This window comes from Micromonospora sp. NPDC050784 (assembly GCF_044456765.1).
Lineage (GTDB): Bacteria > Actinomycetota > Actinomycetes > Mycobacteriales > Micromonosporaceae > Micromonospora > Micromonospora foliorum.
On the sequence record NZ_JBITGG010000005.1, the window covers coordinates 1 to 54,033 of the forward strand.

Annotated in this window: 59 protein-coding genes, 1 tRNA gene and 1 pseudogene (1 of these 61 only partly in view); 26 read left to right on the plus strand and 35 right to left on the minus strand. The window is 72.0% G+C overall.

From position 1 onward, the window contains the following. Nucleotides 1-140 precede the first annotated feature (140 nt). Entirely contained in the window at nt 141-410 is a 270-nt protein-coding gene (locus tag ACIBD9_RS08175) for a hypothetical protein (RefSeq protein ID WP_355427731.1), read from the minus strand. 198 nt (nt 411-608) lie between these two features. On the opposite strand from ACIBD9_RS08175, the gene ACIBD9_RS08180 reads away from it, so the two are divergent. Further along, on the plus strand, nt 609-1,265 hold the full coding sequence (locus tag ACIBD9_RS08180; RefSeq protein ID WP_396715688.1) for a 4'-phosphopantetheinyl transferase: 657 nt from the start codon (nt 609-611) through the stop codon (nt 1,263-1,265). Between the two features lie 203 nt (nt 1,266-1,468). Then, nucleotides 1,469-2,239 (plus strand): hypothetical protein, encoded by a 771-nt coding sequence (locus tag ACIBD9_RS08185; RefSeq protein ID WP_396715690.1) that lies wholly within the window; start codon nt 1,469-1,471, stop codon nt 2,237-2,239. A gap of 75 nt (nt 2,240-2,314) precedes the next feature. Here ACIBD9_RS08185 and ACIBD9_RS08190 read toward each other — a convergent pair whose 3' ends face one another. Next, nucleotides 2,315-3,400: a Gfo/Idh/MocA family protein gene (locus ACIBD9_RS08190; RefSeq protein WP_396715692.1), complete on the minus strand. Its 1,086-nt coding sequence runs from the start codon at nt 3,398-3,400 to the stop codon at nt 2,315-2,317. A 59-nt stretch (nt 3,401-3,459) separates the two neighbouring features. Between ACIBD9_RS08190 and ACIBD9_RS08195 the strand changes: the two genes are divergently transcribed. Next, nucleotides 3,460-4,194 carry a hypothetical protein gene (locus tag ACIBD9_RS08195; protein ID WP_396715694.1) on the plus strand — a complete coding sequence of 245 codons (735 nt, stop codon included), beginning with the start codon at nt 3,460-3,462 and terminating at the stop codon, nt 4,192-4,194. Nucleotides 4,195-4,463: 269 nt separating this feature from the next. Here ACIBD9_RS08195 and ACIBD9_RS08200 read toward each other — a convergent pair whose 3' ends face one another. The 8 genes from ACIBD9_RS08200 to ACIBD9_RS08235 form a co-directional block, all read right to left on the minus strand. Beyond that, the gene (locus ACIBD9_RS08200) at nt 4,464-7,652 is read right to left on the minus strand and encodes an RHS repeat-associated core domain-containing protein (protein ID WP_396715696.1); all 3,189 of its coding nucleotides are present in this window, start codon (nt 7,650-7,652) and stop codon (nt 4,464-4,466) included. Nucleotides 7,653-8,048: 396 nt separating this feature from the next. After that, entirely contained in the window at nt 8,049-8,366 is a 318-nt protein-coding gene (locus tag ACIBD9_RS08205) for a hypothetical protein (RefSeq protein WP_396715698.1), read from the minus strand. Between the two features lie 180 nt (nt 8,367-8,546). Then, nucleotides 8,547-8,623, minus strand: a tRNA-Ala gene (locus ACIBD9_RS08210). 327 nt (nt 8,624-8,950) lie between these two features. Then, nucleotides 8,951-9,733, minus strand: coding sequence for a hypothetical protein (locus ACIBD9_RS08215; protein WP_396716169.1), 783 nt, complete (start codon nt 9,731-9,733; stop codon nt 8,951-8,953). Nucleotides 9,734-9,933: 200 nt separating this feature from the next. After that, the gene (locus ACIBD9_RS08220; RefSeq protein ID WP_396715700.1) at nt 9,934-10,584 is read right to left on the minus strand and encodes a GNAT family N-acetyltransferase; all 651 of its coding nucleotides are present in this window, start codon (nt 10,582-10,584) and stop codon (nt 9,934-9,936) included. Nucleotides 10,585-10,695: 111 nt separating this feature from the next. Continuing rightward, nucleotides 10,696-12,009 carry a gephyrin-like molybdotransferase Glp gene (gene glp, locus ACIBD9_RS08225; RefSeq protein WP_396715702.1) on the minus strand — a complete coding sequence of 438 codons (1,314 nt, stop codon included), beginning with the start codon at nt 12,007-12,009 and terminating at the stop codon, nt 10,696-10,698. Further along, a complete protein-coding gene (locus ACIBD9_RS08230; protein WP_387172443.1) occupies nt 12,006-12,968 on the minus strand; it encodes a UTP--glucose-1-phosphate uridylyltransferase in 963 nt (320 codons plus the stop codon). The genes glp and ACIBD9_RS08230 overlap by 4 nt, the downstream gene beginning before the upstream one ends. 9 nt (nt 12,969-12,977) lie before the next feature. After that, nucleotides 12,978-15,356: a diguanylate cyclase gene (locus ACIBD9_RS08235; RefSeq protein ID WP_396715705.1), complete on the minus strand. Its 2,379-nt coding sequence runs from the start codon at nt 15,354-15,356 to the stop codon at nt 12,978-12,980. A gap of 112 nt (nt 15,357-15,468) precedes the next feature. Here ACIBD9_RS08235 and ACIBD9_RS08240 point away from each other — a divergent pair, with 112 nt between their 5' ends. Both ACIBD9_RS08240 and ACIBD9_RS08245 read left to right on the plus strand, forming a co-directional pair. Continuing rightward, on the plus strand, nt 15,469-16,119 hold the full coding sequence (locus ACIBD9_RS08240) for a 5-formyltetrahydrofolate cyclo-ligase (protein WP_396716171.1): 651 nt from the start codon (nt 15,469-15,471) through the stop codon (nt 16,117-16,119). Next, nucleotides 16,116-16,322, plus strand: a pseudogene (locus ACIBD9_RS08245) (FmdB family zinc ribbon protein); the annotation flags it as partial. The gene ACIBD9_RS08240 and the pseudogene ACIBD9_RS08245, both read left to right, overlap by 4 nt. Before the next feature lie 14 nt (nt 16,323-16,336). On the opposite strand, the gene ACIBD9_RS08250 reads toward ACIBD9_RS08245, so the two are convergent. Next, entirely contained in the window at nt 16,337-16,684 is a 348-nt protein-coding gene (locus tag ACIBD9_RS08250; protein ID WP_396716211.1) for a hypothetical protein, read from the minus strand. A gap of 331 nt (nt 16,685-17,015) precedes the next feature. Here ACIBD9_RS08250 and ACIBD9_RS08255 point away from each other — a divergent pair, with 331 nt between their 5' ends. Then, on the plus strand, nt 17,016-17,213 hold the full coding sequence (locus ACIBD9_RS08255) for a hypothetical protein (RefSeq protein WP_396715707.1): 198 nt from the start codon (nt 17,016-17,018) through the stop codon (nt 17,211-17,213). 191 nt (nt 17,214-17,404) lie between these two features. Here ACIBD9_RS08255 and ACIBD9_RS08260 read toward each other — a convergent pair whose 3' ends face one another. Then, a complete protein-coding gene (locus ACIBD9_RS08260; RefSeq protein ID WP_112698653.1) occupies nt 17,405-17,587 on the minus strand; it encodes a hypothetical protein in 183 nt (60 codons plus the stop codon). A 523-nt stretch (nt 17,588-18,110) separates the two neighbouring features. On the opposite strand from ACIBD9_RS08260, the gene ACIBD9_RS08265 reads away from it, so the two are divergent. Continuing rightward, on the plus strand, nt 18,111-18,275 hold the full coding sequence (locus tag ACIBD9_RS08265) for a hypothetical protein (RefSeq protein ID WP_396715709.1): 165 nt from the start codon (nt 18,111-18,113) through the stop codon (nt 18,273-18,275). A gap of 266 nt (nt 18,276-18,541) precedes the next feature. Here ACIBD9_RS08265 and ACIBD9_RS08270 read toward each other — a convergent pair whose 3' ends face one another. Beyond that, complete coding sequence (locus tag ACIBD9_RS08270; RefSeq protein ID WP_396716173.1) at nt 18,542-19,024, minus strand: hypothetical protein; 483 nt, start codon at nt 19,022-19,024, stop codon at nt 18,542-18,544. A gap of 201 nt (nt 19,025-19,225) precedes the next feature. On the opposite strand from ACIBD9_RS08270, the gene ACIBD9_RS08275 reads away from it, so the two are divergent. After that, entirely contained in the window at nt 19,226-19,654 is a 429-nt protein-coding gene (locus ACIBD9_RS08275; protein WP_396715711.1) for a Fur family transcriptional regulator, read from the plus strand. An 88-nt stretch (nt 19,655-19,742) separates the two neighbouring features. Next, on the plus strand, nt 19,743-20,606 hold the full coding sequence (locus ACIBD9_RS08280; RefSeq protein WP_396715713.1) for an oxygenase MpaB family protein: 864 nt from the start codon (nt 19,743-19,745) through the stop codon (nt 20,604-20,606). Between the two features lie 22 nt (nt 20,607-20,628). On the opposite strand, the gene ACIBD9_RS08285 is transcribed toward ACIBD9_RS08280, so the two are convergent. From ACIBD9_RS08285 to ACIBD9_RS08335, 11 genes are all read right to left on the minus strand, one after another. After that, on the minus strand, nt 20,629-21,549 hold the full coding sequence (locus tag ACIBD9_RS08285) for a RecB family exonuclease (RefSeq protein ID WP_396715715.1): 921 nt from the start codon (nt 21,547-21,549) through the stop codon (nt 20,629-20,631). A 43-nt stretch (nt 21,550-21,592) separates the two neighbouring features. Continuing rightward, the gene (locus tag ACIBD9_RS08290) at nt 21,593-22,207 is read right to left on the minus strand and encodes a MarC family protein (RefSeq protein WP_091394729.1); all 615 of its coding nucleotides are present in this window, start codon (nt 22,205-22,207) and stop codon (nt 21,593-21,595) included. Nucleotides 22,208-22,248: 41 nt separating this feature from the next. Then, a complete protein-coding gene (locus ACIBD9_RS08295; RefSeq protein ID WP_396715717.1) occupies nt 22,249-23,121 on the minus strand; it encodes a PHP domain-containing protein in 873 nt (290 codons plus the stop codon). Between the two features lie 62 nt (nt 23,122-23,183). Beyond that, complete coding sequence (locus tag ACIBD9_RS08300) at nt 23,184-24,446, minus strand: hypothetical protein (RefSeq protein ID WP_396715719.1); 1,263 nt, start codon at nt 24,444-24,446, stop codon at nt 23,184-23,186. Next, a complete protein-coding gene (locus ACIBD9_RS08305; RefSeq protein ID WP_396715721.1) occupies nt 24,443-25,222 on the minus strand; it encodes a SigE family RNA polymerase sigma factor in 780 nt (259 codons plus the stop codon). Before ACIBD9_RS08305 ends, ACIBD9_RS08300 begins: the two co-directional genes overlap by 4 nt. Nucleotides 25,223-25,325: 103 nt before the next feature. After that, nucleotides 25,326-26,201, minus strand: a complete 876-nt coding sequence (locus ACIBD9_RS08310; protein WP_088951386.1) for a PH domain-containing protein — start codon at nt 26,199-26,201, stop codon at nt 25,326-25,328. A 6-nt stretch (nt 26,202-26,207) separates the two neighbouring features. Next, entirely contained in the window at nt 26,208-26,366 is a 159-nt protein-coding gene (locus ACIBD9_RS08315) for a hypothetical protein (protein ID WP_007455302.1), read from the minus strand. 116 nt (nt 26,367-26,482) lie between these two features. Further along, on the minus strand, nt 26,483-27,229 hold the full coding sequence (locus ACIBD9_RS08320; RefSeq protein WP_396715723.1) for a DUF6758 family protein: 747 nt from the start codon (nt 27,227-27,229) through the stop codon (nt 26,483-26,485). Between the two features lie 10 nt (nt 27,230-27,239). Beyond that, nucleotides 27,240-27,863: an RNA methyltransferase gene (locus ACIBD9_RS08325; RefSeq protein WP_355493956.1), complete on the minus strand. Its 624-nt coding sequence runs from the start codon at nt 27,861-27,863 to the stop codon at nt 27,240-27,242. A 51-nt stretch (nt 27,864-27,914) separates the two neighbouring features. Further along, the gene (locus tag ACIBD9_RS08330; RefSeq protein ID WP_387172468.1) at nt 27,915-28,451 is read right to left on the minus strand and encodes a hypothetical protein; all 537 of its coding nucleotides are present in this window, start codon (nt 28,449-28,451) and stop codon (nt 27,915-27,917) included. Nucleotides 28,452-28,542: 91 nt separating this feature from the next. After that, nucleotides 28,543-29,058, minus strand: coding sequence for a MaoC family dehydratase (locus ACIBD9_RS08335; RefSeq protein WP_030486570.1), 516 nt, complete (start codon nt 29,056-29,058; stop codon nt 28,543-28,545). 548 nt (nt 29,059-29,606) lie between these two features. Here ACIBD9_RS08335 and trxA point away from each other — a divergent pair. The 3 genes from trxA (at nt 29,607) to ACIBD9_RS08350 (ending at nt 31,539) form a co-directional block, all read left to right on the plus strand. Further along, a complete protein-coding gene (gene trxA / locus ACIBD9_RS08340) occupies nt 29,607-29,969 on the plus strand; it encodes a thioredoxin (RefSeq protein ID WP_030329190.1) in 363 nt (120 codons plus the stop codon). Between the two features lie 155 nt (nt 29,970-30,124). Next, the gene (locus ACIBD9_RS08345; RefSeq protein WP_396715725.1) at nt 30,125-30,565 is read left to right on the plus strand and encodes a hypothetical protein; all 441 of its coding nucleotides are present in this window, start codon (nt 30,125-30,127) and stop codon (nt 30,563-30,565) included. Next, on the plus strand, nt 30,562-31,539 hold the full coding sequence (locus ACIBD9_RS08350; protein ID WP_396715727.1) for an MFS transporter permease: 978 nt from the start codon (nt 30,562-30,564) through the stop codon (nt 31,537-31,539). Before ACIBD9_RS08345 ends, ACIBD9_RS08350 begins: the two co-directional genes overlap by 4 nt. On the opposite strand, the gene ACIBD9_RS08355 is transcribed toward ACIBD9_RS08350, so the two are convergent. After that, a complete protein-coding gene (locus tag ACIBD9_RS08355; protein ID WP_396715729.1) occupies nt 31,503-31,922 on the minus strand; it encodes a thiol-disulfide oxidoreductase DCC family protein in 420 nt (139 codons plus the stop codon). The two genes, ACIBD9_RS08350 and ACIBD9_RS08355, sit on opposite strands and share 37 nt — an antisense overlap. Before the next feature lie 93 nt (nt 31,923-32,015). Here ACIBD9_RS08355 and ACIBD9_RS08360 point away from each other — a divergent pair, with 93 nt between their 5' ends. Together ACIBD9_RS08360 and ACIBD9_RS08365 are read left to right on the plus strand one after the other, a co-directional pair. Next, the gene (locus tag ACIBD9_RS08360) at nt 32,016-33,062 is read left to right on the plus strand and encodes an Rv2578c family radical SAM protein (protein ID WP_396715731.1); all 1,047 of its coding nucleotides are present in this window, start codon (nt 32,016-32,018) and stop codon (nt 33,060-33,062) included. A gap of 19 nt (nt 33,063-33,081) precedes the next feature. Continuing rightward, entirely contained in the window at nt 33,082-33,489 is a 408-nt protein-coding gene (locus tag ACIBD9_RS08365) for a CoA-binding protein (protein ID WP_124819981.1), read from the plus strand. 10 nt (nt 33,490-33,499) lie between these two features. Here ACIBD9_RS08365 and ACIBD9_RS08370 read toward each other — a convergent pair whose 3' ends face one another. Beyond that, a complete protein-coding gene (locus ACIBD9_RS08370) occupies nt 33,500-34,696 on the minus strand; it encodes an acyl-CoA dehydrogenase family protein (RefSeq protein ID WP_396715733.1) in 1,197 nt (398 codons plus the stop codon). A gap of 177 nt (nt 34,697-34,873) precedes the next feature. Here ACIBD9_RS08370 and ACIBD9_RS08375 point away from each other — a divergent pair, with 177 nt between their 5' ends. Beyond that, complete coding sequence (locus ACIBD9_RS08375) at nt 34,874-35,413, plus strand: DUF4190 domain-containing protein (RefSeq protein WP_396715735.1); 540 nt, start codon at nt 34,874-34,876, stop codon at nt 35,411-35,413. Between the two features lie 24 nt (nt 35,414-35,437). Here the strand turns inward: ACIBD9_RS08375 and ACIBD9_RS08380 are convergent, their stop codons facing one another. Then, complete coding sequence (locus tag ACIBD9_RS08380) at nt 35,438-36,343, minus strand: SDR family NAD(P)-dependent oxidoreductase (RefSeq protein WP_387172479.1); 906 nt, start codon at nt 36,341-36,343, stop codon at nt 35,438-35,440. A 118-nt stretch (nt 36,344-36,461) separates the two neighbouring features. On the opposite strand from ACIBD9_RS08380, the gene ACIBD9_RS08385 reads away from it, so the two are divergent. Further along, nucleotides 36,462-37,001 carry a DUF4190 domain-containing protein gene (locus tag ACIBD9_RS08385; protein ID WP_396715737.1) on the plus strand — a complete coding sequence of 180 codons (540 nt, stop codon included), beginning with the start codon at nt 36,462-36,464 and terminating at the stop codon, nt 36,999-37,001. A gap of 75 nt (nt 37,002-37,076) precedes the next feature. Here ACIBD9_RS08385 and ACIBD9_RS08390 read toward each other — a convergent pair whose 3' ends face one another. Next, nucleotides 37,077-38,033: an HpcH/HpaI aldolase/citrate lyase family protein gene (locus tag ACIBD9_RS08390; RefSeq protein WP_396715739.1), complete on the minus strand. Its 957-nt coding sequence runs from the start codon at nt 38,031-38,033 to the stop codon at nt 37,077-37,079. Between the two features lie 128 nt (nt 38,034-38,161). Here ACIBD9_RS08390 and ACIBD9_RS08395 point away from each other — a divergent pair, with 128 nt between their 5' ends. Beyond that, nucleotides 38,162-38,986, plus strand: coding sequence for an SDR family NAD(P)-dependent oxidoreductase (locus ACIBD9_RS08395; RefSeq protein ID WP_396716175.1), 825 nt, complete (start codon nt 38,162-38,164; stop codon nt 38,984-38,986). Nucleotides 38,987-39,082: 96 nt separating this feature from the next. Here the strand turns inward: ACIBD9_RS08395 and ACIBD9_RS08400 are convergent, their stop codons facing one another. Next, a complete protein-coding gene (locus ACIBD9_RS08400; protein ID WP_396715741.1) occupies nt 39,083-40,027 on the minus strand; it encodes a DMT family transporter in 945 nt (314 codons plus the stop codon). A 106-nt stretch (nt 40,028-40,133) separates the two neighbouring features. Between ACIBD9_RS08400 and ACIBD9_RS08405 the strand changes: the two genes are divergently transcribed. Then, nucleotides 40,134-40,853 (plus strand): HAD family hydrolase, encoded by a 720-nt coding sequence (locus ACIBD9_RS08405; protein WP_396715743.1) that lies wholly within the window; start codon nt 40,134-40,136, stop codon nt 40,851-40,853. An 8-nt stretch (nt 40,854-40,861) separates the two neighbouring features. Here ACIBD9_RS08405 and ACIBD9_RS08410 read toward each other — a convergent pair whose 3' ends face one another. Next, nucleotides 40,862-41,392: a hypothetical protein gene (locus tag ACIBD9_RS08410; RefSeq protein WP_396715745.1), complete on the minus strand. Its 531-nt coding sequence runs from the start codon at nt 41,390-41,392 to the stop codon at nt 40,862-40,864. 12 nt (nt 41,393-41,404) lie between these two features. Beyond that, a complete protein-coding gene (locus tag ACIBD9_RS08415) occupies nt 41,405-42,274 on the minus strand; it encodes a PhzF family phenazine biosynthesis protein (RefSeq protein WP_396715747.1) in 870 nt (289 codons plus the stop codon). Between the two features lie 33 nt (nt 42,275-42,307). Here ACIBD9_RS08415 and ACIBD9_RS08420 point away from each other — a divergent pair, with 33 nt between their 5' ends. From ACIBD9_RS08420 to ACIBD9_RS08430, 3 genes are all read left to right on the plus strand, one after another. Further along, on the plus strand, nt 42,308-43,594 hold the full coding sequence (locus ACIBD9_RS08420) for a magnesium transporter MgtE N-terminal domain-containing protein (RefSeq protein WP_396715749.1): 1,287 nt from the start codon (nt 42,308-42,310) through the stop codon (nt 43,592-43,594). Beyond that, entirely contained in the window at nt 43,587-44,237 is a 651-nt protein-coding gene (locus tag ACIBD9_RS08425) for a DUF1003 domain-containing protein (RefSeq protein WP_396715751.1), read from the plus strand. Before ACIBD9_RS08420 ends, ACIBD9_RS08425 begins: the two co-directional genes overlap by 8 nt. A 76-nt stretch (nt 44,238-44,313) precedes the next feature. Continuing rightward, nucleotides 44,314-45,462 (plus strand): Mrp/NBP35 family ATP-binding protein, encoded by a 1,149-nt coding sequence (locus ACIBD9_RS08430; protein ID WP_396715753.1) that lies wholly within the window; start codon nt 44,314-44,316, stop codon nt 45,460-45,462. A gap of 156 nt (nt 45,463-45,618) precedes the next feature. Here the strand turns inward: ACIBD9_RS08430 and ACIBD9_RS08435 are convergent, their stop codons facing one another. Beyond that, entirely contained in the window at nt 45,619-46,041 is a 423-nt protein-coding gene (locus ACIBD9_RS08435; RefSeq protein WP_196920926.1) for a preprotein translocase subunit TatB, read from the minus strand. Between the two features lie 76 nt (nt 46,042-46,117). Next, nucleotides 46,118-47,620 (minus strand): trypsin-like peptidase domain-containing protein, encoded by a 1,503-nt coding sequence (locus ACIBD9_RS08440; RefSeq protein WP_396716177.1) that lies wholly within the window; start codon nt 47,618-47,620, stop codon nt 46,118-46,120. A 173-nt stretch (nt 47,621-47,793) separates the two neighbouring features. Here ACIBD9_RS08440 and ACIBD9_RS08445 point away from each other — a divergent pair, with 173 nt between their 5' ends. Continuing rightward, a complete protein-coding gene (locus tag ACIBD9_RS08445) occupies nt 47,794-48,489 on the plus strand; it encodes an O-methyltransferase (RefSeq protein ID WP_396715756.1) in 696 nt (231 codons plus the stop codon). Nucleotides 48,490-48,543: 54 nt separating this feature from the next. Here the strand turns inward: ACIBD9_RS08445 and ACIBD9_RS08450 are convergent, their stop codons facing one another. Beyond that, nucleotides 48,544-50,019 (minus strand): leucyl aminopeptidase family protein, encoded by a 1,476-nt coding sequence (locus tag ACIBD9_RS08450; RefSeq protein WP_396715758.1) that lies wholly within the window; start codon nt 50,017-50,019, stop codon nt 48,544-48,546. A 146-nt stretch (nt 50,020-50,165) separates the two neighbouring features. Next, nucleotides 50,166-50,333 carry a DUF3117 domain-containing protein gene (locus tag ACIBD9_RS08455; protein ID WP_007455245.1) on the minus strand — a complete coding sequence of 56 codons (168 nt, stop codon included), beginning with the start codon at nt 50,331-50,333 and terminating at the stop codon, nt 50,166-50,168. 190 nt (nt 50,334-50,523) lie between these two features. On the opposite strand from ACIBD9_RS08455, the gene ACIBD9_RS08460 reads away from it, so the two are divergent. The 4 genes in view from ACIBD9_RS08460 to ACIBD9_RS08475 are tightly spaced (at most 59 nt apart) and all read left to right on the plus strand, a layout consistent with a single transcriptional unit that may run on beyond the window. Beyond that, a complete protein-coding gene (locus tag ACIBD9_RS08460) occupies nt 50,524-51,342 on the plus strand; it encodes a PaaX family transcriptional regulator C-terminal domain-containing protein (RefSeq protein ID WP_091394799.1) in 819 nt (272 codons plus the stop codon). A 4-nt stretch (nt 51,343-51,346) separates the two neighbouring features. Further along, a complete protein-coding gene (locus ACIBD9_RS08465) occupies nt 51,347-52,138 on the plus strand; it encodes an enoyl-CoA hydratase-related protein (RefSeq protein ID WP_396715761.1) in 792 nt (263 codons plus the stop codon). 59 nt (nt 52,139-52,197) lie between these two features. Next, nucleotides 52,198-53,496 (plus strand): DUF1800 family protein, encoded by a 1,299-nt coding sequence (locus ACIBD9_RS08470; RefSeq protein ID WP_396715763.1) that lies wholly within the window; start codon nt 52,198-52,200, stop codon nt 53,494-53,496. A gap of 14 nt (nt 53,497-53,510) precedes the next feature. Then, nucleotides 53,511-54,033: the beginning of a DUF1501 domain-containing protein gene (locus ACIBD9_RS08475; protein WP_396715765.1), read on the plus strand. The gene runs 719 nt beyond the window's last position; only the first 523 of its 1,242 coding nucleotides appear in the window; the start codon lies at nt 53,511-53,513; its stop codon lies beyond the right edge, outside the window.

Here is a 54,033-nt window from a genome sequence, read left to right on the forward strand (position 1 = left end):
GGCGCGGGGGGGGTGGGGCCCGGCTGGGGGGGCGGGCGGGCGGGGGGGGCGGGGTTGGGGGGGTGGGGGGGCCCCGGGGGGCCGCGGGGGGGGGCCCCCCCCGGGGGGGGCCCCCGCCGGGGGGGGGGCCCACCAGCGGGTCAGCTACGCCGGGAGCCGCGCGGCAACCAGCCGATGAACCGGTCCTGGAGCGACATCACCGGGGCGGCGCGCAGATCCTCCGTGGCCGCGGCGAGGCAGGAGCCCAGGTAGACGCTGAGCATGGCGCGATCACCCCCGTACTCCGCCAGCAGCCGGGTGCGCTTCGTCGCGCACGGCCACTCGTCACCGCAGGAGCCGCAGCTCCAGCACGGGGTCTTCGGGGCGTGCTCGTCAGCCCGCACCCCCGGCCGTTCCGCACCATCGGTCATCGCACGTCCTTCCAGATGTCCACGGGACTGGCGGCTGCCACGCCGGCCAGCATTGATGGTGGTCCCCCCGGAGCCATCAGGGAGAGCGCTGCACGTCCCTCCGGTGTTACATCTTTGCGGTACCTTCGGCGGTCATGGGAGTCGGAAAGTTGACGGTTAACTCGATGCGTCATTCCTACCGACCAGTAGGTCACCGGAATGCGTGACCTGCTGCCATCGACGGTCGCTGTCGCTGTCGCCGGGCTCGAGGACTGGACGGGCGAGTTACTCCCCGCTGAGCAGGCATGTCTCGGCGAGCGGGCGGCGCAGACCCGTCGGCGGGACTTTGCCGCGGGGAGGATCTGCGCCCGCAGGGCCTTGCGTGACCTCGGCCTACCGCCGACCGCCGTGCCGGCCGCCGCCGACCGCGCGCCGGTCTGGCCGGCCGGGGTGGTCGGCAGCATCACCCACACCGCCGGCTACTGCGCCGCCGCGGCGGCGCACACCACCGACATCCGGTCCGTCGGAATGGATGCCGAGCAGCACCGCGAGGTCAATCCGGGGGTACGTGGCCTCGTGCTGCTGCCCGAGGAGGAGGCCGCCTGCGCGCGGTTACCCGGCGACGTCCACTGGCCGGTGGTGCTGTTCAGTGCGAAGGAGACCGTCTACAAGGTGTGGTACCCGGTCGTCCGCGGTTGGTTGGACTTCCATGACGCTCGACTCGACCTCGATCCGGATGCCGGCACGTTCACCGCTCGGATCGCGCCGGCCCGCGTGGACGCGGCGGGGGTCGACGACCCGCCGGCATCGATCGCCGGACGCTTCGTGATCGCCGACGGGCTGGTCCGGACCGCCGCCGTGCTTCCGCTGCGCTGACCTCGGACGGTTACTCATAGCGATGAACGGGATACCGGTCCATATTGGCGTTCGGTGACCGACCGAACACCGTCCATGCTGGCCAGTGGGACGACGCATCGCCTTCGATGGGACTCCCTCCAACGTGGCGACTGGGCGCTCCGCCACCCACGGTAACGTCGAAGGGTTCCCGCACCGCACGTACCGAAGCGTCAAGGAGTACGGTGACCCACCCCCAGCCCTCCGTCAGGCCGCAGGACCCCCACCAGCCGAACCCGCAGTCGCCGAAGCGTCCGTTCGCGGCGACACCGCAGCCGCCGTTCTCGGGGGCCGCGTACCCGGCTGCTGGCGGGTACCGGGACGCTGGCGGCGGATACCGGGCACCCGGTGGCCCGGGCTACCCGATCATCGCACCACCACCGGTGCAGACCGACCGCGCCAAGAAGTCCGTCGTGCTCGTCGCGGTCTCGGCGGCCGTCCTCACCCTGCTCACCTGCGCCGGTGGCATCGTGGCGGTCGTCATCGGCACCAACCGCGCCTCGACCACGGTGAGCGAGGCGCGGGCCACCCCGTCGACGCCGCCGCCGGTGAACGACGACACCCGTGACCTGTCGCCCGGCGACACCCTGGTCGTCAACGGCGACGCCGGCACCGTCGAGATCACCGTGACGAGATTCAGCAGCGCCACCAAACCCTGCAAGTCCCACGGACTGAAGCCCGGCGAGGGCGTGTACGTGATCGCCGACGTGACGGTGGCCGTCACCAAGGGCACCGCGTCGACGAACCCGCTCTACTTCCAGTGGGTCGCCGCCGACGGCACCAAGACCACCGCGATCGGTGGCGCCTTCTCCGGCTGCGGCAAACCGATGCCGGCCATTGACGACCTGACCGCCGGCACCAGACGCACCGGCAGCGTGGTGTTCGACGTGCACGACACCTCGGGCGCGTTGGAGTACCAGGACCAGTTCCAGACCGCCGGTTCCTGGAAGCCGTGAACGTCCGGGCGCGGGGCTGGTCCAACCGGGCCAGCCCCCGCGTCCGGCGTCGTCAGTAGGCATGGGGGGGGCGGGCTACCGCCCCCACGCCTCGGTGGCGGTGACGACGGGCCGGCCGGTGCGTACCGACTCTTCGATGGCGAGGCTGATCAGGTGGTCCTGGCAGGCCTCGGCGAGCGGGTACGGAGCCGGGCCCTCCTCCCGCGCCCACGCCCCGGCGCGGGCGACGATGTCGGCCACCGCGATGTCGTCGTCGGACATCCCACTGCCGACGAACGGATTGCGATAGACCACGTCGCCGTCGAAGCTGATGTGCTTCAGGTCGAGCCCCTCCAGGTTGAGGTCGAGACCCGTCTGGCGTCGCACCAGGGATGACTCCACCGGCGTGGTCGGGTCGACCAGGCGGACCACCCGGTCGTCCACCAGCTCACCGCGCGAACCCCGCACCACCAACCGACGGGTCCGCAGCGGGTTCCACCACTGGTTGTCGGTGAAGTCGTACAACCCCATCCGCCCGCCGAAGTCGATGGTCGCGAGGGTGGTGGTGAGCTGCTGCGGGGTGTCGTCACCGCTCCAGCCGGCCGGCGAGAGCGGGTTGGCCAGCGGCGCGACGAAGGCACGCCCGCTGACCTCGGCACTCTCGTGACCCACGCCGAGCAGGCCCCGGATCAGCGACACCGCGTGGTACAGGTGGGTGGAGGAGATCTGGACCGAGGTCGGCTCGCCGAGCACCCCGGCGCGGACCAGCTCCAGCCGGGCCGCGTGCCCGGGCATCAGCAGGTACTGCTCGGCGACCTGCACCAGACCGCTGCCTCCGACGTCGGCCCAGAGCGAGCGCAGACCCGCCAGGTCGGGGGCGGGCGGTGTCTCGGCGAGCACCGGTACGCCGGCCGCCACCAACTCCCGGGTCGCCTCGGGCGTCACCGGCCACGGCACCGACACGATGACGAAGTCCGGCCGCTCGTGGGCGAGCAACTCCGCCGTCGTGCGGAAGGTCGGCACGCCCCAGTCGGCCGTCACGGCGGTTCCCCGCGATTCGGTACGCGTCACCACCCCGGTCACCCGGAACCGTTCGGGAAGCAGCCGGGCCAGGCGGAGGAAGAACTCGCCTCGCCAACCGCTGCCGACGATGCCGAACCGGGGCTGGGCCACCGAAGTCATCTGGGCTCCTCACGTAGAGGTCCGGATGCTAACCGGTCTCCTTCGCTACGGTTGCGTTGATGACCACCGACTCGATAGGCGCTGTACCCGTGCTGGTGCCCGACGCGGGACCGCCCTTGGACTACTACCTGGTCCTACCTCCACTCGGCGACCGCGATCCGGCCACCACTGTGGAGGGAATCGTGGTCGAGGAGTTCACCCGCCACCACGACTTCACCACGACTGGGCTGGACAGCGCGGGCTGGACGCCGGAGACCGGCTGGTGGAGCTCGGCCGCGCTGAGCCGCGGCATGCGCAGCGACCCGGAGGTGCTGGCGCGGGTGGTGCCCACCTCGCGCCGCGAGGCCGAGAACGTCTACCGCGCGCTCGGTGGTGAGCAACTGCCGGACGAGTCGATGCTCCGTACGCACTTCCTCGACCGGCAACCGATCGCCACCGCCCCGCCGCTGCGGCTCGGCCCCGCAGAGCCGCCGGCCGGCTTTAACGAGCGGCGGGTGTACCGCGTCCTCTTCGCCAAGGATCTCCGCGCCGAACAGGTGGCAAGCCTCCGGACGCTCTGGCGGACACCGGCGGGCGGCACGGGTACGTCCGCCGCGAGCGGTCGTCGCGACACTGGTGCCGACCAGATCACCTGGGACCTGCGGCGGGTCGGCCACCACCTCGCCTGGGCTCTCGACGTGACAGTCCTGCTCAGGACCGATGCGGCCGAGACGGCGGGCTCGACTCTGATCGACCTGACAGACGTCCTGCGGGAACACGGCCTGATACCGGTGACGACCGAACGTTTCTCCTAGCTGTCCGGCAGGGGTGGCACGGCGAGGACCGCGACCCTCGTCTGCTTCTCCGCCGTCCAAGGGTCACTGGACCGCACACCAACCGAGGTGGAAGTGACCACGAGCGGCCCGCCCACCCAGTCGATCGTCGATCATGGAGTTGTGGTGCCGGCTTGATGCCGGGGTGACCGCTTTGTCACCCACCACAAGTCCTTGATCGACAAGGCGAGGCGAGGCGGAGGGGGCGGTGAAGTCCACCGCCCCCTCCGCCTTCAGCTGGAGCAGGGGAACTAGCCGATCGCCTCGTCGACGAGACCGGTGAGACACCCGATCCCCGCGCCGACCGCGACCCCGGCCACCCCGCCGACCACCCCGCCGATGGCTCCGGTGGCGGCGCCCTTCAGGCACCCCTTCGTGTAGTTGGGCGCGAGGCCGGTCGGGTCGACGTAGTTCACCGGGTTGCCGGCGGCGTACGCGTACCGGTTACCGAGAGCCGGGTCCGCGAGGAAGCTCAGGCTGTCCTGTTGGGTGAACCGGCCGGTGTTCGGGTCGTACCAGCGGCGACCGAACTTGGTCAGGTCGTCGTGGCGGATGCCGCTGGCGAACCCGATCGCGTTGTCGATGATCTCGTTGTTGCTGCCGACCGTCCTGATCACCTTGCCGTACGGGTCGTAGGTGTAGGAGCCGGCCAGCGAGCCGTCGTACTTGATCAGGGCGACCACCGAGCCCAGCCCGTCGAACACGTAGAAGTAGTGGTGGAAGGTGCTCCCGGTCTTGCCCCGGAAGCCGAGAGGCGTGCCGAGCTGGTCGCGCTCGACGTAGTGCCGGCCGTAGGTGCCCGGCACGGTGTAGCTCTGCACCACGCTCTGACCGTTCTGGTCGTTGCGGCCGAAGAAGTACTCGTACTCGAACCGGGGCGTGCCCTTCCAGCCCAGTTCGATCTGGTCCGGCCCGTTGTACGCCCAACCCAGCTCCGCGCCCCCGGCGGTGAAGCCGCGCATCAGCTGCCCGGCGGAGTTGTACTCGAAGTCGCGCAACGCCGAACCGCCGAGCTGGTTACCGGCCCCGTCGTGGGAGTAGCCCGAGCTGGTGATCTGGTTCCCGGCGTTGTACGTCAGCGTCTGGGTGGTGGCCCCGTTCACCTTCTCCGAGGTGCGGTTACCGTTCTTGTCGTACGCGTAGTCGTAGGTCCTGCCGTCGATGTCGGTGGCCTTGGTCAGCCGGTTGCCCTGGTCGTAGGTGTAGAGGCTGACCGCGCCGCCGCGGTGGTGGTCGGTCTGCCACTGCCGCAGGCCGGTGTCGTCGGCCTTGGCCGTCGAGCAGGCGGCGGTGCCCACCCGCTTGGCGTAGCAGTACGACACGTCGAAGACGGTGCTGGCCGTGCCGCCCTGGAACCGCTTGCTGGTGGTCCGGCTGATCCGGCCGGACTGGTCGAGCGTGTTGACGGTCTCGGCCACGGTCACCGAGGAGACCGCCAGCCTCGTCGAGGTGCGTCGCCCCTCGTCGTCGTAGCCGAAGGTGTAGGTGCCGTTCGCCGCCACCAGCTTGGTGAGCAGGTTACGGGCGTTGTAGGTGTAGTAGGAACTGCCCCGCTCGTCCTGCTGCTCGATGAGGTTGCCGACCGGGTCGTAGACGTACCACAGCCCGCCCACGCTGCCGGTGCGCCGGCCGGTGAGCCGGTTCAGCCGGTCGTAGAAGAAGTTCTGGTACGCGTTCCCGTCGATCCGGGCGTAGACGTTGCCGCCACCGTCGTACTCGTAGGCGACATCGGGGATGTCGGGATAGTTGATCCGGGTAACCCGGTCGTCCAGGTCGTAGTCGTACTGCACCGTCCGCCCGGTGCCGTCGGTCGTCGTGCGTACCCGGCCGAACTCGTCGTAGCTGAACTGACGAGCCCCGAGCGTCGTCCCCGTCGGCGGGGAGATCGAGGTCAACTGCTTGTTGGCGTCGTACTGGTAGGTGGTCTTGTTCGTGCCGTTGCCGGGGTCGGTCGACGAGGCGATCGTGCCGTCGGCGTTGTACTCGACCTTGGCCTCGGCGGCCAGGGCATCCGTCGTGGACAACCTGTTGCCCGCCCCGTTGTACGTGTACGAGGTGCTGTTGCCCTGGCTGTCCGAGCCGGACGAGGGCTGGAAGTTCGCCGTCGGGTTGGTGGGCGTCGCCACGTTCGCGTAGGCGAGGGAGGACTTCGCGCCGGTCGGCGTGACGACCAGGGTCGGCGACTGCCCGCCGTTCGCCTCGTACGAGATGCTGGTGGTGCCGCCGGTGCCGCTCTGCGTCGACGCCAGGTCCAGGTTCGGCGTGTAGGAGAAGTTGCGGACCTTGCCATCGGGGTCGGCCAGGCTCGTCACCCGCTTGTCGGTGTTGACCGTGTACGTGCTGCGCGGCACCGAGGTGACCGGCTGCGACTGGTTGGTGTTGGCGTCGGCGACGAGCGTCTGGGTCGCCGACGGGTACGCCCACCGGGTGGTCGCGCCCACCGTGGGGTTCTCCGGCTGGAAGGCCCGGGTCAACGAGGTCACCCGGTGTGCCGAGTCATAGGTGATCGAGGTGGCGTTCCCGAGATTGGAACCCTGGATGCCGCCCGAGATCCTGGTGACCCGGCGGGACGAGTCGTACTCGAACCGGGTGTCAGTTCCCTTGGCCGAGCGGATCTGGGTCAGGTTGCCGCTGCTGTCGTAGCTGTACTTGACGCTGCGGTACTGCCCGCCCGTGCCGGTCTGCTCGATCGTCGACACGTAACCGTTCGAGCCGTAGAGCACCTTCGCGGTACGAACGGCAGTGGTGCCCCGGTCGGACGTCACAGTGGTCAACCGGCCGTTGGCGTCGTAGCTGTAGTCGGTGACGCTGTCGTTGCGGTCCTGGCTGCGGTCCAACAGCCCGGCGGACGTGAAGAAGAGCTTCCGTCCGCTGTCGTGCTCGACCAGCTTCCACCCGCTGCCGTCGGCGGAGAGCGTCGCCTTGAACTCCTTCGCGGCGGTGTAGCCGGACCCGCTCGGGGTGAACCGTCCGATGACGGCGTCGGCCGCGACGTACGTGACGGAGCCGTCGTCCGCCCTGATCAGCTTGACGTCCGCTCCGGTCCGCGTACGCCAGCTGTATCCGAGCGAGCCGGTCGGCACCTCACTGCCGGTGAGCAGACTGTTGTACGCCGCGCCCAGCACGAGGCTGTCCGCGATGCCCGGCAGAACCAGATCGGTGCTGCGGATGAGCAGGTTTCCCGAGCCGGTGTTCACCTGGGCGGTCAACCGGTCGGTCAGTTGGAACGTGCTGAACGTTCCGTTGCGTACCGGCCCGGTGCCGAGCGGAACCGAGATCGGTCCGGCGAGCTGGCTGACCGGGGCGTTCGACGGTCCGAGCGCTCGCTTGTTTGGCGAGCCGGGCGACGCGGGCTGGGACGGCGGGGCCGAGGCGGGCTTCGCAGCCGCCTGCGGTGGCGCGGCGTGCGCTGGCACGACCACCACGCCGGACGTGGACACCAGTAGGACACCCAGCGCGACTCCGGTGGCACGCCGTCGGCCACCCGCCCTTGGTAAGAACCTGAGCATTCAACTCCCCCTTGACGATCCTCGAGACAGGAAGGGCTTCACAGACGCGCTCGTACGCGGCGCGTCCGCTTCCGCTGCGGTGGTCGCCCCTGGTCAAGGACCCGCGCATGCAGTCCGCCGAACTTCCGACCGTCCGATCAGGACTGCGACGACCCGCCGCGAGGTCGAGTAGAGCATCGATGATCGCCGCTTCCGGCGGAAAGGCTGTTCGGGACGGTTCGGGCCAGTACGGGCCCGTTCGGGACACGCCGCGCCTGCCGCTGCACAAGATCGAAGAAGGCCGCCTCCCACCATGGGAGACGGCCTTTTACCGGGGGTGGAGACCCCTCAAGGCTGGTCGGTTGTCGTGCGTCGCTGCCGGGCAACCCCTCGCTGTGCACGATAATTTTTAAGGTTCACCCAGATGAGCAATCCGAGGCCGACGATGGTCAGCGGTCCGAACCAACCGCCGCGACCGCCCAGCGCAATAAGGGCAAGTGCCACGCCAATGCCGACGCAGAACCATCCATACTGCGAGGCGGACTGGCGACGTAGTTCTCGCTCTGGGGCCCGACCGGTAACGAGCACCAGCACGCCCCACGTGGTGGCGAGCACAGCGATGATGCCGCAACCCCACGAGCCGATCGCACCTATGGTGTCTTCCACCGCCTCAGCGTAAGTGGCCGCTGGCTGCCCGTCTGGATCGCGGGCCACGCGAAGCGGCGCGCCCCGCGAAGCGAGCGCCAAACGAAAACGGGGCCCGAAGGCCCCGAATCCTTGCTAACTTGCGCCGGGTCTGTGCCCGCCGATCTCGCCGGCGGGATCTTCCCGGATCGTACGTGTTGCTGGTGGAGCTGAGGGGATTTGAACCCCTGACCCCCTCGATGCGAACGAGGTGCGCTACCAGTCTGCGCCACAGCCCCCCGCCGGCGAACCGGCTTCGGTCCCACCCGGCTTACACCGGGCGGGCCGGCAGCAAGGCTAACAGGTCGCCGGCCCTCACCGCGAATCCGCCCCCTGCCCGGCACTGCGGCCCACCCGAAGATCGACTCGGGTTCCTGGAAACCGGGGCATCCCGGACGCCGTGACCCCCCGACTTCCAGGAACCCGAGTCGATCAAGCCAGCCGGGCACGGCCGAGCCAGGGTCAGGGCGCGGTCGAGGCCAGGGCACGGTCGCCCACGGCGAGGGCAGTCGGGGCCTGAGCCACGGCCAGGTCGGGACCAGGGCCAGGCCGGGGCCAGGGAGGCGTCAGGCGCCTCGGCCGGCCTCGTAGGGGCGGCCGCGGAGGCCGCCCGACCGCCGGTATGAGACGGATCCGCCGTTGACCGCGGCCGGCAGGTCTCCCGGTCGGTCCAGGCCCATGGCGGCTCGGCGTACCCCCTCGCGCTGGGCGGCCAGGCGGCGCTGCGCCTCCCGTCGGGCCGCGGCCCGCCGGGCCTGCTCCCGGCGCACCTCGGCCTGCCGGTCGGCCAGCCAGGCGGCCTCCCGGGCGCGGGCGCGGCGGCGGCGACGCCCGGCGAGGGCCTGACCCCGCAGGTGGACGACGTACAGGGCCAGCAGCAGGAAGGTGACCCCGAAGCCGACCCAGAAGCCGGGGCTGACGAACAGCACACCGATCAGCTCGACGACGTTGAGGAGCAGCAGGGCGGCGAGCACTCGGCGACGCCGGTACACGGCGGGGGTGTGCTGCCGGCGCGGCGGGGGGCGGCGACGGGACCGCTTCGGTGCGGCGGGCACGGCGCGCAGCCGACCGGAGCGGCGGACGGCGGGGGGCGCGGAGACCGGCGCGCTCAACGCACCGGTAGTCGCGTTCTCACTGAGAGTTACGACGAGTGAGCGCGGAGGGTGGACGGGTCGCCGTCCCGGCACAGTACGGCGCCGTCGGCGGCGCTGGAGCACCCGCGCCGTCGACTGCGCCCGCTCCGCCACCAGCCGCTCGGTGGCGTCGTACCGGCGAACCAACGCCGGGGCCAGGGCGAGCAGGCCGGCGGCGGCGAGGACGGCGAGGAGCACCGAGGTCGGCACCCTCACCCCTCCCGTCACCGAATTCGAAGCAACCGCCATCCGACCGCAGGATCTTCCACCAATCGTGCCTGGGTGCGTGGATCGTCCGGCCGGGGAGCGCTTGCCGCAGCTTGCAGTTACTTGAGGTTACGGCGCGCCGACCGGGATGCCACCGCGCCGCGCCGATCCCGTCCGTGGGACGACGGGGAGGAGGTCCGGAAATCCTCCTACCGCGCGTTGGCCCGAACCCGGTGCCAGCGGGCCAGCAGGCCGCCCTCGGCGGCGATCTCCTCACTCGTCATCGCGTACCCGATGTGGTCGCGCCACGCGCCGTCGATGTGCATGTAGCGCACGTGGTACGACTCCTCGCGGAAGCCCAACTTCTCCACGACCCGCCGGGACGGCCGGTTCTCCGGGCGGATGTTCACCTCCACCCGGTGCAGCCCACCCGGGCCGAACGCGTGGTCAACGGCGAGCGCGAGCGCCGTCGGGATCACACCTTGGCCGGCGACCCGGGCGTCCACCCAGTAGCCGACGTAGCCGGAGCAGAGCGCCCGCCGCACGATGCTGCCGATGTTGATGTGCCCGACCAGCCGGTCCCGATCGGCCTCACGCAGGCAGACCGCGAACGGCATGCCCTCACCCTCGCGGGCCGACCGGCGCTGGTCACGGTGCACCCAACGGAACGCCGCCGGCGAGTTCATCTCGTCCCAACCGCCGGGCAGCGACGACTCCCAGGGCGCCAACCAGGCCCGGTTGGCGCGCCGTACCTCCGACCACGCCGCCGCGTCGGAACGCCGGTAGGGCCGCAGCAGCACCGGGCCGTCGGCCAGCTCCACCGGCCAGCCCGGTGCCCGCGCGGGTCCGAAGAGACTCACCCGCACAGTCTCCCGCGCGGGACCGTGTCGCGCGCAAGTGGTCCCGCCGCGTTCACCGCAGACCTTCGACGACCATCCGACGCGGGCCGCGAGCGGACCGGCCGGAACAGGTCACCGGCGGCGGTCCAGCAACAGGACGTCCACGGTGGAGCCGGCTGCGGCCGTGGTGACCCGCTCGCCGAGCACCAGCAGCCCGTTGGCCTCGGCCAGCCCGGAGAGGGTGAACGGCCCACCGCTGAGCGGCTGGACCGTGTACCCGCCGCCGCGTCGCTCGGCGACGTGCGCCGGTCGGAACTCGCGCAGCCCCGCCGGCGACGACACGGTCTCCAGCAGGTGTGCCCGCACACTGGGTCGGAACACCGGCTCGGCGCCGGCGAGCAGTTGGATGGCGGGGCGGGCCAGCACCTCGAAGCCGATCAACGCGGCGCCCGGGTCGCCGGGCAGGCAGACCACCGGCACCTCCTCGGCGCCGACCGTGCCGAACCCGAGGGCGGTGCCGGGATAGAGCGCCACGTCGGTGAAGGTGACCGGCCCGGCGCGCCCGCCCTCGCGGCGGGAGAGGATCCGGCGCACCATGTCGCCGGGGCCGGTGCCGGTGCCACCGGTAGTGATGATCAGGTCGGCGCGCAGCGTCTGGTCCTCCAGCAGCCCGCGCAGCCCCTCCGGGTCGTCGTCGCAGATTCCCACCCGGTACGCCAGCGCGCCGACCTCGGCCGCCGCGGCGGTCAGCGCGTGCGAGTTCGCGTCCACCACCTGGCCGGGCTGGCTGCCCCGGCCCACGTCGACGAGTTCGTCACCGGTGGCCACGATGACCACCCGTGGGCTGGGCCGGACCACCACGTGCCCGATGCCGGTAGCCGCGAAGACGGCGACCAGGGCCGGGGACACGTAGGTGCCGGCCCGAGCGAGCACGGTGCCGGCGGGCAGCTCCTCACCGGCACGGCGTACCCCGTACCCCCGTTTGGGGGTGCGGAAGATCTCCACCGCGGCCATGCCCTGGTCGGTCCACTCCACCGGGACCACGACGTCCGCGGCGACCGGCAGTGGCGCCCCGGCGGCCACCGAGAAGCACGAGCCGGGGGTGAGCCGGACCGGCCGCCAGCTCGCGGCGCCGAGATCGCCGACCACGTTGAGCCGGATGGTGCGGCCACCGGGCGTGCCGGAGGGGGCCGGGACGTAGCTCGGCCCCCGGCCCCCTCCGGAAATGTCCTCCCAGCGCGCGGCGTAGCCGTCCACGGCCGCCTGGTCGAAGGCCGGGAAGGCGTGCGGCGCGACGACGTCCTCGGCGAGGACGTTGCCGTGCGCCTGGGTGAGGTCGAGGTCGAGTGGCGGCAGCGCGCGCAACCTGCGCAGCACGCTGCCCAGGTAGTCGGCGAGCGGCGTCAACTCGTTCGCGGCCGCCTCGGCGTCGGCCGTCGCGGTCATGTACCAGATCCGCCTGCCGCGTCGGCCTTGACGAAGTCGGCCAGCCAGGACCGGAACTCGGCGCCCAGGTCGTCGCGCTCGGCGGCGATCTGCACCACCGTCTGGAGGTACCCCAGCGGCATGCCGGTGTCGTAGCGGGTGCCCCGGTAGACGATGGCGTGCACCGGGGTGCCCTCGGTACGCAGCAGCTCCATCGCGTCGGTCAGCTGGATCTCGCCGCCGCTGCCCGGCTTGGTCCGCCGGATCGCGTCGAAGATCTTGCCCGGCAACACGTAGCGGCCGAGCACCGCGAGGTTGCTCGGGGCGTCCTCCGGCTGCGGCTTCTCCACCATCCCGGTCACCTTGACGACCTCGCCGATGTCGGTCAGCTCCGACTCGGCCGGCTCGACGGAGGCGATCCCGTACCGCTTGGTGTCGGCCGGGTCGACCTCGAAGAACGCGAGCACCACACCGCCGGTGCGGGCCTGCAACTCCAGCATCGCCGGCAGCAGCGGCTCCGACGGCTTGACGAACTCGTCGCCGAGCAGCACCGCGAAGGGCTGGTCGCCGACGTGCGACTCGGCGTACCCGACGGCGTGGCCGAGCCCGAGCTGCTCGGGCTGCCGCACCGTGTAGATCTCGGCCAGCTCGCTGGGCCGACGCACGGCGGCCAACCGCTCGGAGTCGCCCTTCTCCTCCAACCTGGTCTCCAGGTCCGGACGACGGTCGAAGTGGTCCACCATCGACGTCTTACCCCGACCGGTGATCAGCAACACGTCACCGATGCCGGCCTGCGTGGCCTCCTCGACGATGTACTGCAACACCGGCCGATCCACCACTGGCAGCAGTTCCTTGGGCACCGCCTTGGTGGCCGGCAGGAACCGGGTGGCCAGTCCGGCGGCCGGGATGACGGCCTTGACCGCCAGGGGACGGCCGGTTGCGGCGGCCGCCGATGAGGGGTTCGCTGAGTGCTCCGACATGCCGCGAGACTATCGGCCACGGCTCTGCCGCGGCGGGTGTGGCCCAGAAGACGCGCCGCCACCCGGCCCCGGCCGGGCCACGTCCGGGCCGGCGCGCGCCCCGCCCGGCGCGCTTTCCGGTGTGTCGTCGGCCGAATCCGGTCGGGCGCGCGTCGGGCCCGCCAGCGATGATTCCGGTACGCCGACCGCCGGGTCGGACCGGGCGGGCCCGCCCGGCTCCCGGATGGCCTGCACCGGCTGGCCGGCGCGCGGCAGCCCGTCGGGTGGGCTCACCGCACACGCGAGCACCGGAATCTCCCGGGTCGGCAGATCCGAACGCACCTCGGCGACCCGGTACGTGTCGCGGCCCGCCGCCTTCGCCGCGTAGAGCGCGTCGTCGGCGGCCTCCAGCACCTCCCGCCCGGTGCTGCCGTGGTCCGGGAAGACGGCGATGCCCACCGACACGGTCACCAGGACCGGCCCGGCGTACGCCTCGACGGCGATCGGCGTGTCCCGGACCGCCGCGCCGAGCCGTTCGGCCACGATCGCCGCGCCCCGCGCGTCGGTCTCCGGCAGCAGCAGCACGAACTCCTCACCGCCCTGACGGAAGGCCAGGTCGACCTCACGAATCTCCCCGCGCACCCGCCGGGCGAACTCGGCCAGCACGGTGTCCCCCGCGGCGTGCCCGTACGTGTCGTTGACGTCCTTGAACCGGTCCAGGTCCAACGCGAGGACGCTGAGCATCCGCCCGAAGCGGCTGGCCCGTTCCACCTCCCGCCGGATCGACTCGCGCAGGTAGCGGTAGTTCCACAGCCCGGTGAGCGGGTCGGTGAGGGAGAGCCGCTGCGCCTCCTCGTGCACCCGGACGTTGTCCACCGCCACGGCCGCGTGGCCGGCGAAGGTGCGCAGGGTGGCCAGGTCGTCGTCGTCGAACTCGTCGGCGCCCAGCCGGTCGTAGAGGGCCAGCACGCCGAGCGCGGCCGCCGAGCCCGCCTCGTCGGCCGACCCCGACGGTCCGCCGACTGTGGTCGTGGCGCCGCCTCCCGGGGCGGCGAACGGAACCGCGACGTACGTGCGGCAGCGCGGTTCACCGGTGGGCGCCTCGGTCGGCTCCGCCCTCCCCCGCTGCGGTTCTCCGGTGGCGGCGACCTCACCGACCACGCCGACGCCGACCGGCACCCGGAGCGGCTGCGAGCCGTCCGCCTCCTCGGCCGGCCAGCGTCCGTCCAACCCCTCGGTGCACTGCGCGACGAGCATCCCGCCGGTCTCCACCAGCAGCACGGCCCCGGCACGCGCGCCGGTGGCCCCGATGGCACTACGCAGGATCACCCGCAGGATGCGTTGCAGGTCGTGCGTGCTGGCCAGGGTGTCGCCGAGCACCGCGAGGTGCCCGCGCAGCTGGTCCCGGTTGCTGGTCAGCGCCGCGACGTAGGAGCCGGTCTCCCGGGTCATCCGGTTGAACGCGGCGGCCAACCGCCCCAACTCGTCGCGACTGCGTACCGGCACGCGGGCGGTCAGGTCGCCCTGGGCCACCCGGTCGACCGCACCGGCCAGCTCCGCCAGCGGCCGGGTGGTCACCCGGGCCAGCCGCCAGGCGGTCAGCACGGCGAGCAGCCCGGCCAGCACCACCACGCCGACCAGCGTGACGTGCAGCCCCGGTGGCCGTTCGCTGGGCACGGAGAGCACCAGTGGCAGCGGCTGCGCGTCGGAGGGCCCGAGCCGGCGCACGTACCGGCCCTCGTTGGTCTCGGTGACCTGTTCGCCCCGGACGGCGACGGCGGCGGCCAGCACGTCGTCGCGTACGTCACGGGTCTCGGTCGTGTGGGTGACCCGCGCGGCGCGCGCCCCACTGTCGAGCAGGGTGACCGCCACCCCGGTCACCGCCGCCAGCCGGGCCACGAAGGCCGGATCGACCAGTTGCGCGGCGGTCACCGTGCCCAGCCGGGTGCCGGCGCGGTCGCGCAGGTCGACCTGGGCGGCCAGCGCGCGGACCGGGCTGGACGAAGCCCCGTTCGAGCCCCCGGTCGTTCCCCCGTTCGAGCCCTCGGTCGAACCGCCGGTCGAGCCGGCGCAGGCCTGCCACGGGGTCGACGGCGCGCCGGGCGAAACGTAGGTGACCTGGCCGACCACGTCGGTGATCAGCACCGCGGCGGCCAGACCCCGGCCGACCAGTTGCGCGGCGGCGACGGCCGGATCGGCGGTGAGCGCCACCGCGTCGGCGGTGGCGCGTAGCTGCTGGCAGAGCGCGTCGACCGAGGTACGCACGCTGGACGCCGCCACAGCCAGGCGCTCGGTGGAGCGGCTGCGGTCGACCGCCGCGACGGTGGAGGCGACGAAGAGCGCGCCGAGCAGGACCGGCCCGAGCACCACCACGAGGAAGGCTGCCGTCAACCGCCCGCGTAGCGTCACTCGGTCCCCCCGGAAGTTCCGCCTCCGTTGCTTGCGATGCTGACACAGAGCAACCGTGGGAGAGGCGTTGCGTCAGGAGTGTTGCGTGACGGAATTTTCTGATGAAGCGGAAGTGACCCGGCTGGCGAAGCGGGACACCCGCGTCGAGCTGCTCGCTCGCCGCCGGTCGCTGCCCGCCGCGACGAGGGCGGCCGCCGCCGGGCGCGTCCAGGCCGAGCTGGTCGCCCTGGTACGCCGGCTGCGGCCACAGCGGATGACGGCGTACGTGCCGGTCGGCTCCGAACCGGGCGGCGCGGACCTGCCCGAGGTCCTGCGGGCGGCCCTGCCGGTGGACGCCGAATTGCTGCTGCCGGTGCTCCTCGGCGACCTGGATCTGGACTGGGCGGCGTATACCGGACCGGATGCCTTGATCGCGGCTGGGCGGGGAATCCGAGAACCAGCCGGCGTACGCCTCGGGGTGACCGCCGTGGCACACGCGGAGCTGGTGGTCGTACCGGCTCTCGCAGTCGACCACCACGGTCGGCGGCTCGGACGCGGCGGCGGCTCGTACGACCGCGCACTCGCCCGGGTACCCGAGGCAGCCCTGACGGTGGTGCCCCTGCACGACGGTGAGCTGGTCGAGGCGCTGCCGGCGGAGCCACACGACCGCCGGGTGCGCGCGGTCGTCACTCCCGCCGACGGGGTGCGTACGCTTGACGGCGGCCCGGGTGCGGCGCACGGTGTCGCGCCCCACACGTCCGCTGGACGAACCCGGGGCGAATGACGCACCATTGGCACTCGAATACGTCGAGTGCCAACTGGCCGAGCCCAGATCCGGAGGAGAACGTGCCCACGTACCAGTACGCCTGCACCACGTGCGGTCACCAGCTCGAGGCGGTGCAGTCCTTCTCTGACGAGCCGCTGACCGAGTGCCCGGCGTGTCAGGGGCGGCTGCGCAAGGTCTTCAACTCGGTCGGCATCGTCTTCAAGGGCTCGGGCTTCTACCGCACCGACTCCCGGGCGTCCGGCTCCGAGACGACGGCCGGCGGCACGGCCACCAAGCCGGCGAAGTCCGAGTCGTCCTCCGGTGACAGCTCCTCGTCCTCATCCTCCTCTTCGGGGTCCTCCTCCTCGTCCGGGTCGTCCTCGGGCTCGTCGTCCTCCTCGGGGTCGTCGTCCGGGTCGTCCTCGGGTGGATCGGGCGGCGGCAAGGCGGCGGCGGCAAGCTCCGCGTCCTGATCGTCGAAGGCCCGACCCCACGGGGTCGGGCCTCGATCAACTCGGCAAGTCGCCGCACCCTCACGTGCCGACGACCCCCACCAGCCCGCCCGGCCCTGCCGGTCGGGCATTGATCCACTCGGATTCCAGGAAGTCGGCCTGTCCCGGCGGCCCGGGTAGCCCACCTTCCCGCCCGCGCAACCCGCCCCGCTGGGTCACCCCTTGATCCACTCGGGTTTCAGGAAGCCGGCCCATCCCCGTTGCTCTAACCACCCGGGTTCCTTGATCGCGAGTCGATCAAGGCGGCGGCCATAGCAGAGCGAACCGACGGCTGGGCGTTTTCCACAGGCCGGGCGGTTGTCCACAGGCGTCGGCCGTGGGTCGGCCGTGGCGGCGGGATCTGCCTAGCCTGCCGTCCATGGGTGCCACTGCGGTGCTCTGGGACGAAAGGCGGCAGAGGCGATGGTCGATCCGGGTTCCGCGCGGGCGTTGCGCCCGCTGCGCCAGCTCACCCTGCCCGGCGGGCGCACCCTGGTCCGGGCCGGTCTGGTCGCCGCACTCCTCGGCTTGGCCGCCGCGATCCTGCACACCCCGGCCGGATGCCCGCCGGCCGCCGTGCCCTCCAACGCACCGACGGAGGCGGTCAGCACGGCCCGGTAGCTCGACGAGGACTGAGGCCCGGTAGCTCGACGAGGACTGAGGCCCGGTAGCTCGACGAGGACTGACCGGCCGATGCCAAGCACAGGCTCCCCGACCATGACGGGACAGGTCCCGCTCCGGAGCCGTTCGGCCCGGCACCGCACGGTCGGCTTCCGTACCGACGTCGTGAGGATCTGGCCGAGCCGCCGCGGTCAGTCCCAGTGCGGGGGGCGTTCGGCGAGCAGCCAGTCGTCGTTGCCGCCCGACCGCTCGCCCCAACCACGGTCGGTGTCGTCGGAGGTCTGCTCGGGCAGCACCACGAAGTCTTCGCTCAGGTCGACGGCGCGGTCGTCGTCACCAGGTGCGCCGTGCGTGCCGGGGTCTTCGGTGCTCACGAGCGGCAAGACTAGCGCAGCCGACGACGCAGGACCGGGCCGTCGACCGTGGCACGCCGGTCGAAACGACCAGGCCGCCGACCGTGGGCACGCCGACCAGAAACGACCAGGCGGGCCGACCGTGGGCACACCGAACAGAAACGGCCGGGCGGCCGACCGTGGGCACACCGAACAGAAACGGCCGGGCGGCCGACCGTGGGCGCGCCGGCCAGAAGCGACCGGGCCGCCGGTGGCGTTGGTAGCGTCGGACGGCGTGACGACCCCCAGCGGTGGCAGCACCCCGGACGACTACTGGCGACGGCCCGACACCGGCGACGAAGCCGTTGCGGACCAACCTCCCGCCGCGCCTGCGGCCACACCACCGTCCGGGCCCAGCAACCCACCCACGGGCGGGCCCAGCACCCCGCCCACGACCGGGCGTCCTTCCAGCGGGCCAGCTGGCTCGCCACCGGCCGGGGGTCCTGCCAGCGGATACTCCGGCCCGCCGCCGAGCGTCCCGCCGCCGGCGGGTTGGCGTCCACCAGTGCATCTGCAGCCGGCGCCGCCGCGACAGTTGCCGCCGCAGGACATGGCCGACCTGGACGCGGCCGAGCAGCGCTCACAACGGGTCACCTACGGCTTCGGGGCGGCGGCCGGCGTGGTGCTGGTGGTCCTACTCTGCCTGCTCTGCTCGCGAGTGATCTTCTGATCCTCACCCCTGGCGGCAGCGGCACTGGTTTGGAGGAACAGGTCCGGGAGCGCAACCTCCACCATGCGTGTTGGCTGGCCTGACATGTCGATGTGCTGTTGAGCGGTATACCTCAGAGTCATATTCATACCTCTGCGGTATGCCGCTCAATACCGTGTCCGCCCCGACGGAGGCGACGACGGTCACCGGCGACCGCCGGCTGCGCCCACAGCCCCAACCAGGTTGGGACCCACTCGTCCAATGCGGTCGATCAGAAGGGCAGCAGCTCAGAGAGTCGTGCCCCAGACGGTCTCGGCACCGGAGTGGCCGGTCAGGTAGACGTAGATCAGCGCGGCGATGGCAAGCCCCACGGCCGCTACCGCCAGCACCGGGATGACCAGCGCGGGCAGCTGCGGCACCCGGGGGTGCCCACTTGTCGCCACGAGCAGCAGGATGGCCACGATCCCGAGTGGCACCACGATGCGGAACAGGATGTCACCGTAGCGGGAGTGGTCGAAGATCTGATCGAGGATCGGCCCCTGGAAGCCCCGGGCCACCAGCACGTCGGTCAGGGCCTCACCCGACTTGACCGCGACGTAGGCGGTCACCGGCGCGGCCACGGCGAGGAGGCCCAGGGCCCAGTCCAGCCGGTGCCGCCACCGCGGCAACCCCACGTACGCGATGGCCAGCACCGCCAGCAGCGGCACGAACACGACGACCGCGTGGATTACCAGGACGTGCACCGGTAGACCCAGGATCTCCTCGAACATCGAACCCTCCAGGTGGATCATGGTCAGGGGTGGCCAGCCTATGGTCCGCCGATCGTCCCCAGGCTCTCGACCGGTGACACGCGCGCCGCGTCGATCGGGTTCACCCTCCGGGCCGTACTCCCGATCTTGCCTGGCTGTGTCGGTGCCCACCCGGAGCGGGCGACGGTTGTCGATGCCGATCGGGCGTGCTGTCATTGGCCCATGTCCGGTGCCGAGGAGCTGCTGCGGTCGAGGGGCCTGCGGGTCACGCGGCCCCGCCTCGCGGTGCTCGACGTGCTGGCCGGCGGCGGCCACCTTGAAGTCGACGAGATCACCCGACGGGTTCGCGAACGCCTCGACTCGGTCTCCACCCAGGCTGTCTACGACGTGCTGGGCGCGCTGTCCCGGGCCGGGCTGTCGCGCCGGATCGAGCCGGCGGGCAGTCCCGCCCGCTATGAGGCGCGCGTGGGCGACAACCACCACCACGTGGTCTGCCGGAGCTGCGGCGAGATCGCCGACATCGACTGCGCGGTGGGCAGCGCCCCGTGCCTGGAGCCGAACACCGCGCACGGGTTCGAGGTGGACGAGGCCGAGGTGACCTTCTGGGGCCTCTGCCCGGGCTGCCGGGCCCGCCGCTCCGCCGACGTCTGACCGGCGGCCCTGGCCGCACTGGCGACCCGGGCGCGGCACCGGTGGCACGTGACCGGCGAGGTCGGCCGGGCCGTGGCACTCTTGAGCGGTGGACTCCGATGACCTCGGCCTCTTCGGTCCGGGTTCGGTCACGTGGAAGGTGCACGAGGAGCCGATCCTGATCGTCGCCGGCCTGCGCTCGCTCTACCTCCAGGCGTTGCACCCTCGGGCCATGGCTGGGGTCGCGCAGAACAGCAACTACCGCACCGACGCCTGGGGGCGACTGGTCCGCACCGCCACCTACGTGGCGACCACCGTGTACGGGACCACCGCCGAGGCGGAGGCCGCCGGGGCCCGACTGCGCCGCCTGCACGACCGGCTGCGGGCCACCGACACGCTCACCGGTGAGCAGTTCCGGGTCGACGAACCGGACCTGCTGCGCTGGGTGCACGTGACCGAGGTCGAGTCGTTCCTGAGCACGGCCCGACGCGCCGGGCTGCCGCTGAGCGACGACGAGGTGGACGGCTATTACACCGAGCAGCGCCGGGCCGCCGCCCTGGTCGGCCTGGACCCGACCACCGTCCCGGGCACCGCCGCCGAGGTCGCGGACTACTACGAGGCCGTACGGCCACAGTTGCGGATGACCCGGGAGGCCGCCGAGACGGCGGTGTTCCTGACCGCCCCGCCGCTGCCGTGGAAGCTCAGCCTGCCGGTCCGGTTGGGGCTCACGCTGGGCCCGCCACGCTGGGCGTACCTGGGGATCGCCGGCACCGCGTTCGCGCTGCTGCCGACGTGGGCGCGCCGGATGTACGGAGGTCTCGGCCTGCCGACCACCGCGCTGTCGGCGGACCTGACCGTGCGCGCGCTGCGGCTCGCGTTCGCCGCCGTCCCCCGCCGCTACCTGGAGGGGCCGTTGATTCAGGCAGCCAAGGAGCGGGCCGCACGGCACGCCGCCGCCTCGCTGGCCAGCTGACCCGACCCTCGCACAGGGGAGATCAACCGTCGGCGGGCCGGTCCATGGCCGCCCACGGCTCCTTGCCGGGGGCCTGCGCGCCCGCCGGGCAGTGCCGCCGGAAGTCGCACCAGCCACAGCGCGGGCCCGGTGCCACCGGGAACGCCTCGTCCGCGTCGGCGCCGTCGGCGACGGCCCGTTCGGCGGCCATGATGTCGCGGGCTGTCTCTTCCGCGCGGGTCAGTTGTCGGGCCAGCGACTCGACGGTGTGGTCGTGGCCGGCGACCGTGCCGGTCGGCAGGTGGTGCAGCTCCACCCGGCGGCACGGCCGGCGGAACACCCGCTCGGCGGCGTACGCGTAGAGCGCCAGCGCCTGCGAGCCCCGGGCGTCGTCCGTGTCCAGCCCGGTGCGACCGGTCTTGTAGTCGACGATGACCAGCTCCGGGCCCTCCGGCCCGGGCCGCGAGTCGATCCGGTCGGCGCGACCGTTGAACGCCAACACCGCGGTCTTGACCGCCACCACCCGCTCGACGCCGAGCGGGTCGGAATCCGGCTCCAGCGTCTCGACGTACGCCTCCAGCCACCCCAACGCCCGCCGGTAGGCGGCCCGTTCCTGCTCGTCGTCCCGGTAGCCCTCGCGGACCCAGGTGCCCTTGAGCAGCGTGGCCAGCGCCCCGGGGCGTCGCCGGTCGGCGGGCAACGCATACCAGTTTTTCAGGGCGGTGTGCACGCTGGCGCCGAGCGAGTTGTGTGCCCACGGCGGGCCCTTGGGTGGGGCGGGCCGGTCGACGTAGGAGTAGCGGTAGCGACGCGGGCAGTCCGCGTACGCACCGAGCTTGCTCGGGGTGCAGACGAACAGTCGCTCCGGCATGCCCTCGAAGCCGAGCTGCTCGGCTTCGCCGGAGCGCTGCCGTGGGGCCCGGCCGCCGGCGGCCGGCCGCCCCGCTGATGAGGATCGTCGCACGCCTGCGATCCTGCCATCCACCCCCGACACCGCGCGCGTGCCGTCAGGCCATGTTGACGTACTGCGTGACGAAGGCGGCCACCGCGTCGGCGATGAGCTGCACGGCGATCGCGGCCAGCAGCAGGCCGGCGATCCGGGTCAGCACCTCGATCCCGCCCGGCCGGAGGATCTTCACGATGCCGCCGGAGAAGCGCAGGACGATCCAGACGGCGACCATCACGGCGAGGATCGCCACCGCGATGGCGCTGAACTCGCCCAGCCCGTCGGCCTGCTGGACGAAGAGCATGGTGGCCACGATGGCGCCCGGGCCGGCCAGCAGCGGCGTGCCGAGCGGCACCAGCGCGATGTTGGAGGTGACCTGCTGGCTCGGGTCGTCGGCCTTGCCGGTCAGCAACTCCAGGGCGACGAGCACGAGCAGCAGCCCGCCGGCCGCCTGCAACGCCGGCAGGTCCACGTGCAGATAGTCGAGCAGGGTCTGCCCCGCCACCGCGAAGATCACGATGACGCCGAGCGCCAGCGCGACGGCCTGCCAGGCTGCCCGGTTGCGGTCGCGGGCGGGCAGCGGGCCGGTCAGCGCCAGGAAGATCGGCATCATGCCCGGCGGGTCGGTGATCACCAGCAGGGTCACGAAAACCTCGCCGAACAGCTTCAGATCCACGTGATCAACCTAGCCGCGCCGCGATGGGCGAAATACCCGGATCAGCCCGAAGCGACCTCGGTCACCCCGTCGGCGACGATCCGCTCGTACGCCTCGACGCTGGTGCTGAACTCGCCGAGTCGAACGGTCTTGTGGGTGCCGTGGAAGTCCGAGGAACCGGTGACGAACAGACCCAGCTCGGCGGCGAGCGCCCGCACGTGTTCCCGCTCGACCGGGCTGTGGTCCTCGTGGTCGGCCTCGAGCCCGGCGAGCCCGGCGGCGGCCAGTTCGGCGATCAGCTCGTCGGGCACCACCCGGCCGCGTCGGGTCGCCCGGGGGTGGGCGAAGACCGGCACACCTCCGGCCGCCCGGACCAGTCGAACGGCCCGGAACACGTCGATGTCCTCCTTGGGCAGCCGGTAGCGCTCGCCCAACCAGTCCGGGCCGAACGCCTCCCGGACGCTGCCGACCAGGCCGGCGCGGATGAGTGCCTGCGCGAGGTGCGGACGCCCGACGGTGCCGCCACCCGCGCCGGCCAGGATGTCCGGCCAGTTCACGTCGATGCCGTCGGCCCGCAGAAGGTCGACCATTCGTTCGCCGCGCTCTTCCCGGGCGGCCCGGACCCGAACCAGCTCAGCCACCAGTTCCGGGTGGTCGGGGTCGAACAGGTACGCGAGCAGGTGCAGCGGCACCGCCGGCTGCGCGCCGGACCAGCGACACGACAACTCCGCACCCCGGACCAGACGCAGACCCGGCCGCAGCGCGTCCACGGCCGGCGCCCAACCGGCCGTGGTGTCGTGGTCGGTGATCGCCAGCACGTCCAACCCGGCGTCGAAGGCCGCGCCGACCAGCTCGGCCGGGGTCAGCGTGCCGTCGCTGGCCGTCGAGTGGGCGTGCAGGTCGATCCGGGGAACGGAGCCGGTACGCGAGGTCACCGCCCGACGCTACCGAGGAAACAGCGAGCCCGGCTCACATGGGTCGCCCGGGTCACCCGCGGTCAGAAGCCCTTCACCAGGATCGGCCGGTCTCCGGCTGGCACACCGGGCACCGCGGCGGGGCTGGCGGGCTTACCCGCCCGCACCTGGCCGACGTCGACCTGGACCAACTCGCCGGCGCCGTCGAGGTAGGAGGCGTGGGTCTCGTCGCTCCACACGATCGCCCCGGAAATCGGCGGCCCGGCCGCGACGGCGGTCGCACCCGGCCCGAGCCGCTGCAGGTCGACCAGCAGGGATCGGCGGGCCTTGCCGCTGCCCCCGTTGACAAGCAGCCACCGCCCGTCCGGCGAGACCTCGCCGACGCCGTCCTGACTCAGGTCCGGACCGCAGCCGCTGCGTACCGGGTCCAGCTGACGTGTCGGGGCGAGTACGGCGAGGCAGGTCCGGCCCGGTTCGGTCGTGGCGACCTGGCCGACGAGCCGCCCGTCGGGTAGCCGCCCGAAGACGTTGAGGCTCTTCTGGTCGAGGGCGTCGGGCAACGGCCCCGTACCGGGGCGCCAGAGGGTGTGACCGGCGCTGGCCGGGTCGAGTCGGACCAGCACGCTGTCAGCGACGAACCGGACGGGCTCCGCCGCCGCCGGTACCGGGGTGCTCACCGCCCCGATGAGTTGGGTGCCGACCACGCCCGCCACCAGCAGGTCGCCTCCGTCGCGCCAGGCGACCTGGAGGCTGTCCGGGGCCAGGACGATCGCGCCCGCCCCGGCCAGCAGCACCTGCACCAGGCCGTCGTTCTGCACCACCCACAGGGCGCGGCCCGCGGCGCTCGGCGCGCCGACCACCAGCCAACCGCCGCCGCTGGGCAGGGGCTGGACGCGTTCGGCCGGCCCGACGTCGGGCAGCACCAGCCGCCGCCCGTCGGCGTTGACCAGCGTCTCACTGACAAGCGGAGCGGTCGACGTCTCGGGTGAGGGGGCGGGGCCGGGAATGCTGGCCGTCGGGAGCGGTCGGCTGGTTGGGCCCGGGTCACCGATCACCACGATGGGTGACCCGTCCCGCCCGGTCTCGGCACCGAGCTGAGCCATGCCGGCGCTGAGCAACACGGTGGCGACCGCGGCGAGGGCGAGGCCGGCGCCGGTGCGTCGACGCCGGATCCGGTTCGCGCGGCGGATGGCCTGGCCCGCCGGATCGACGCTCAGTGGGCGGGCAAGGGCGACCTGGTGCGAGAGGGTCTCCCGCACCGCACCTTCCAGCTCGTCAGGCCGCACCTGATATGGACGCTGCGGGCCGTCCGTCAGGTTGTCGCGCCGGCCAGGGAACTCACTCACTGCTGCTCCCCGGAGCCCGTGCCGACGGGCACGGCCGCCGGGGCGGTGGGCAGCACGACCTGCGGGGTGATCGGGCGCGGCACGGCGGGGCGCGCGGCCGCCGGGCTGGGCTCGGGTCGGCCAGCCGCCCGCCCCGGACCGGAGGTGGCAGCGGCACCAGCGGCCGGGATCCGCCCGGTCCGGGAACCCGAGCCCGTCGCCCGACCGGCGGCACCGGTCGCGGCCGACCTACCGGCGGCAACCGACCGGCCGGCGATGCCGGCGGCGGCGGCGAGGTCCGGTGCGTCCGCACCCAGGCGCCGACGCAGCGTGGCCAGCGCCCGGGACGCCTGGCTCTTCACCGTGCCCGGTGAAATGTCCAGCATCGCGGCGGTCTGTGCCTCCGACATGTCCTCGTAGTAGCGCAGCACCAGCACAGCCCGTTGCCGGTTGGGCAACTCCCGGAGATGCCGCCAGAGCAGGTCACGGTCAAGTTGCTGCTCGATCTCGTCGACACCGGCCCGCTCGGGCAGCACCTCGGTCGGGCGTTCGCCGTGCCAGCGCCGCCGCCACCAACTCGTCGACGTGTTGACCATCACCCGCCGGGCGTACGGCTCGACCGCCTCGATCCCGCCGAGCCGCTTCCACGCGAGGTAGGTCTTGGTCAGCGCCGTCTGGAGCAGATCCTCGGCCGTGGCCCAGTCCCCGGTGAGCAGGTAAGCGGTGCGTAGGAGCGCGGCGGAGCGGGCCGCGACGAACTCGCGGAACTGCTCCTCCAACGAGTCCTTGCTCGCCACCGCCCACCTCCACACCCCCGCCGTCCTGGCAGAGTGCCACGTCAGGGGCGCTCTGGTCCATGACGAAAGGTGCGCACTTGCTCCGATGTTCGGTCGGAAACCTTCACGCCCCGTCGTCGGCCTTGGCCTCGTCGGCCTCCTTGCCGAGCCGCGCCTCGACCGCCTGCGGCTCGTACATCTCCTCGACGACGCGCAGGTAGAGCTCGTTCGGGTTGGGCAAGTTCTTGATCTCGCGGAGCGCCTGCTCCTGGCCGGCGGACTCCAGCACGAAGGTGCCGTAGTTGAGCGCTCGGCCGGTCGGGGTCTGCTCGTACTTCATGTCGGTGACCCGGACCAGCGGCATCATCGCCACCTTGCGGGTGACGATGCCGTTGACCACCATGACCCGCTTGTTGGTCAGGATGAAACGGTCGTACCACCAGTCAGCGACCTTCCACGCCACCCAGCCCATCACCGCGAACCAGAGCAGCACGGCGATGGTGGTAAGCGCGCCGACGTCCTGGCCGGCGAGGAAGCCGGAGAGGTAGCCGAGCACGAAGGTCGCCGCGACGCCGATCAACAGCGGGTTGGTGAGGTGGATCCAGTGTCGCTTCCACTCACCCCGGTAGCGCTCGGTGGGGAAGAGGTAGCGAGCCACCAGCGAACTGGGCTCGTCTTCCAGTGGCAGCACCCGCCGGGGGGTCGAGCCGGTCGCGTCGGCACGCAACCCGGCCAGCTCGTCCTCGGAGATCTGCGGCGGCTGGTAGCTGGCCTCCGGATCACGGATCCACCCCCGACCGGAACGACCCTGGCCGGCATAGCCGGGCCCGTCGCCATAGCCGACGTCGTCCGAAAGGGACGGACCGTCGGACAGGCCGGGACCGGCCCCGTAGCCCGGGCCGTCATCAGGCCCGATCCGCGGGATCGGCTCGGTGTCACGCTCGCGACGTTCCCGGTCGGGGTCGTCCGGGTCGAAGGGTGGACCGGAGGGGCTGCCCATCGGCGGCTAGGCGACGAGGCTGGTGAAGAAGTCGCCAAACCCCTGGGCGATATCCATGATCCCGCCGCCGAGCGACTTGAACACATCCGCCGCAGAGTTTGGCCGGTAGGCGACGAAGAAGATCAAGAATGCGATTCCGGCCCAGGTGAGGACCTTCTTGACCATGGCGGGCCATCCTCTCGCGCGGCGCCGGGTCCCATTACCGCAGCGGCACCCAGAGTATCAGTGTGGTGTCGTACAGTGAATATCTGCGTCCGTTCTCCGTCAATCCGGAAGAGTTGTCAAGCTCTACCGGGTAGATACGGGGACGGTGCGCCGTACACGAGCTCGGGGGGAGTCCACTCGGTCAGGTCGTGTAGCACGACGTCTTCCGCGAGCAGGTGACCCGCACTCGCCGGCCAGGCTATCGCATGGAGCCACATTCCCCGAGCCTCGCCGGCGTACGCGCTTCGATCCGTGGGTGAATTCACCAACCACAGTGGAGTGGGGTGCCCGCCGACCTTGATCTTCGCCTGTCCGACGTGGTCAGGATGACCCGGCCCCGGGTCGGTCAGCGCGTCGACCAACTCCGGCCCCGGATCGGGGCCGGTCAGTCCGGCGAGTCGGGTGCCCAGGCCCACACCGGGTTCCTCGGCCACGAAGACCAGATCGGCGGGGCCACCGCCGAGTGGCGCCGGGCCCGCACATGCCACCGCGGTCGCCCGCACTCCCGTCCGGTCGTCCCCGGCGTACGCCACGCCCGTGAGTGTCCAACCGGGCGGCAGCGGCCACGGGCACCACAGGGGCGTCACCGGCGGATCGCCGCTCGCGGTGATCTGCTCCACCACGCTCGCCACGATCTCCGCTCCGATGTGCTCGGGCACGTGCAACGGCGGCACCGGGCCGCAGCGCACACACCTTGAGTCGGTGTTCATCAGATCCGGCGCCCGCACTGGGCCCCCGCATCTCGGACAACTCACCGCGACACTCACATCCCCACCGTCTCCCCGGAGCACCGGCACGTCAAGCCGGAACGTCCGATTCGGCACCGTACGTGGGTCAGTCCGGCGGCGTGCCGGCGTGCGCGCGGATCCAGGCGTGCATGGCGATTCCGCTGGCCACGCCCGCGTTGATCGACCTCGTCGAGCCGTACTGGGCGATGGAGTAGAGCTGGTCGCACGCGGCGCGGGCCGGCGCGGAGAGACCCGGCCCTTCCTGGCCGAACAGCAGCACGCAGTCCCGCGGCAGGGTGCCGGTCTCCAGCGGACGCGACCCGGGCAGGTTGTCGATGCCGAACACCGGCAGCTGCCGCTCGGCCGCCCAGGCGACGAACTCCTCGATCGTCTCGTGGTGCCGTACGTGCTGGTACCGATCGGTCACCATCGCGCCACGCCGGTTCCACCGTCGTCGCCCGACGATGTGCACCTCGGCGGCGTTGAACGCGTTGGCGTTGCGCACCACCGTGCCGATGTTGAAATCGTGCTGCCAGTTCTCGATCGCGACGTGGAAGCCGTGCCGGTGCCGGTCCAGGTCGGCGACGATCGCCTCGTGCCGCCAGTAGCGGTAGCGGTCGACGACGTTGCGCCGGTCCCCCTCCGCCAGCAACTGCGGGTCGTAACGGCTGTCGTCCGGTGGGTCCCCCGGCCAGGGGCCCACACCCACCTCAAGCTGGTCGTCGGTCACGGTCATCAGAGGGTACGGACCGCGTCGGCGCCCAGCGCGACGACCTGCCGATCAGCCCAGGTCGAGGGCGGCACCGAGCCGGTCCAGGAAGCGTCGGTCCGCCGGGCTGGCCGGCGGGTCCACCCGGCGCGCGCCGGTGCCGGGCACCGCGCGACAGACCCGGGCCGCGACCGACTGCACCCACTGGCGGTACGCGGCCGAGTCGGCGGGGTCCGCCCGCCGTCGGAGGACCCGGCTCGCCGCCCGGCAGGCGGCCAGCAGGTCCACCAGATCGGTGAGCCGCTCGGCGGGTTGGGGGGTGCCGTCATGGCGGGCGTAGATCGTGGCGACCACCGCGCGGACCAGGTCACTGTCGGAGGCTCGGCCCGCGGCCACGGCATCCACGCCGGCCAGGCTCGCCATGACCCCACGCTCCGTCCGGCCGGGACCGGGCGCCGCGGCGGCCACGAGAACCCGACCGGGCAGGCTGGTGAGCAGATCCCACTCGACGGCGGAGTAGACAGCGGTGGTCAAGGGTGCGGCTCGGCGGCCGGCAGAGGACGGCTCTCCCGCGACGGAGTGGCTCATCGGAACCTCCGGCGTCAGCATATGCCCCGAGACGGGAACAGGGCCCCTTCCCCCGCAGACCCGCGGGGAGGAAGGAGCCCGTGTTCGTCGACGGTCGAGCCCGGCGCGACGGTCAGCGCGGCTCGGGGAAGCTGGGCCGCTCCGGATCCACTCCGTCGGGCACCGCGGCGGCCGCGTACTCCCGCTTGGGGACCATGACCTTGCGCCGGAAGACGCAGACCATCGTGCCGTCCTGGTTGTAGCCGCGAGTCTCCACCGAGACCACGCCCCGGTCGGGTTTCGAGCCGGACTCACGCTTGTCCAGCACCGTGGTCTCGCCGTAGATGGTGTCGCCGTGGAAGGTCGGCGCGACGTGCCGCAGCGACTCGACCTCCAGGTTGGCGATCGCCTTTCCACTCACATCGGGCACCGACATGCCGAGCAGCAGCGAGTAGATGTAGTTGCCGACCACGACGTTGCGCTTGAACTGGCTGGCCGTGGCGGCGTAGTGCGCGTCCATGTGCAGCGGGTGGTGGTTCATCGTGAGCAGGCAGAAGAGGTGGTCGTCGTACTCGGTGACGGTCTTGCCCGGCCAGTGCCGGTAGACCGCGCCGACCTCGAACTCCTCGTAGTAGCGACCGAACTGCATGCTGGTCCCTTCGACGGGCGGCGATGGAGTTCGGCACAGCATGCCTTACCGGTGGTTAAGGCGACCGGCGGGGCGCGACGGCGGCGGAAATGTCACACCGGTCACTCGCCAGGGGGGAGACGCAATGAGCGGCGGGGCCCTCCCCGGCACCCGCCGCCCACGCTCTGATGTGAGGAATTCTGCCCTACGCCTGCGTAGGTTCAACAGAGATCGCGGTCACATTTATCTTTTTGTAACACTACTGTCCGTGACGAAGCGGAGGTTGATCAGCGATCTCCGCAGGCCGGATACCTCCTCGTCAAGGGCCAAGTTACCGATTCGTACTGCTCAATCGCGTGGATCTCCCTGGAAACGCTCCCATCACGGCAGGTCACGCAAGTGCGTCATGCACTTGCGTTCCGCAGGTCCGGCGTGAACAGACGCGTGTCGATGACCCGCAGCACCCCCAGGCAGCCCCGAGCACGTTTCGTGCCCCACCGCCCGGGAATTCGATACGGTCAGCCCTGGTTCTACGGGACGTAGATAAACCGCGGTGATCGGAGAGTGCAATGGCAACCGTTGAGCTGACCTCGGCGAACTTCGACGAGGTGACCGGCAACGACGGCATCGTCCTGGTCGACTTCTGGGCCGACTGGTGTGGTCCGTGCAAGCGGTTCGCCCCGGTCTACGAGCGCTCCTCGGAGAAGCACCAGAACATCGTCTTCGGCAAGGTCGACACTGAGGCTCAGCAGGAGCTGGGCGCCAAGTTCGACATCCGGTCGATCCCGACGATCATGGCGATCCGTGACGGCGTCATCGTCTTCGCCCAGCCGGGCGCCCTTCCCGAGTCCGCGCTTGAGAACCTGATCGAGCAGGTCGAGGCGCTGGACATGGACGACGTCCGCAAGCAGCTGGCCGAGCACAACCACTGAGTCGTCCGCGCGACGACACGCGAGGCCGGGCCCGATTCGGGCCCGGCCTTCGTCGTACCCCCGGCCGGCACCCGCATGATCACCTCCCTGGTCAGGCCGAACTGGCCGTCGGAGGGACCCGACGCAGTCGGTACATCCCGTATCGTCACGACCCGATGGAGAACCTGACCACCCGCGGGCGCGTGACCCGGCTGGGCGCGACCGCACTCGGTCTCGTCCTGCTCGTCGTCGGCACCTTCTGGGGCAGCGACGACGACTTCCCGTTCGGCCCGTTCCGGATGTACTCCACCTCCAACCCGCCGAACGCCCCCGCACCCGACACCCGCGTCGAGGGGGTGAACAGCTCCGGGACGGTGATCGACCTCGACCAGAACGCGACAGGCATCCGCCGCGCCGAGATCGAGGGTCAGCAGGCCCGATACGCCGCCGATCCGACGCTGCTCACCGAGGTCGCCGACGCGTACGCCGAACGCCACCCGGACGCCCCAGAGCTGGTCGAGGTCCGCATCGTCATCCGCTGGCACGGCATTCGTGGCGGCCGACCGACCGGCCAACACACCGACCAGACCGTCGTCCGCTGGCAGGCCACCCGATGAACCGCTGGCTGACCGAGGCCGTACCCCGGGGCCGGGTGGCCGCGTTCCGCACCCTGATCTACCTGTTCGTCGCCGCCGACCTGGTCATCTTCACCCCCTGGGTACGCACCCGGGTCAGCGTTCCCGGCGACCTGTACCGGCCGCTCCTGATCGGCCGCCTGCTCCCACTGCCGACGCCAACCGAGACGCTGGTGACGGTGATCTTCTGGGCGTTGCTGCTGCTCGCCCTCCTCGCCGCCACCGGGCGGGCGCCCCGGCTGCTCGGCTGGGCGGTGTGCGCGCTGTACCTGGAGTGGATGATCATCGCGATGAGCTACGGAAAGGTCGACCACGACCGGTTCGGGCTGCTCGTCGCCCTGGCCGTGCTGCCCACCGCCGGTCGCGCCCGACACGGCGACACCACCCGCACCGAGGCCGGTGGCTGGGCCCTCCGCGTCACCCAGATCGCGGTGATCTGCACGTACTTCCTGGCCGCCTTCGCCAAGCTGCGCTTCGGCGGCCTGGACTGGCTGACCGGCTCGGTCCTGGCCCGCGCGATCATCCGACGCGGCACCGACCTGGCGGACCTGATCGCCCAGGTGCCGCACCTGCTGATCGTCGCCCAGTTCGGCATCGTGGCGTTCGAGTTGCTGAGCCCGGTGGTCTTCCTCCTGCCACCCCGCTGGCGACTCGCCATGGTCGGCTTCTTCTACTCGTTCCACGCGGTCACCATCGCGACCATCACGATCTCGTTCGCGCCGCACCTGGCCGCGATGACCAGCTTCCTACCGCTGGAGCGGGTGCGCCCGCTGGTCTGGGCCCGCCGGCTCGTCGGCCGCGACACTCCCAACCCAGCGACGACGGACGCCCCGGAACCGCGCCCGGCGGGCGACGACCGCGAGCCGGTGCCGCCTGGCCAGGACCCGGTGGGCGCCGGCGCGGAACGGGCGCTCGACGATCAGACGCCGGTGGTCGGGCGACCGGTCGGGCCGTAAAGCCGCTCCCGGGCCTCCTGCGGCAGAGAGCAGGCCGCGGTGCTACCGGGGAGTCGGTGGCGGTTGCGCGCCACCCAGCGGTACGCGGGCCAGGCCGCAGCGCGCACCGGAGGAAACCGCAGGCCGGCACCGGCGACCCGCCAGAGCGGACCACTCGCGGCGAGCAGCTTCGCGATGGCGTCCGGACCGGCCGCGCGGGAGCCGTCCGCGCCGACCCACTGCACGGCCTCCTCGCACTCGGCCACGGTGAGGCCGAGCGCGTCCAGGTCGGCGAACTGCCAGGGCACCACCCGTGCGGCGGTGGGGATGCGGCGCTCGATGAACTGCGCACAGCTCGTGCAGAACGCGCAGTCCCCGTCGTAGACGAAGGTCGACGTCTCCATGGCGTCCATCCTCCCCTCTCCGACCATCCGAACGCCCACCGGTGTACGGCGGGTCACTTGCGCTTGCCTCGTACACGTGTTCGAATAGTGGCCATGCGCTGGGACAACCTCACCGCTCCCCCGGTCGAGGGAGACCCCGAGCGGGCAGCGCCAGCGACGCCACCCCTGCCGCTGGCGCTGCCCGGCGCCATCGCCCGCACCTTCGACACCCCCGAGTTCGCCGGGATGACCTTCTACGAGGTGCAGGCCAAGTCCATCCTCAACCGCGTGCCCGGGCAGTCCCGCGTCCCGTTCGAGTGGACGATCAACCCATATAGGGGCTGCTCTCATGCCTGCCGCTACTGCTTTGCGAGGAATACTCACACTTATCTCGATCTCGATGCCGGTGCGGACTTCGACCGGAAGGTGATCGTCAAGGTCAACGCCGGGGAGCTGGTTCGGCGCGAGCTGGCCGCGCCGCGCTGGCGGGGCGCGCACGTGGCGATGGGCACCAACGTGGACTGCTACCAGCGCGCCGAGGGTCGCTACCGGCTGATGCCGCAGATCATCGGTGCCCTGCGCGACTTCGCCAACCCGTTCTCGATCCTCACCAAGGGCACGCTGATCCTGCGCGACCTGCCGCTGCTGCGCCAGGCCGCCGAGGTGACCACGGTGGGCATCTCCTTCTCGGTGGGGTTCGTCGACGAGCACCTCTGGCGCACCGTCGAGCCGGGCACACCACACCCCCGCCGCCGGCTGGACGCCGTCCGGGCACTCGCCGACGCCGGCTTCTCCGTCGGCGTGTTGATGGCCCCGATCCTGCCCGGCCTCAGCGACAGCGACGAGTCGATCGAGGCCACCGTCTCGGCCATCGCCGCCGCCGGTGCGACGAGCGTGACCGCCCTGCCCCTGCACCTGCGTCCCGGCGCCCGGGAGTGGTACGCGCACTGGCTCGCCCGCGAGCACCCGCACCTCGTCCCCCGCTACCGCGAGCTCTACCGGGCCGGCGCGTACGCCCCGCAGGCGTACCAGCGGGAGTTGACCGCACGGGTGCGGATCGCCGCCCGACGGCACGGGTTGCACCGCGGGGAGCGCGGCGACAACCGCAACCTGCCGGAGCCGCCACCGCCGTCGGCGGCCGAGCAGCTCACCCTGCTCTAGTCGGAGCTACAGTCGGCGGGTGCGTACCGCTCAGCAGATCCTCGCCGACTCCGCCGTGATCGCCGTCGTGGGCGCGTCCCGCGACCCGTTCAAGGCCGCGCACGGCGTGCCGCTGCAGATGCAGCAGTACGGCTGGCGCATCATCCCGGTCAACCCGACGGTCGACGAACTGTTCGGGGAACGGGCCTACAAGACCCTCGCCGACATTCCGCACCCCGTCGACCTGGTGGACGTGTTCCGGCCGGCGGCCGACGCCGTGCAGGTGGTCCGGGACGCGGCGGCCATCGGTGCCCCCGCGGTCTGGCTCCAACTGGGCATCGTCTCGGCCGAGGCACGGCGAATCGCCGAGGAGGCTGGCATGGACTACGTCGAAGACCGCTGCCTCATCGTCGAACGCGCCGCCGCCAACCTGACCCGCCTGACCTGACCCACCCGGGTCAGAGCTTGTACTCCTTGAGGAGGCCTCGGGAGATGATGGTCTTCTGGATCTCCGAGGTGCCCTCGCCGATGAGCAGGAACGGGGCCTCCCGCATCAGCCGCTCGATCTCGTACTCCTTGGAGTAGCCGTAGCCGCCGTGGATGCGGAATGCCTCCTGGACGACCTCGGCGCAGTATTCCGAGGCGAGCAGCTTGGCCATCCCGGCCTCGACGTCGTTGCGCTGGCCGGCGTCCTTGAGCCGGGCGGCGTTGACCATGAGGGCGTGCGCGGCCTCGATCTTCGTGCCCATCTCGGCGAGCTTGAAGGCGATCGCCTGGTGCTTGGCGAGTGGTTGGCCGAAGGTCTTGCGCTGCTGGGCGTAGCTCACCGCCAGCTCGAAGGCGCGGATGGAGATACCGCAGGCGCGGGCGGCCACGTTGACCCGGCCCACCTCGATGCCGTCCATCATCTGGTAGAAGCCACGGCCCACCTTGTCGGCGCCGCCGAGGATCGCGGAGTCGGGCATGGTCACGCCGTCGAGCACCATCTCGGTGGTCTCGACGCCCTTGTAACCCATCTTCTCGATCTTGCCGGGGATGGTGAGGCCGGGGGCGGTCTCGCCGAAGCCGGGCTCCTTCTCCAGCAGGAAGGTGCTCATGTTGCCGTAGACGGACTCGGCACCGGTGTCGGTCTTGACCAGGGTGGCCACCACCGAGGAGTACGCCCCGTTGGTGAGCCACATCTTCTGCCCGTTGAGCACGTAGCGGTCGCCGTCGCGGACGGCCCGGGACTTGATCGCGGAGACGTCGGAGCCGGTCTCGGGCTCGGACATGGAGAACGCGCCGCGCACCTCGCCGGTGGCCATCTTCGGCAGCAGCCGGGCCTTCTGCTCGGCGGAACCGTGCTGGGAGATCAGGTACGCCACGATGAAGTGGGTGTTGACGATGCCGGAGATCGACATCCAGCCTCGGGACAGCTGCTCCACCACCAGCGCGTAGGTGAGTAGCGATTCGCCGAGCCCGCCGTACTCCTCGTCGATGGTGAGGCCGAACAGCCCCATCTCGCGCATGCCGTCGAGGATGTCGGTGGGGTACTCGTCGGCGTGCTCCAGCCGCTGCGCGTGCGGAATGATCTCCTTGTCGGCGAAGTCCCGAACGGTCTCCAGGATCGACCGTTGCACATCGGTCAGGCCGGGCGTCTGGGCGAGTCTGGCCATCTCAGCCTCCGGGGATCCGCGCACTACTCGTGGGTAACTGAACGCTGGGTCAGTATCAGCCCCTCGGGTCGACGAGGCCAAGGTGACCAGTCCACACAACCGCTGTGAAAAGGTTCACCGCTGCGGGTAGCGTCCGGCAAGAGGGACTTTTCCGGCACCGGCAGGAGGAGGACAGCTGTGAGCTACCCGCCGCCGTCGGGACCGCCCGAGGACGAGCCGCCGCCGTCACCCTACGAGCCACCGAAGGACCAGTCGCCGTACGCGCCACCGCCGGCCGGCCAGCCACCGTACGCGCCGCAGCCGGACCAGCCGGCGTACGAGCTGCCAGCGGAACGCTCACCGTACGGGCCACCGGCCGGCGAACCGTCGCCGTACGGCCACCAGGGGCCGCAGCAGTCGGCGCACTGGAGTCAGCAGCCGCCGTACCCCCCGCAGGGCCCCTACGGCCAGTACGGCCCACCGCCGTCCGGGCCGGGTCGGGGCACCAACGTGCTGGCGATCCTGTCGCTGGTGTTCGCCTTCGTGTTTCCGCCGGCCGGCGCCGTCCTCGGGCACGTGGCCAAGCGGCAGATCCGCACCAGCGGCGAGGAGGGCGACCAGCTCGCGACCTGGGGGCTGATCCTGGGCTACGTCTTCACCGGGCTCACCGTGCTGGCCTGCTGTGGCTGGCTGGCGCTGGTGGCCTTTGGCAACACCAACGACACCGGCGGCTACTGACCGACGCCGGTGCGGACCGCGCGGTCAGCGGAAGCGGGCCTCGCGGACGCTGTTGCCGCCGTCGACCACCAGCATTTGGCCGGTGATGTACGAGGCGGCCGGCGAGCAGAGGAAGCTGATCGCCGCGGCGACCTCGTCCGGCGTGCCCGGTCGCCCCACCGGCGTGCCCAGCCCCTGCTTGATCTCGGCCATGGTGGACGCCGCGGTGTAGATGGTGCCGGGTGCCACCGCGTTGACGGTCACACCGTCGGCGATCATCTCCATGGCCAGGGCCCGGGTCAGCCCGACGACCCCGGCCTTCGCCGCGGCGTACGCGGCCTCGGTGGGCAGGGCGTTGACCGGGCCGGCCGTGGCCGCCAGGTTGACGATCCGACCCCAGCCGCGCTCGGCCATCCCGCCGATGAACGCCCGGCTGCACAGGAACGCGGTGGAGAGGTTGCGGTCGATCTCACCGCGCCACTCGTCGTAGGTCAGCTGCGCCACCGGCCGCAGCACGCCCTGGCTGGCCCGACTGGCCAGGCCGGCGTTGTTGACCAGCACCTCGACGTCGCCCAACTGCTCGGCGACCGCATCGGCCAGCGCGCCGACCTCGGACTCGTCGGTCAGGTCCGCGACGAAGCCGGTGACACCCAGCTCGGTCGCCCGCTCATGGATGCGCCGGGTGGTGGAGACGATGGCCACCCGAGCGCCCAGGTCCGCGAGTCGCCGGGCGGTGGCGTACCCGATGCCGTCCGGGCTGCCCGCCCCGGTGACCAGGGCGACCCGCCCGTCGAGGCGCATGGTGACCGGGTCGGCGAGCGCGACCGGCTCGTCGGGGCCAGGGCTGCCCGCCGGGGCGGCCGTCCGGGCGCGCCGGGCCGCACCCGGACGGCTGACGTCCCGTCGGGGTCGGCTGCCGGAGCGGTCCGCGGCGCGCGCGTCGTATGCCATGCCAGGGATCCTGCCCGTTACGACCGGCCCGAGCAACGCGGCACCCGGAAGCGGGGGCGTCGGGTTTGGGTAGCGCTGGCTACCCTGTCTCCGCACCCCGACCTGACGGAGAGTTCGCATGACAAATCCCCCGCCGCCCGGCAACTGGACCGATCCCACGTGGTCGGCCCAGCCGTCGAGCCCCGCACCCGACCCGACCCTGGTGGCCGGCCAGCCGGTCCCCCCGCAACCGGGCCCGGTCGACCCGTACGCGCCGACCAACCCGTACGCCCCGGCCGACCCGTACGCCGGAGCGCAGCCGCCAGCGACCCAGCCGATGCCCGGGTACGCCCCGCCCGGCTACGCCCCGCAGGGCTACCCGCCGCAGTACCCCGGCTACGGCTACCCGCAGCCGCCGAAGACCAACGGGATGGCCATCGCGGCGTTCGTACTGGCCCTGCTCGGTTTCACGTCCTGCATCACCGCGCCGGTCGGCGCGATCCTCGGGCACGTCGCGCAGAAGCAGATCCGGCTCAGCGGCGAGGGCGGTGCGGGGATGGCGAAGGCCGCCATCATCGTCGGCTGGATTCTCACCGGGTTCCTGGTGCTGGTGATCGCCGGCTACGCCGCCGCGATCATCTACGCGATCACGACGGGCGACAACAGCAGCAGCTACTGACCGGCGTGCGGGCCGGCGTACCGTCGAGTGTCGAGCCGGATCGACGGCCGGCGGCGGTCGTCCCGGCCCGGCCGGTCACTGCGCCGGTGGGGTGAACGACGAGGTACGGCTCATCCCGGCGGCCCGGCCCTTGGCGGCGACCACGAGCGCCATCTTGCGGGACGCTTCGTCGATCATCTCGTCGCCGAGCATCACGGCGCCGAGACGGCCGCCGGCCTCGGAGGTGTAGTGCTCGTACGCGTCGAGGATCAACTCGGCGTGGTCGTAGTCGGCCTGCTCCGGCTGGTAGACCTCGTTGGCGGCGTCGATCTGGCCCGGGTGCAGCACCCACTTGCCGTCGAAGCCCAGCGCGGCCGAGCGCTTGGCCACCTCACGGAACGCGTCGACGTCGCGGATCTGCAGGAAGGGGCCGTCGATGGCCTGCTTGTCGTGCATCCGCGCGGCCATCAGGATCCGCATCAGGATGTAGTGGTACGGGTCGCCCGGGTAGTCCGGGATCAAGCCGCCGACGACCATCGACTTCATGTTGATCGACGCCATGAAGTCGGCCGGGCCGAAGATGATGGTCTCCACGCGCGGCGAGGCGGCGGCGATCGCGTCCACGTTGACCAGACCGGCGGCGTTCTCGATCTGCGCCTCGATGCCGATCCGGCCGACCTCCAGGCCGATCGTCTTCTCGATCTGGGTGAGCGTCAGGTCCAGCCAATGCACCTGGGCGGCGGTCTGCACCTTCGGCAGCATGATGCAGTCCAGGTTGGCGCCGGCGCCCTCGACGACCTCGATGACGTCCCGGTAGGTCCACGGGGTGGTCAGGTCGTTGACCCGGACCACCCGGGTCTTGCCGGCCCAGTCACCCTCGTTGAGGACGGCCACGATGTTCTTGCGGGCGTCCGCTTTGGCCAGTGGGGCGACGGCGTCCTCCAGGTCGAGGAAGACCTGGTCGGCCGGAAGCCCCTGGGCCTTGCCGAGCATCTTCACGCTGGAACCCGGCACGGCGAGGCAGGACCTGCGGGGGCGACCGACTGCGGCCATCAATGCGCTCCTTCCAGCGTCCGGCGGGCATGCCGACGCCACCTGACGACAGATCCGGGACCTTAACGATCCCAAAGGGCGTTGTGACGTCACGGTAACCTCGCGCCATGACCGGGGTGAATGGACCTGTGGAAGATCTCACTGGGCGCCGACTGGTGGTGGTGACCGGGGCCAGCTCCGGCATCGGGCTGGCGGCCGCCGTGCACCTGGCCTGCCGTGGTGACCAGGTGGTGCTGGTCGGGCGGGACCCGGCCCGGCTACAGGCCGCAGCCGAACGGGTACGGGAAAGCTCCGGTGAGCGTCCGGAGCTGTTCCGGGCCGACTTCGCGATCCTCGACGACGTACGCCGACTGGCCGAGCAGCTCCGGGGCGCGTACGACCGGATCGACGTGCTCGCCAACAACGCCGGCGCGATCGCGTTGCAACCGCTGAGCACCGTCGACGGCTTCGAGATGTCGATCCAGGCCAACCACCTGGCCCCGTTCCTGCTGACCAACCTGCTCGCCGACCGGGTGGGCCGGGTCGTGGTGACCGCCTCCGGCGCGCACCGCTTCGGCGCACTCGACCCGGACGACCTGAACAAACCACTGCGTGACTACCGGCCAATGGGCGCGTACGGCACCAGCAAGCAGGCGAACATCCTGTTCACCGCCGAGGCCGCCCGCCGCTGGCCGGACACCTCCGCGTACAGCTTTCACCCCGGGATGGTCCGCACCCGGTTCGCCAACGACAGCAGGCTGGTCGCGTTCGGTATGCGTTTCCTGCCGTTCCGCAGCCCGGAGAAGGGCGCCGAGACCCTGGTGTGGCTGGCCAACCAGGACCGCTCCCGGCTCATCAACGGGGGTTACTACGCCGACCGCCGGCCGCGTAGGCCGCTCCGGAAGGCGTCCGACCCGCAGCTCGCCGCCCGGCTCTGGGCGGCGAGCGCCAAGGCCGTCGGTCTCGATGGCTGACCGGGCGGCCCTGCGTACCGCCCTCGGCGACGCCGCCCCGACGACCCGGGTCATCGAGGTGTACGAAAGCTAACCCGCCGGGCGGGTGTCGCGCGGTCAGTCGGCCAGCGGGGTCGGGTCGGCCGGCAGGGCGCTGGGCTCGCTCCGCCGGCCGCCGAGCACCACCACCGCCACCCCGGCCAGCAGCAACGCCATCCCGAGCAGCGCGTACGGGCGGGGCACCTGGCCCAGCCAGGCCCAGCCGAGCAGGGCCGCGCCGGGCGCCTCCAGCAGGATCAGCACGCTCACCGTGGTCGCCGGGATCTTCCGCAGGGCGTAGTTGAACATCGAGTGCCCGAGCAGTTGGGCGCCGGCCACCAGGGCCAGGATGGCCAGCCAGGTACGCCCCTCGAAGCCGGTCAGCCGCACGCCGCCGACCAGGCACAGGGCCAGCAGGATCAGCGCGCAGATCCCGTAGCAGATGGTGGTGTAGGTGGTGGTGCTGATGCTGCTCCGCGCCCGTTCCCCGAACGCGGTGTAGACGGCGGCGAACAGGGCGCCGATCAGCGCCAGCACGTCACCGAGGACGGCCCGGCCGGAGACCCCCACGTCCACTCCGGTGGCGACCGCCGCGCCGCCGACCGCGACCGCGATGCCGATCCACACCACCCGGGGCAGCGGACGCCCCTGGGCGCGGGCGATCAACCCCTGCCAGACCGGCTGGGTGGCGACCAGGGCGGTGGACGTGGCGACCGAGGTGAGCTGGGCGCTCGGCACCCAGGTGGCGAAGTGTCCGGCCAGGGCGACCCCGGACAACACGCAGAACAGTCCCTCCCGCCGGCCCGCGCCCACGGTCAGCCTGCGGAACTCGGCCCGACGCCGAACCAGCGCGAAGGGGCTCAGCACGGCCACCGCGAGCAGGTTGCGCCAGAACGCGATGGCCAGCGCGGGGGCGACGGCGTACGCGATCAGCGGCGCGGACGACGACACGGCTACCACGGCCAGCCCGACCGCTCCGGTGGTCAGCGGATCCAGGGTCGGCCGGTGTGAAGGTGGGGGCACGGGACGTAATCCTCACACGTATGACACTCAGCACGGACGGTCATCACTCCGTTACGATCACGCGGTTCCGCGCCGGCGACACTCGACCGCCCGGAGGCGTTCCCCCATGCCCAGCTACCAGGCGGTGCTGTTCGACTTCTTCGGCACCCTGACCCGTTCGGTGCAGCGCGGTGCCGCGCACCTCGGCACCGCCGAGTTGCTCGGGTGCCACACCGACACGCTGACCGAGGTGCTGGACCGCACCTACTACGAACGGGCCACCGGCCTGCTCGGCAACGCGGAGGCGACCCTGCGCTGGGTGTGCGCCCAGGTTGGCGTACACCCCAGTGACCATGCGGTGCGAGCGGCGGTGGCGTCCCGGCACCGGGCGGTGCGCGCGGACACCTGGCTGCGGGCCGACGCGGTGCCGGTGCTGGCGGCCCTGCGCCAGCGCGGCCTGCGCACCGGCGTGATCAGCGACTGTACGCACGAACTGCCGGCCTTCCTGCCGCAGCTCGCGGTCGCCCCCCTGCTCGACGTCCGGGTCTTCTCGGTGCAGGTCGGGCGGTGCAAACCGGATCCGACGCTCTACCTCACGGCCTGCCAGCGGCTCGGGCTCGCGCCGGACGACTGCCTCTACGTGGGTGACGGCGGCAGCCAGGAGTTGACCGGCGCCGAGCGGGCCGGGATGACCGCCGTCCGGCTCGCCGCACCGGATCTGGCCACGCACCTGGTGTTCAACGCCGACCGGGACTGGCGCGGCCGGACGCTCGGCACCCTGGGCGAGGTGCTCGCCCTCGTCGACGCCGACGCCGCGGTGGCGGGCGTCGGCGGCTGGGCGGGCTGATCGACTGATCAGCGGCGGCGGACCCGGTGCAGGCGGAACGGCTTGCGGGTGGCCCGGACCGCCGGAGTCGGCCGGGGCGGTTCGGCCTGCGCGTCGGCCGGCAACTCGGCGCCGGCCAGCGGCGTACCGGCCGGGGCGAGTCGGTTCACCGCGCATCCGTCGGCGGCCCACCGGGCCACCAGATCGGCGGTCGGACCGGGCGCGTTGAGGCGCTTCGCCGCGACCAGCGGCGCGGTGACGTCCCACGCCTCGGTGCCCGGCTGCAACCGGCTCACCCGGGCCGGCCAGGTGACGATCCGCCCGCCGTGGTCGCCGCGCAGGGTCACCTGGGCCTCGGTCGCGTCGGCCAGGCCCGGTGCGGCCTGCTCGCCCGGCCCGCTGACCACCAGGAGCGAGCCCTCCAGCGGAGCGCACCAGAGCGCCAGCGCCGGCCCGCCGGCAACGCTCACCCAGGCCACGGCGGCCTTCTTCATCGCCTCGTCGACCAGTGGGGTGCCCCCGGGGGCGTCCTCGTCCGTCACACCCGCATCCTCCCGCATCGGCGTCTCCGCTCAGCCCACGAACGGCGGCACGGCGATCTCGCCCCGGGCCACCGGCATCACTTGGCCGGCGACCGTCGCGCCGATCGCCGCCCCGTTCGCCGCGGTGACCGTGCAGGCCAACGCGGACGGGCGGTTCATCTCCACGCCCTGACGGACCGCGTACTCCGACCGCCCTTCGCCGGGCAACAGACCACTCGCCACCAGCCAGACACCGAGGCCTAGCGCCGCCGAACCGGTCGCCGGGTCCTCCGGAATGCCGATCCCCGGCACGAAGACCCGGGCGTGCGCGGTTTGCGTGGCCGCGTCCCAGGAGAAGACGCTGACGTGCGACACCCCGTACCGCTGCGCCGCCGCCGGGTTCACCCGGGCGCGGGCCACCGACTCCGGACGCACCGGCAGGTACGGGAACTCCAGCCCACAGCCGGCGACGCGTGGGGCGGGCCCGAAGTGGTCGTCGGCGACCAGCCCGGCGATCTCCAACAACGGCTCCGGGTCCAGTTCCGGCCCGAGGGTCGGGGTGCCACCGGTCAGCGTCGCCCCGGACCCGGTCACCTCGATCGGCAGCACACCGGCCTGACACTCCTGGGTGACCTGCCCCACACCGAACATGCCCCGCCGGCACGCGGTGACCGCCGCGCCGACGCTGGGGTGCCCGGCGAACGGCAACTCCTCCACCGGAGTGAAGATCCTGGCCCGGTAGGTGCTGCCCACCTGCGTCGGCGGCAGCACGAACACCGTCTCGGAGAGGTTGAACTCCAGCGCGAGCGCCTGCATCTGCGCGGTGGCCAGCGCCTCCGCGCCGAACACCACGGCCAGCGGGTTGCCGGCGAAGGGGCGATCGGTGAAGACGTCCACGATCTCGTAGGCCAAGGTCGACATGTTGATAAACACTAGGCGCTTAGGCTGGTGTCCGTGAGTACGCCGACCCGGGTCTACATCGCCCGTCTCGCCGGAGTCGCCGTCTTCGACCCGAACGGTGATCAGGTGGGACGGGTTCGTGACGCCGTGGCACGGCTCCGGGCGACGAAGCGTCCGCCGGAGGTGGTGGGCCTCGTCGCCGAGATGCCGATGCGTCGTCGGATCTTCCTGTCGATCAACCGGATCACCTCCATCGACGCCGACGCCGTCGTGCTCGGCTCCGGCACCCTCAACCTGCGCCGGTTCGAGAAGCGCCCGAACGAGCTGCTGGTGCTCCAGGAGCTGCTCGACCGGCGGGTGCAACTCGACCCGGGCGGTCAGCCCGGCGCGGTCGTGGACGTCGCGATGGAGTGCACCCGGGGCGGCGAGTGGTCGCTGACCCGCGTCGCCGTACGCGAGCAGACCGGTCGACTCAGCCGCCGCGGCCACCTGCACCAGGTCGAGTGGGACCGGGTGCGCGGGCTCAGCGGCATCGCCGACAACCGGGGTACGGCGAACCTGCTCGCCGTACTGGAGGACATGCGCCCCGCCGACCTGGCCAACGCGTTGCAGGATCTGCCCGACGCGCGGCGTAACGAGGTCGCGGCCGCGCTGGACGACGAGCGGCTGGCCGACGTGCTCAGCGAGCTGCCGGAGCACGATCAGGTGGAGATCCTCGCCGCCCTCGACCGGGAGCGGGCCGCCGACGTCCTGGAGGAGATGGACCCGGACGACGCCGCGGACCTGCTCAACGAGCTGCCCCCACCCGAGCAGGACGTGCTGCTGGACCTGATGGAGCCGGACGAAGCCGACCCGGTACGCCAACTGCTGAAGTACACCCCGGGCACGGCGGGCAGTGTGATGACCTCGGAGCCGGTCATCCTGCCGCCGGACGCCACCGTCGCCGAGGCGCTGGCCCGGATCCGGGAGCCGCAGCTCTCCCCCGCCGTCGCCGCGCAGGTCTTCGTGACCCGGGCACCGCAGAACACGCCGACCGGCCGCTACCTGGGCATGGTGCACTTCCAGGCACTGCTGCGCGAACCCCCGGCCGACCTGCTGGGCAAGGTGGTGGTCAACGACATCGACCCGCTGCGCCCCACCACCCCGCTGCCGGAGATCACCCGCCGGATGGCCACCTACGACCTGGTCGCCATGCCGGTGATCGACCGCAACAACCGGCTCGTCGGCGCCGTGACGGTGGACGACGTGCTGGACCACTCCCTACCCCGGGACTGGCGGGACCGCGACGCCCTGGCCGCCCCGGGCGCCACCGACACCGCGCTGGACGGCGCGGATGGCTGACCAGCGGCGGACGGAGCGTCTCGACCAGCCACGCGAGCCCCGGGGCGTCAAGCTGCCCCGGTTCGACGCGGAGGCGTTCGGTCGGTGGTCCGAGGGCATCGCCCGGGGCATGGGCACCGCGAACTTCATCGTCGTCATGACGGTGGTGATCACGATCTGGTTCGTCTGGAACACGTTGGCCCCGGCGAACCTGCGCTTCGACCCGTACACCTTCACGTTCTTGACCCTGGTGCTGTCGTTGCAGGCCAGCTACGCGGCCCCGCTGATCCTGCTGGCGCAGAACCGGCAGGCCGACCGGGACCGGGTGGCCCTCGAGGAGGACCGGCGGCGAGCCACCGCGCAGAAGGCGGACACCGAGTACCTGGCCCGGGAGATCGCGGCTCTGCGGATCGCGCTGGGTGAGGTCGCCACCCGCGACTTCCTCCGCTCCGAGCTGGCCCGGCTGGCCGAGGAACTGGACGAGGTGGGGCAACGCCGGCAACGACTGGAGCGCCGCCAGCAGGAGAAGGACAGCCGGCAGGAGCGACGTGGCCAACGGCCGACCGACGGCGTCGGCCTGGACGAACCCCGCGACGACCTGGACGGCGACTTCACCCGGGACGCCCGGCCGGACGGCACCGGCCCGCGCCGGTCAGAGGGCTGACCGGCGGGTCATCGATTGGCTCACACCGCACCGGGCAACGGCGGCAGCGGATGCCCCGCGACGTAGCATTGCGGGCATGTCAGCACCCGTGAGCACCGTCGAGGACGCGATCCAGGCCGCCCTGGCCACCGTCAACGACCCGGAGATCCGCCGGCCCATCACCGAGCTGGGCATGGTCCGCTCCGCCACGATCGGTGCCAGCGGTGTCGTCCGCGTCGAACTGCTGCTCACCGTCGCCGGCTGCCCGCTGAAGGACAAGCTGCGTACGGACATCACCACCGCCCTGGCCGCGGTGCCCGGCGTCACCGGCGTGGAGATCGACTTTGGGGTGATGACCCCCGAGCAGCGGCAGTCGTTGCAGTCGCAGTTGCGCGGCGGCGGCGCCACCGAGGAGCCCGTCATCCCGTTCGCCCAGCCCGGCTCGCGCACCCGCGTGTACGCGGTGGCCAGCGGCAAGGGTGGCGTCGGCAAGTCCAGCGTGACCGTCAACCTGGCGGCGGCGCTCGCCGCCCGTGGGCTCTCCGTCGGGGTGGTCGACGCCGACATCTACGGCCACTCGGTGCCCCGGATGCTCGGCACGGAGGCCCGGCCCACCCGGGTCGAAGACATGATCATGCCGCCGCAGTCGCACGGCGTGAAGGTGATCTCCATTGGCATGTTCACGTCCGGCAACGCCGCCGTCGTGTGGCGCGGCCCGATGCTGCACCGGGCGTTGCAGCAGTTCCTGGCCGACGTCTACTGGGGCGACCTGGACGTGCTCCTGCTCGACCTGCCCCCGGGCACGGGTGACGTGGCCATCTCGCTGGCTCAGCTGCTGCCCAACTCGGAGATCCTGATCGTCACCACACCGCAGACCGCTGCCGCCGAGGTGGCGGAACGGGCCGGTGCGATCGCCCTGCAGACCCACCAGCGGGTGGTCGGCGTCATCGAGAACATGTCCTGGCTGGAATTGCCGGACGGCTCCCGGATGGAGATCTTCGGCTCCGGCGGCGGCACGGCCGTGGCCGAGTCGCTGAGCCGGACCATCGGCGCGCAGGTGCCGCTGCTCGGTCAGATCCCACTGGACACCCGGGTCCGTGAGGCCGGCGACGCCGGCAACCCGATCGTGCTGGCCGAGCCGGAGTCCCCGGCCGCGAAGGCACTCGGCACGATCGCCGACCGGCTCGCGCTGCGCCGCGAGTCACTGCTCGGCAAGCCGCTCGGCCTCAAGCCCGCCGGCCGCTGACCACCCCGAACACGTCAGCCCGCCGGCCGCTCCTGGCCGGCGGGCTGAATCACGTTGGTGAGTAGTCCAGGCAGGCCGCCACGACGTGGTTGACCGGCCGACTTCCTGCGACGCGAGTTGATCAGCGCCGGGTCCGGCGGGTACTGACCGGGTCGGTCAGGTGGCGTCGTCGTAGCTGGCGCGGGGGGCCGGGGCCGAGGGAGTGCTGGTGGCCGTGCCGGAGCGGGCCTCGTTCGACCGCAGGTCGGCGGCGTTGGCCACGTCCTTCAGGTCGTTGTGCACGCCGCTGACGTCCGCGCGCAGGTTGTCGTAGACGCCCTGCAACGGCTTGCGGATCGCCGCCTCGTCCTCCTCGCTGAGGAGGTGCTTGCGGATGAACGCCTTCGGGTGCAGGTCTTCCAGCTGGATGTCGGTGCCCAGCTCGCGGCTCAGGTCGCCGGTGGCGTTGCGGGCCATGTTGCGCAGGTTGCGCACCAACCGCAGGCCATCGGTGATCACGGCGGGGAGCCGGTCGCCGAAGATCAGCAGCGCCAGGAGCAGCAGCGCACCGATCTCCCACCAGTTCAGGTTGTCGAGCATCCCGCGGGCCTCCTCTCGGCGTCAGCAGCAAGACTACGCACGCCGAGCGGCTTTCGGGCAGGGGGTGCGCAGCTGTTCACTTCGCGTCCGCCGCGAGGGTTACCGAGGTGTTCTGCCGGGCGGAGCCCCGCCGATACTCGACGGTCACCACCGAGCCTGGCGCGTACTTGCGGACCAACGCGGTCAGATCGGTCGGCTCGGTCATCGGCCGCCCATTGATCTTGAGGATCACGTCGCCGACCTTCAACCCGGCACCGTCCGCGGGGCCGGACGGCTCCACCTCGGCCAGCCGCAGGCCACCCCCGACAACTCCGGTCGGGCCGTCCGCCCGGGCACCGATCACCGTACGACGGGCCTTGCCGGTGCCGATGATGTCCTGGGTCACCCGCTTGGCCTGGTTGATCGGGATGGCGAAGGCGAGCCCGATGTTGCCCGCCTCCTGCCCCTCGGCGACAAGCGACTTGATGGTGGAGTTCACCCCGACCACCCGGCCGGCGCCGTCGACCAGTGGACCGCCCGAGTTGCCGTGGTTGACCGCGGCGTCGGTCTGGATGGCCGCGTAGTACCGCACCGGACCGCCCGGCTCGCCGGCCTGCATCGTCCGGTCCAGAGCACTCACGATGCCGGCGGTGACCGTGTTGGCCAGCGACAGCGGCGAGCCGATGGCGAGCACGGGGTCGCCGACCGCCAGCGCGTCGGAGTCGCCGAACTCCACAGGTCGCAGCCCGGGGCGACTCACCTTGATCACCGCGATGTCCGACTCCGGGTCCTGCCCGACGATGGTCGCCGGCGCGGTGCTGCCGTCGTTGAAGACCACCGAGGCCTTGCCGGTGCCGCCGGCCACCACGTGGTCATTGGTGATCACATGGCCGTCGGCGGTGGCGATGAACCCGGAGCCCTCACTCGTCCCGCCGAGGCTGCTCACCCGCACGGTGACCACGCTGGGCAGGACCCGTTCGGCGACCCCGGCCAGCGACTCCGGTTTGCGCTGCGCCAGCGCCGGCACCTCCGCGGGCGCACCACCGAGGACCGCCGCGCCAGCGCCGCCGCGTACCGCGAACGCGTAGCCCAGCGCACCGCCGAGGGTGCCGGCCAGGAGCGCGGTGATCACCGGGATGAGCAACAGGTGGCGCAGCGTCGGCCGGCCCGGCGCGTCGGGGTCGGTGACCGGCTCGGGCTCGGTGCCGGGAGCCACCACCCCGGGCACCACCACCGCGGTCGGTGCCGCCGGGTCGCGCCAGGGGTCGGCGAGCGCGTCCGACCACCAGGGCGACGCCTCGGCCGAGTTGGGCCCACCCGCAGCCGAAGTCGGCCAGCCCGGCGTCGGCCCGCCGGAAGACCCCGGCCAGCCCGGTGTCGGCCCGACCGGAGACGCCGGCCAGCCCGGTGTCGGAGGGCCGGAAGACGCCGGCCAGCCCGGCGTCGGTCCGCTGCCTGGCGAGGGGAGGGGCGTGCGGTCAGCCCCCGGCGTGGTCGGCGGCCCCACCGACGGGGCTCCTGCCCCGGGCGGTCGCGCCGGAGCCGGAGTCTCACCGCCCCGGCGCCAGTCCCAGCCGTCGGTCACGTCGGTGCCTCCCAGTCCGTCCCCGGATCCCGCGCCGCGTCGCCCGGCCACGGGCCGGTCTGGTCGCGGCTGACGGGATACCGCCTCCAGGATTGCACGGATGTACGCGGTGCAGTCAGCGGTTGCCCCGGTGATCGCTTCCGGCGGAGGCGCGGCTGCGCCCCACGACGGTCGCCTCTACGCTCACAATGCCAACCCGCCCCCGCACCACGCACCGCCCCCGGAGGTGCCCCATCGCCACGGTCGCCGGTTCCGGCAGTTCGACGACTCAGGCTCAGCACTTCGCCGAGTCGTACGTCACCGAGGATCTCGTTCTGCGTACCGCCCGCAGCCTGGCCCGGGAGGTGGGCCTCGACGCGGTCACCCCTGGCGCGGGAGCCGCGCTGCGGCTGCTGGCCGCCGCCGGCAATGCCCGTGCGGTGGTGGAGATCGGCACCGGCACCGGGGTCAGCGGCGTCTGGTTGCTGCGCGGCATGCGCGCCGACGGTGTGCTCACCACCATCGACGTGGAGGTGGAGCACCAGCGGATCGCCCGGCGGATCTTCGCCGAGGCGGGCTTCGCGGCCGGGCGCACGCGGATCATCACCGGTCGGGCGCTCGACGTGCTGCCCCGGCTCGCCGACGGCGCGTACGACCTGGTCTTCGTGGACGCGGAGGCGACCGGCTTCCATGCCTGTGTGGAGGCGGCGCTGCGGCTGTTGCGCCCGGGGGGCGTGCTGGCGCTCAACGGCGTGCTGGCCAGCGACCGGATCGGCGACCCGGCCGCCCGGGACGCGGAGACGGTGACGGTTCGCGAGACGATCAAGGCGGTCCGGGAGTCGGAGCACTGGATCCCCGCCCTGCTTCCGGTCGGGCACGGGCTGCTCGCCGCGGTGAAGTGCTGACCGGTGCCCAGGACGGGTCGAAGCCTCGGTCGAGCCGAGGCTTCGACTCCCGCACTAGTTGACGTCGGCGAGCCAGCGCAGCAACGACCGGACACCCCAGCCGGTGGCGCCTCGGCTGACCTCGGCCTGGTCGCCGTCGGCCCAGGACGGGGCGGACATGTCCAGGTGCAGCCAGCGGTCCCGTAGTTCGCCGGTGAACTCGCGTAGGTAGAGCGCGGCCAGCACCGAGCCGGCACCCTGCGCCGGCGCGCTGTAGAGGTCGGCGATCTCGCTGCCGAGGTATTCGACGTAGTCGGTGTGCAGCGGCATCCGCCACGCCGACTCGCCGGCCGCCTCGGCCGCCGCCAGCACGCCGGCGGCCAGTTCGTCGTTCTCGCTGTACAGCGCGGCGGTGCGCTTGCCCAGCGCCACCGAGTTCGCGCCGGTGAGCGTGGCCAGGTCCAGCAGCAGGTCCGGTTTGAGCTGCTGCACCGCGTACGCCAGCGCGTCGGCGAGGACCAGCCGACCCTCGGCGTCGGAGTTGGTCGTCTCGCTGGTCGTGCCGCCGTAGTGCCGGATGACGTCGCCGGGGCGGAACGCCGAGCCGCTGACCATGTTCTCGGCGAGCGGGGCCAGCGTGGTGATCCGGACCGGCAGCCGCAGCGCGGCGGCGCCCAGGGTGGCGGCGACGACCGCGGCCGCGCCGGCCATGTCCTTGCGCATCAGCTTCATCGACGCCACCGGCTTGATCGAGATGCCGCCGGTGTCGAAGGTGATGCCCTTGCCGATCAGCACCACGTGGGTGCGCGCGTCGGCGGGGTGCCAGTCCAGTTCGACGAGTCGGGGTCCGCTGGCGGAGCCTCCGCCCACGGCGAGGATCCCGCCGAAGCCCTCTGTGGTCAGCTCGGCCGGACCACGAACCCGCAGCCGCAGGTCCGGAAGATCGGCTGCGGCGGAGGCCACCTGGTCGGCGAACCACTGGGGGGTCTTCACCGACGACGGGGTGTTGGTCAGGTCCCGGGCGAGATGGGTCATCGCGGCCGTGGTCCGGGCCGTGGTGACGGTGTCCTCGTACCCGGTCGGGTCGGCGATCAGCAGATCGACGCTGGTGAGCGCCGGTCGGTCGCCGGCCTCGGTGAGTCGGAACCGGTACGGGGCGAGCAGCAGCCCCTCGCTCAGCCCGCGAACCGCGGCCGGGGTCAGCGCGGCCGGCAGCGCGATGGTGATATGCGTCTCAGCTGCGGCGGAGCGGGCCAGGGCCGCGCCGGCCGTCCGCCAGGCCGCCTCGTCGCCGTCACCGATGCCGAGCAGCAGCAGCCGACCGGGGGTACGCCCGGGGCGCAGCTGGGTGTGGATCTCGCCGGCTCGGCCCGTCAGCCGGGCCGCTGACACCAGCGCGGTCGACTCGTCGGCCGTGCCGTCCGGGGCCGCCACGGCGGTCGACACGGGCTCGGCCGAGGTGTCACCCTCCGCCGCCGGATCGGCGGGACGGACGGGCAGGACGAGGACGTCGAGCCGGTCGGGCTCGGCGATCAGGCGGATGGCGAGCACGCGGAACCGTACCTCCAGGAAAGTGTCGCGGACGGCGGCGAACCCACCTGCCCGCAGCGTTGAAGACCCTGAGCCACCGGCGATCCCGGTGGCTCAGGGTCCGACGAACGTTCCGGGCGGCGTGAGCCGCCCGGAGCACTCCTTACTCAGCCGGCCGCTGCCTTCAGTGCGTCACCGAGCGCGTTGGCCTCGTCGGGAGTCATCTCGACGACGAGCCGGCCACCGCCCTCCAGCGGGACCCGCATGACGATGCCCCGCCCCTCCTTGGTGACTTCCAGCGGACCGTCGCCCGTCCGCGGCTTCATCGCCGCCATGTTGTCTCCCCTCAGACCTACACCAGGGTCGGTGGGTTGCCCCACAGCCACTTCGTCACGACCACCCGCAACGGTCACGGGGGTGTCGACCAACGATTTTCCCTGATGAACACCGCCGGACCCAAACCGGAGCAGCATTGATGTAACAGCATCTAGCTTATCTTGAGAAGGCCTGTCACAATGTGCGGTCATGCAGGCACGGTCGGCACTCTTCGACCTGTACGGCGACCACCTCCGTCCGAGGGGTGGCCGGGCACCGGTTGCTGCCCTGGTCAAGCTACTGGCGCCGCTGGGAATCGCACCGCCGGCAGTTCGCACCGCCGTGTCCCGGATGGTGCGTCAGGGCTGGCTCGAACCACTCCGATTGGTCTCCGGACCGGGGTATTCGATCACACCGAAAGCCGCCCGGCGACTCGACGAGGCAGCGGCCCGGATCTACCGGACCGGCCGGGTCACCTGGGACGGGCGGTTCGATCTGCTGGTGTTGGAGGCCCCGGGCTCCCGGCGGGACCGCCAGCGGCTCGCCGCCAACCTGAGCTTCCTCGGCTACGGGACGCTCGACGAGCAGACCTGGGTAGCCACCCGCCCCGCCGAGGATGTCGACCTGCTCCTCGCCGAGACCGGCATCCGGTTCGAGCGGTTCACCGCCTCGCACTTCTCCGGCACCCCCGGCGCGATGGGCGTGGTCCGACGAGCGTGGAACCTGGCCGAGATCGGCCGCGCCTACGAGCGGTTCGTCGCGGACCAGCGCCCGCTGCTCGCGGCGGTCACCGTGCGCAGCAGCGACGAGGAGGCGTACGCGACGCGGTTCCGCCTCGTGCACGCGTGGCGTACGTTCCTCTTCCAGGACCCGCAGCTGCCCCCGGCGCTGCTGCCCGAGCGGTGGCCTGGCACCGCCGCGGCCAGTTTCTTCGACCGGCACGCGGCCCGTCTGCGTCCGGCCGCCGACCGGTACGTCGAACAGTGCCTCGACGCCGGCAACCGCATCGTCCGACAGAAGGGTCGTTAGACACGTGACCGAGCCGCTGCTGGTCGACCGGACCGATGCCGTCGTCACCCTCACGCTGAACCGGCCGAACGCCATGAACTCGCTCGACGTGGCGCTCAAGGAGGCGCTGCGGGACGCCCTGGCGGAGCTGGAGACCGACCGGTCCTGCCGCGCGGTCGTCCTGGCCGGGGCCGGCGGGTCGTTCTGCGCCGGGCAGGACCTGCGCGAGCACGTGGCCACCCTGGAGCACTCCGCCAGTGACCCGTTGGGCACCGTGCGGGCGCACTACAACCCGATCGCCGCCCGGCTCGCCAACCTGCCCAAGCCGGTGATCGCCGCGGTCCGTGGGATGGCCGCCGGGGCGGGCGCCTCGCTGGCGTTCCTGGCCGACATCCGCATCGGCGGTCCGACCACCAATTTCTTGATGGCCTTCGCCAAGGTCGGTCTCGCCGCCGACACCGGCGCCTCCTGGACGTTGCCCCGACTGGTCGGGCACGCCAAGGCGGTGGAGCTGCTGATGCTGGCCGAGCCGGTCCGCGCCGAGGAGGCCTGCCGGTTGGGCCTGCTCAACCGGTTGACGGACGACGACGAGCAGGTGTTGCCCGTCGCCCAGGAGTTGGCCGCCCGCCTCGCCGCCGGCCCGACCGTCGCGTACGGGGCGATCAAGCGGCAGCTCTCGATCGCCGACGCGGGCACCCTCGCCGACGCCCTCGCCGCCGAGGCGCAGGCCCAGTCGATCTGCGGCGCCACCGCCGACCACCGGGCGGCCACCCTCGCCTTCGTCGGCAAGCAGAAACCGGTCTTCGAGGGACGCTGAACGCGATCCGGACGCCGCCCTTACCGTCCTCGAACACGGGCCGCCTAGCGTCGGCCGGTATGAGCGATCGTGAAGCGGTGGCGCACCTGCTGCGCCGGGCCACCTTCGGGCCGACCGCCGACGAGGTGGACGCGGCCGAGCGGGCCGGGCCGGCGGCGACCCTGGACCGCCTGCTCACCCCACCCTCGACGGACAAGGGTGCGGCGGCCACGCCGATCCCCACCCTGCCCCCCGACCCGTACGCCGGGCTGACCAAGGATTCCACCCGCGAGCAGCGGCAGCAGGCCAACGCGGAGCGCCGCAAGCAACTCCAGCAGGTCACCGAGTGGTGGCTGGACCGGATGGTGGCCGCCGAGGACGGGCTGACCGAGAAGTTGCTCTTCTTCTGGCACGGCCACTGGGCCACCAGCGCGCAGAAGGTCAAGTCGGCGCGGCTGATGGTGGGCCAGTTGGAGACGCTGCGCCGGCACGGTCGTGGGCCACTGGGACCGCTGGTCGCCGCGATGGTGCGCGACCCCGCCCTGATCGTCTGGCTGGACGGGCAGAAGAACACCCGCAAGGCGCCGAACGAGAATCTGGCCCGCGAGCTGATGGAGCTGTTCACCCTCGGCATCGGCGCCTACAGCGAGGCCGACGTGAAGGCCGGCGCGCGGGCACTGACCGGCTGGGTGGTCGACAGGCGTACCGGTGTGGCCAGCTTCGAAGCCAAGCGGCACGACCCGGGCGAGAAGAGCATCCTCGGGCAGAGCGGCCGGTTCGACGCCGAGGCGTACGCCGGTCTGCTGGCCGCCCAACCGGCGGCGGCGACCTTCGTGGCCGGGCGGCTCTGGTTCCGCTACGCCGGCACCGAGACCCCGGCACCGGACGGCCTGGCCGGCGCGGACACCATCGCGACTCTGCGCGCGCTCTTCTCCGCCCCGGCCTTCGCGCAGACCCGGGGCACGCTGGTGAAGCAGCCGGTGGAGTGGCTGGTCGGTGCGCTACGGCAGCTCGGCATCCGGCCGTCGGCGCTGCCCGAGCAGCAGCGCAAGCAACTGCTGGCCGGTCTGAACGCGCTGGACCAGGTGCCGCTGCGCCCACCGAGCGTGGGCGGTTGGCCGGCCGGAGCCGCCTGGCTGACCACCTCGTCGTTGCAGGCCCGACTGCGGACGGCCGGGGTGCTCGCCGCCGCCACGGCGCCGGCGGTGCTGGCCCGGCTGACCGCCGCGCCCACTGCCGGCCGACCTGACGCGCTGGCCCGACTGCTGGTGGTCGACGGCTGGGGCGCACGCACCCGGGCGGCTCTCACCCCGCTGGCCGGTGAGCCCCGCAAGCTGCTGGCCGCCGGCCTGGTCAGCCCCGAATACACAGTCAGCTGAGCGGAGGAGTCGACATGGACACTGTGACCCGACGTAGGTTCCTGCTGACCAGCGGGGTGGTCGGCGCGGGTGCGCTGGCCGCCGGGGCCGGGGCGTACAGCCTGCGGGACCTGTTGGACACCAGCGGGGACCGCGACCCGCAGTCCCGCACGCTGGTGCTGGTGACCCTCTACGGCGGCAACGACGGGCTCAACACGGTCATCCCGTACGGCGACCCGGCCTACCGGGCGGCCCGCCCCGAGCTGGCCTACCCGGACGGGGAGGTGCGGCGGTTGGACGACACCTTCGGCCTCAACCCGGCGCTGGCCGGCCTGCACCAGCGCTGGTCCACCGGTGGGCTGGCAATCGTGCGCGGGGTCGGCTACCCGAAGCCGGACCGCAGCCACTTCCGGTCGATGGACATCTGGCACACCGCGCAACCGGACCGGCCGGGCAACACCGGCTGGCTCGGGCGGTGGCTGGATCGGGCCGGTGGCGACCCCCGGCTGGCGGTCTCCTTCGAGCCGGCGCTCCCGCCGCTGCTGGCCGGGGCACAGA

Excerpts from the sequence above, each read along its gene's own strand:
- ACIBD9_RS08175 (WP_355427731.1), bottom strand. The coding sequence starts at position 410 with ATGACCGATGGTGCGGAACGGCCGGGGGTGCGGGCTGACGAGCACGCC.
- ACIBD9_RS08180 (WP_396715688.1), top strand. The coding sequence starts at position 609 with ATGCGTGACCTGCTGCCATCGACGGTCGCTGTCGCTGTCGCCGGGCTC.
- ACIBD9_RS08190 (WP_396715692.1), bottom strand. The coding sequence starts at position 3,400 with ATGACTTCGGTGGCCCAGCCCCGGTTCGGCATCGTCGGCAGCGGTTGG.
- ACIBD9_RS08195 (WP_396715694.1), top strand. The coding sequence starts at position 3,460 with ATGACCACCGACTCGATAGGCGCTGTACCCGTGCTGGTGCCCGACGCG.
- glp (WP_396715702.1), bottom strand. The coding sequence starts at position 12,009 with ATGACCGCGACGGCCGACGCCGAGGCGGCCGCGAACGAGTTGACGCCG.
- ACIBD9_RS08230 (WP_387172443.1), bottom strand. The coding sequence starts at position 12,968 with ATGTCGGAGCACTCAGCGAACCCCTCATCGGCGGCCGCCGCAACCGGC.
- ACIBD9_RS08250 (WP_396716211.1), bottom strand. The coding sequence starts at position 16,684 with ATGCCCGACCGGCAGGGCCGGGCGGGCTGGTGGGGGTCGTCGGCACGT.
- ACIBD9_RS08255 (WP_396715707.1), top strand. The coding sequence starts at position 17,016 with ATGGTCGATCCGGGTTCCGCGCGGGCGTTGCGCCCGCTGCGCCAGCTC.
- ACIBD9_RS08270 (WP_396716173.1), bottom strand. The coding sequence starts at position 19,024 with ATGTTCGAGGAGATCCTGGGTCTACCGGTGCACGTCCTGGTAATCCAC.
- ACIBD9_RS08275 (WP_396715711.1), top strand. The coding sequence starts at position 19,226 with ATGTCCGGTGCCGAGGAGCTGCTGCGGTCGAGGGGCCTGCGGGTCACG.
- ACIBD9_RS08310 (WP_088951386.1), bottom strand. The coding sequence starts at position 26,201 with ATGGGCAGCCCCTCCGGTCCACCCTTCGACCCGGACGACCCCGACCGG.
- ACIBD9_RS08315 (WP_007455302.1), bottom strand. The coding sequence starts at position 26,366 with ATGGTCAAGAAGGTCCTCACCTGGGCCGGAATCGCATTCTTGATCTTC.
- ACIBD9_RS08330 (WP_387172468.1), bottom strand. The coding sequence starts at position 28,451 with ATGCTGACGCCGGAGGTTCCGATGAGCCACTCCGTCGCGGGAGAGCCG.
- ACIBD9_RS08335 (WP_030486570.1), bottom strand. The coding sequence starts at position 29,058 with ATGCAGTTCGGTCGCTACTACGAGGAGTTCGAGGTCGGCGCGGTCTAC.
- trxA (WP_030329190.1), top strand. The coding sequence starts at position 29,607 with ATGGCAACCGTTGAGCTGACCTCGGCGAACTTCGACGAGGTGACCGGC.
- ACIBD9_RS08345 (WP_396715725.1), top strand. The coding sequence starts at position 30,125 with ATGGAGAACCTGACCACCCGCGGGCGCGTGACCCGGCTGGGCGCGACC.
- ACIBD9_RS08350 (WP_396715727.1), top strand. The coding sequence starts at position 30,562 with ATGAACCGCTGGCTGACCGAGGCCGTACCCCGGGGCCGGGTGGCCGCG.
- ACIBD9_RS08355 (WP_396715729.1), bottom strand. The coding sequence starts at position 31,922 with ATGGAGACGTCGACCTTCGTCTACGACGGGGACTGCGCGTTCTGCACG.
- ACIBD9_RS08360 (WP_396715731.1), top strand. The coding sequence starts at position 32,016 with ATGCGCTGGGACAACCTCACCGCTCCCCCGGTCGAGGGAGACCCCGAG.
- ACIBD9_RS08370 (WP_396715733.1), bottom strand. The coding sequence starts at position 34,696 with ATGGCCAGACTCGCCCAGACGCCCGGCCTGACCGATGTGCAACGGTCG.
- ACIBD9_RS08380 (WP_387172479.1), bottom strand. The coding sequence starts at position 36,343 with ATGGCATACGACGCGCGCGCCGCGGACCGCTCCGGCAGCCGACCCCGA.
- ACIBD9_RS08385 (WP_396715737.1), top strand. The coding sequence starts at position 36,462 with ATGACAAATCCCCCGCCGCCCGGCAACTGGACCGATCCCACGTGGTCG.
- ACIBD9_RS08390 (WP_396715739.1), bottom strand. The coding sequence starts at position 38,033 with ATGGCCGCAGTCGGTCGCCCCCGCAGGTCCTGCCTCGCCGTGCCGGGT.
- ACIBD9_RS08405 (WP_396715743.1), top strand. The coding sequence starts at position 40,134 with ATGCCCAGCTACCAGGCGGTGCTGTTCGACTTCTTCGGCACCCTGACC.
- ACIBD9_RS08410 (WP_396715745.1), bottom strand. The coding sequence starts at position 41,392 with ATGCGGGAGGATGCGGGTGTGACGGACGAGGACGCCCCCGGGGGCACC.
- ACIBD9_RS08415 (WP_396715747.1), bottom strand. The coding sequence starts at position 42,274 with ATGTCGACCTTGGCCTACGAGATCGTGGACGTCTTCACCGATCGCCCC.
- ACIBD9_RS08425 (WP_396715751.1), top strand. The coding sequence starts at position 43,587 with ATGGCTGACCAGCGGCGGACGGAGCGTCTCGACCAGCCACGCGAGCCC.
- ACIBD9_RS08430 (WP_396715753.1), top strand. The coding sequence starts at position 44,314 with ATGTCAGCACCCGTGAGCACCGTCGAGGACGCGATCCAGGCCGCCCTG.
- ACIBD9_RS08435 (WP_196920926.1), bottom strand. The coding sequence starts at position 46,041 with ATGCTCGACAACCTGAACTGGTGGGAGATCGGTGCGCTGCTGCTCCTG.
- ACIBD9_RS08445 (WP_396715756.1), top strand. The coding sequence starts at position 47,794 with ATGCCAACCCGCCCCCGCACCACGCACCGCCCCCGGAGGTGCCCCATC.
- ACIBD9_RS08455 (WP_007455245.1), bottom strand. The coding sequence starts at position 50,333 with ATGGCGGCGATGAAGCCGCGGACGGGCGACGGTCCGCTGGAAGTCACC.
- ACIBD9_RS08460 (WP_091394799.1), top strand. The coding sequence starts at position 50,524 with ATGCAGGCACGGTCGGCACTCTTCGACCTGTACGGCGACCACCTCCGT.
- ACIBD9_RS08470 (WP_396715763.1), top strand. The coding sequence starts at position 52,198 with ATGAGCGATCGTGAAGCGGTGGCGCACCTGCTGCGCCGGGCCACCTTC.